Source organism: Alitibacter langaaensis DSM 22999, assembly GCF_003096995.1.
GTDB lineage: Bacteria > Pseudomonadota > Gammaproteobacteria > Enterobacterales > Pasteurellaceae > Exercitatus > Exercitatus langaaensis.
Window position 1 is genome coordinate 1 of sequence record NZ_QENU01000014.1, and the last position, 44,204, is coordinate 44,204.

Below are 44,204 nucleotides of genomic sequence, written 5' to 3' on the forward strand. Positions count from 1 at the left end.
GGAATGTGAATTTCGGTTTAACTTTGGAACACCCAAAATGCAGCTAAAAACATTGCGAAAATGGTGTGAAATTTAGGGCTAATCTACGTCAGCCCTAAAAAATTTAAACAAAAATGACCGCACTTTTGAAGAGAAAATCAAAGTGCGGTCAAATTTTAGATATTTTTATTACTGCACAGCCATCCATTTATCATAGATTTTTTGGTATTCTCCATTCACTTTAATCGCAGCTAGACCTTTGTTTAATTCATCAACAAGTGGTTGGTTTTTCAAATTCGTTGCAATGCCAAGCCCATTACCGAAATAGGTTGGATTATCAATGCGTTCGCCAACAAACTCAAGATCAGGCGTTTTGGTAATCATATCAACGAGTACAGGCACATCGCCAAAAATTGCGTCAATACGTCCATTTTGCACATCTAAAATAGCTTCTTGATAGGATGCATAAGATTTCATTCGGTATTCTGGTTTTTCTTTGCTCACATAATTTTGGTATGTAGTGCCGTTTTGAACACCTATATTTTTTACTTTAGCGAAATCAGTTCCTTTTTTCGCAATAAAAGCAGCTGAACTTGCAAAATAAGGTTCGCTGAATAAAACTTGTTTTTTACGAGCTTCAGTAATGCCCATACCTGAAATTACTGCATCAAATCGTTTTTGTTTTAATCCTTGGATTAATCCATCAAACGGTTGGCTTTGGAATGAGCAATTCGCTTGAATTTCTTTGCAAATCGCATTTGCCACATCTACATCAAAGCCAATGATTTCCCCTTTTTGGTTGGTCATTTCAAAGGGTGGATAGCTCGGCTCCATGGCAAAACGAATATCCAGTGCTTGTGCCCCTAAGGATGCGCCTAACAATAATGCTGCAACTAAGGTTTTTCTCATAAATAATTCTCCTAACGAATTGATTGAATAGGCATAATTTAATTTTTTCGCACCCAAAATGCAAAATAAATTATTTGAGAGTGCCTTAGATAACGACTAAAAATGTTATTTAGATTAAGATACTAAATACACAATTTGGGCTGTAATAAATAGTAAACATTTGTTATTCTCAAATAAATTCGCAAAGGATGATATTCAAATAAGGGACATGGTGATGTGGAATATTAAAGATAAAGTTTTTTCCTTGGTATTATGGTTGAAAAAACCGTCAAATGGATTGTGGCTAACGCCAGTATTTGGGGCATTTTTTGCTGTTTTTCTCGCCTTGGTTTCAACATTAATCGAAAATAGAGATTTACCATTAGGCGCCTTACCAAATATTAGTGAAACGCTAGTGAACGATATTTTAAGTATTGTGGCTTCCAGTATGCTAGCGGTGAGCACTTTTTCGCTTTCGATTATGGTTTCGGCTTTTGCTTCCGCATCGAATAGTGCAACGCCTCGTTCGACGGAATTAGTGATGGGGGATAACACCACTCGCGTGGCGATTTCGAGTTTTATTTCTGCCTTTGTTTATGCTTTAGTGGCCAAGGTTACGCTTGGCATGGGCTACTATAACGAAGCTGGGCGTTTTGTGCTTTTTGTAGGTACAATTGGGGTGCTGATTTATCTCATTTATACGCTGATTAATTGGGTTCGTGCGTTATCACAATTAGGGCGATTAGATAATACCTTAGAAAAGATTGAACTAGCATCATACCAAGCCTTGGTAGATTATTGGGAAAATCCGAATATGGGCGCCAAGGGGATTACAGATATCACACTTCAAAAACCTATTTACGCCATAAAAACGGGGTATCTCAGCCATATCAATTTGCAAGGATTACAAAATTTTGCTGAACAAAATGATTGCCAAATAGAGATTGCGATACGCCCGGGAAAGTTTGTGCACACAAATATGCCAATTGCTTATACGGATTGTGTAGATGAAGAGAAATTAGCACAAATTGCTGAAGGTTTTGTGTTTGAGCGTAATCGAAGCTATGCGCAAGATCCAAAATTTGGCTTAATTGTATTAAGTGAGGTGGCGCAAAGAGCCTTATCTCCAGCAGTAAATGATCCTGGCACGGCAATTAAAGTGATGACTATTTTGATGCGATTACTGCTTGAAACACAGCGAGAAAAGCAAGAGATCACATACTCGAATTTGGCAATGTTAAATTTAAATGAAGGGGATTTTATCACGCAGCCTTTCTCCCCAATTAGTCGAGATGGCGAAAGTATGGTGGAGATCCATATCCGAATGCAAAAAACATTACACGCACTATGGCAAAATGCCTCTGCAGATACCTTACGCCAGAGTGCGAAAGCGCAGGCTGAAATGGATTTAGCTTATGCTCAAAATGGCTTACTTCTTGAACAAGAAAAACAGCGGGTTCAAGAAATTCATCAACGCCTATTTGGCTAAAAACGCATCTTTGCCGCTACGATTGCTTATTTATAAAACAGTTTGTGTTTAGGCATATTGATGACAAGGTGCTACTGCTTTGTGCTAGAACGGGGCTTGTTATCTAACCCCCTTATTTTACCGCGATCATTGAGCCAAAATTAAAGCATTGGAACCATAGTTCCGTGTGAGAAAATCCGACATTTTTTAACCGCACTTTGTGGGTGTTAATGCTGTCGATGCGCATAACGTTTTCAATGGCGGCGCGTTTTTGGCTGACTTCTAATTCGCTATAACCATTGGCGCGTTTAAACTGATGGTGTAAATCAATGAGTAAATTATCGACAGTTTCATCTTCAAAACGAAATTTTTCGGATAGCACCAGCACGCCATTGGGATTTAATCCTTTATAAATTTTCTCAAGCAACGCCGTGCGATCAGCGGGTGGGAGAAATTGCAAGGTGAAATTCAAAATCACCATTGATGCATTTTCAATGGGAATATTGCGAATATCTTCTAGCAAAATTTCGACAGGAATTTCGCTGTGATATGCTTGGACATGCTGACGACAACGTTCGACCATAGGTTGCGAATTATCTACGCCAATAATTTTGACATTTGGTTGTTTGATATTGCGGCGGGCAGAAAGGGTTGCCGCACCGCGTGAACAACCAAGATCATAGACGTTTGAATTAGCGGTGACAAAACGTTCAGCCAACATACCAATGGCGGTAATAATGTTGGAATAACCAGGCACAGAACGTTGAATCATATCTGGAAATACTTCGGCAACATTTTCATCAAAAGTGAAATCGCCTAGTTTTTCAATGGGCGCCGCAAAAATAGTATCTTTACTCATAATTTATTCGTTATTTATTTGTTATCAACAAAAAAGTGCGGTTATTTTAGAAGAAGTTTTGGGATCTCTCAAATAAATCTTGTTTAACAGGGCAGCCATTCTCTCAGCCTTTCTATTCGCAAAATGCGAATGCCGCCAATTTGTGAGAAAAGGTAAATTATTCTGAATAAATTGAAAATTCCACTTTCTTATCTGAATAACAGTTCAATCAACCGTAAATTTCCGCTATAATTCAGCGGTTATTTAATATCAACTTTGCAAGTTATTTAAGGAATAGAAGATATGATGCGTTCTCATTATTGCGGTGCACTAAACCGTAGCAACATCGGACAAGAAGTCACACTAAGTGGCTGGGTTCACCGCCGCCGTGATTTAGGTGGTTTGATTTTTATTGATATGCGCGATCGTGAAGGGATTGTGCAAGTTTGCTTTGATCCTAAATATCAAGACGCTTTAACACAAGCGGCGAATCTGCGTAATGAATTTTGTATTCAAATCAAAGGGGAAGTGATTGCTCGCCCTGAAAATCAAATTAATAAAAATATGGCGACTGGCGAAGTAGAAGTGGTTGCCAAAGCCTTGTTCGTTTACAACGCATCAGATGTTTTGCCACTTGATTTCAACCAAAATAATACAGAAGAACAGCGTTTAAAATACCGTTATTTAGATTTACGCCGTCCTGAAATGGCGCAACGTTTAAAAACGCGTGCGAAAATTACCAGTTTTGTGCGCCGTTTTATGGATGACAACGGGTTCTTAGATATTGAAACCCCAATGCTGACCAAAGCAACCCCAGAAGGTGCGCGCGATTATCTCGTGCCTAGCCGTGTTCACAAAGGCAAGTTTTATGCGTTACCACAATCTCCACAGCTGTTCAAACAGTTGTTAATGATGTCTGGCTTTGATCGTTATTATCAAATTGTGAAATGTTTCCGTGATGAAGATTTACGCGCGGATCGTCAACCTGAGTTTACTCAAATTGATGTGGAAACTTCTTTCTTAACCGCCCCTGAAGTGCGCGAAATTATGGAACGTATGATTCGTGGTTTGTGGTTAGATCAACTCAGCGTAGATTTGGGGCAATTCCCAACAATGACTTGGCAAGAAGCTATGACTCGCTTTGGTTCTGATAAGCCAGATTTGCGTAACCCGCTTGAAATGGTGGATGTGGCTGACATTGTAAAAGACGTGGATTTCAAAGTGTTTGCAGAGCCTGCGAACGATCCTAATGGCCGTGTAACTGTGATTCGCGTGCCAAACGGCGCAAGCATCACGCGTAAACAAATTGATGAATATACGCAATTTGTCGGCATTTATGGTGCGAAAGGGTTAGCTTGGTTAAAAATTAACGATATTCATGCAGGTCTTGAAGGCGTACAAAGCCCAATCGCAAAATTCTTAACTGAAGAAAAAATTAAAGCGATTTTTGACCGCACTTCAGCGCAAACTGGCGATATTTTATTCTTTGGTGCCGATAAATGGCAAACTGCGACTGATGCAATGGGCGCACTGCGCTTGAAATTAGGGCGTGATTTAGGCTTAACGCGTTTAGACGAGTGGGCGCCACTTTGGGTGATCGATTTCCCAATGTTTGAGCGTGATGAAGAAGGTAATTTAGCCGCAATGCACCATCCATTTACTTCGCCAAGAGATTTTAGCCCAGAGCAGTTAGAAGCGGATCCAACAGCTGCGGTGGCAAATGCTTACGATATGGTAATCAACGGTTATGAAGTTGGTGGTGGTTCAGTACGTATTTTCGATCCGAAAATGCAGCAAACTGTGTTCCGTATTTTAGGTATTGATGAACAACAGCAACGTGAAAAATTTGGCTTCTTATTAGACGCATTAAAATTCGGCACCCCACCACATGCGGGGCTTGCTTTCGGTTTAGATCGCTTAACAATGTTGTTAACAGGCACTGACAATATTCGAGATGTAATTGCCTTCCCGAAAACAACGGCAGCAGCCTGCTTAACGACAGAAGCGCCAAGCCATGCCAATGAGCAAGCATTGGCGGAATTAGCCATTTCTGTGGTGAAAACCGAGAAAGAATAATGATGAGATCTGCGCTATTGGTGAAATACCTTCTTGTGAGCCAAAGCTGATAGCGCGAATTTATTATAATGCAGTATAAAAATCCTCACTCTGTTCTTGTGGTGATTTATGCCTTGGATACCAAGCGAGTATTGATGTTACAACGCCAAGATGATCAAGATTTTTGGCAATCGGTAACTGGCTCTTTGGAACAGCAAGAAACGCCATTTTTGACCGCACTTCGAGAAGTGCGAGAAGAAACAGGCTGGGATATTGAAGCGGAAAATTTCACATTAATGGATTGTCATCATTCTGTTGAATTTGAAATTTTCCCGCATTTTCGGTATAAATACGCGCCGAACGTGACTCACAGCAAAGAGCATTGGTTCTTACTCGGTTTGCCGAATGAACGCATTCCCCTATTAACGGAGCATTTGGCATATCAATGGCTAGAACCCGAACGAGCGGCGGAGTTAACCAAATCGCCTAATAACGCACAGGCGATTCGGACATATTTAATCGAGAAAAATGCATAAGCTGTTTAGTGCGCTAAGTCGTTTATCTTATGCAGCGTTTAGTCCTTTAGGGCTGAAAATAAATTTTAACTAAGTGCGGTCAAAAATTTCATTATTTTTAACCGCACTTTAATATGTAGCAATGGGTTCTCTTTTTGCTAGCTGAAAATCCTTTAATTTGCAGAGAAAATTATATTGTCTGGGCAATGTGAGCGGATAAATTTTCTGCTGAGCTTGTTAAATGATTTTAGGAAATGAGCAAAGTAGAGTGCCTTTCTTTCGTTGTTTTCTTTGATAAATCAAAGAAAATAATAGTCACAAAAAAGGAAATTAACAATGGCAGGCCATAGTAAGTGGGCAAATATTAAACACCGCAAAGCAGCACAAGATGCGCAACGCGGTAAAATTTTTACTAAATTAATTCGTGAATTGGTGACAGCAGCCAAAATTGGTGGTGGAGATGCCGCTTCAAATCCACGTTTGCGTACCGCTGTGGATAAAGCACTCGCAAGCAATATGACGCGCGATACCATCAACCGAGCGATTGAGCGTGGTGTCGGTGGTGGCGATGACACCAATATGGAAACCCGAATCTATGAAGGCTATGGCCCAGGTGGTACAGCTGTGATGGTGGAATGTTTAAGTGACAACGCAAACCGTACCATTTCCCAAGTGCGTCCAAGTTTTACTAAATGTGGTGGCAACTTAGGAACTGAAGGTTCAGTGGGCTATTTATTCAGTAAAAAAGGATTAATTCTAATTGCTGAAGCCGATGAAGATGCATTAACAGAAGCGGCGATCGAAGCGGGTGCAGATGATATTCAACCACAAGATGATGGTTCATTTGAAATCTATACCGCATGGGAAGAGCTAGGTGCCGTGCGTGATGGACTTGAAGCTGCTGGTTTTAAAATTGACGAAGCTGAAGTGACCATGATTCCATCAACAACGGTTGAACTTGATGCAGAAACTGCGCCTAAATTACTCGACTTAATTAACCGTCTTGAAGATTGTGATGATGTACAAAACGTCTATCATAATGGTGAAATGAGTGATGAAGTAGCTGCATTATTGTAGAATTTTGCAATCTCTCTTTTTTGTGGTAAGGTAAAAATGCTTTTATAGCAATAAGTTTTATTCCCTAAAAAGGAGATTTATATGAAATTAGTGAAATTTGTTCCTGCATTAGTTGCCACATTAGTTTTGGCTGCCTGTTCATCAACTTCCGCTGAAGAAGCGGCTGCGGCAGCAAAAGCGAAAGAAGCACAAGCGCTTGAGCAAGCGGCAGCGCGTGCTAATGATCAAGCTGCAAATATGGCAAAAAGCATTGATGGTAAAGCAGCTGTCACTGTGGAAAAACTAGCGACAGAGAGCAAATCAGCTAGTTATCGTTGCATGAACGGTAAAACCTTAGTTGCCACTTATGCATTTGAAAATAATGTAGCGCGTGCAGTCAATGTACGTTTAGGCAAAGGTAAAAATGCGCTGGTTGCCAGCTTGATTCGTGATGATAACGATAAAGATTTCACCGCATTCCAATCGGATAAATATACTTGGAAGGTCGATGTTGGCTTAACACCAAAAAATATTGCAACTATTAATGGTGGTAATTTCTCCGCTAAAGGTGCAAATTCAGATGAAATCTTAGCAAAATTATGTAGTGTAAATAGCTCTGCAACAAATCGTTTAAATAAATAATCATTCATAAATGAAAGTCAGGCAGATGTCATAACATCTGCCTATTTTTTGGGAAAATTATGACCATTATTTTAGGAATTGACCCAGGCTCAAGAGTAACAGGTTATGGCGTTATTCGCCAGAGTGGTCGCTCGTTAGAATATCTTGGCAGCGGTGCAATTCGCACATTAGCGGATGATATGCCAACGCGCTTAAAGCGGATTTATGCAGGAGTAACCGAGATTATTACTCAGTTTCAACCTGATATGTTCGCAATTGAAGAAGTGTTTTTAGCGAAAAACCCTAATTCCGCATTAAAATTGGGGCAAGCACGAGGCACGGCAATTGTGGCTGCGGTCAATCACGAATTACCTGTGTTTGAATATGCAGCACGTTTGGTAAAGCAAACTGTCACTGGAATTGGCTCGGCAGACAAACTGCAGGTGCAGGATATGGTCACGCGTATTTTGAAATTATCCGACAAGCCCCAAGCCGATGCAGCAGATGCACTGGCGATTGCAATCACACATGCGCATAGTATGCAGCATAGCTTACAAGTTTCGCGCACCGCTAAACCGACAGAAACGCAAGAAAAATTGACCGCACTTTTGCGTACTCGTTACAGCAGAGGACGTTTTCGATTAAAGGTTTAGCTGTTGTTTTATTCAGTTTTTTCCGCTATGATAGCGGAAATTTTTTTATTAGGATCACAGCATGATCGGTCATTTACGCGGAAAACTTATCGAAAAACAACCCCCAGAAATTTTGCTTGATGTGCAAGGTGTAGGCTACGAATTGTTGCTGCCGATGACGAGTTTTTATAATTTGCCCGAAGCAGGGCAAGAATGTGCTTTATACACCCATTTAGTTGTGCGAGAAGATGCCCATTTGCTTTTTGGATTCTCGACAAAAACTGACCGCACTTTATTCCGCGAGTTGATCAAAACCAATGGCGTTGGGCCGAAATTAGCGTTGGCGATTTTATCTGCCATGTCGGTACACGAATTCGCTTATGCCATTGAACGTGAAGAATTATCTAAACTTGTCAAAATCCCTGGTGTGGGCAAGAAAACGGCAGAACGTCTATTAGTGGAATTAAAAGGCAAATTTAAAGGCGTGCAGCAACCCGATTTCTTTGTGGAAAGCCAATCTATTCGCGCACCGAATATTGAGCCAATTGCACTTGAAGCACCGAGTGATGAAGCCGTTGCCGCCTTGCTAGCATTAGGTTACAAAGCCACCGATGCAGAAAAAATGATTAAGAAAGTAGCAAAAGCAGGCTTAACCAGTGAACAGCTTATTAGAGAAGCGTTAAAAGCGGCGTTATAACTATGATTGAAGCAGATCGATTAATTAGCGGCGTGGCTCGCCTTGATGACGAAGCGGTTGACCGCGCAATTCGCCCTAAATTACTGGCTGATTATGTGGGGCAGCCTCAAGTGCGGTCGCAAATGGAAATATTTATTCAGGCGGCGAAACTGCGCCAAGATGCTTTGGATCATTTGCTTGTGTTTGGTCCGCCAGGGCTAGGAAAAACAACATTGGCGAATATTGTGGCGAACGAATTAGGGGTGAATATTCGTACGACTTCAGGCCCTGTGTTGGAAAAAGCAGGGGATTTGGCCGCAATGCTCACCAATCTTGAGCCCCATGATGTGCTATTTATTGATGAAATTCATCGACTTTCGCCGACCATCGAAGAAGTCTTATATCCTGCGATGGAAGATTATCAGCTCGATATTATGATTGGTGAAGGGCCAGCCGCGCGTTCCATTAAATTAGATTTACCGCCTTTTACTTTGATTGGTGCCACGACTAGAGCGGGCTCGTTGACATCGCCACTGCGTGATCGTTTTGGTATTGTTCAGCGTTTAGAATTTTATTCTGTGGATGATCTCACATCCATTGTAGCCCGAAGTGCCGCCTGTCTAAATTTAGACATTTCTGATGAAGCCGCCCATGAAGTTGCTCGCCGTTCCCGAGGAACCCCGCGTATTGCGAATCGTCTGCTACGGCGTGTGCGAGATTACGCTGACGTGAAAAATGGTGGGCTGATTTCTGAGCAAATCGCAAAAGAAGCGCTGGCTATGCTAGATATTGACCAAGCGGGTTTTGATTATTTAGATCGCAAATTATTAAGCTCTATCATCGAACGTTTTGATGGTGGTCCTGTTGGGTTAGATAATTTAGCCGCTGCGATAGGGGAAGAACGCGAGACTATCGAAGATGTATTAGAGCCTTATTTAATTCAGCAAGGTTTTCTACAACGTACCCCTCGGGGACGTGTTGCGACTTCGCATACTTATCGACATTTTGGTTTGCAGAAATTAACCAATTCATAAATATCAAATTTATAGTTCAACGAATAGAAAAGGGTGCTTGAAAGCACCCTTTATTTTTTCTGTTATGCAAAAATTAGTTTGTTTCTTCTTGGTCTTTTTGTAAACCATAAAGTTTGGCTAAACCATGGTCACAACTCTTGATTTGCGTTGCAACTTCCATTTCTAAAATTTGTTTTTTACTTTGATTTAGCTTATTTTGAATTTTATTAAGTTGTGTATGCGTACCCGGCTGGTTTTTCGCTTCGGTTACTAATTGCTCAGCCGCACTAAATAAACGTTGGCATTGTTGCGGTAATTTTTCATTTGCAGTTTTATCTGCCGCACAAACATTGATACTGACTAACGTTAAACCGGCACAAAGTGCGGTTAATATTTTCTTTATTTTTAACATCATTACATCCCTGCTACTAATTATATAAAACCTTTAAAATTGCCAATGCGCAATAAATTACAAAAAACTTTCGCGAAAATAGCAGAATTGTCAATTGTTGTCTAGCTTTTTGCTGAGAATGCATAGATATTTTGTTGTAAATTGGCGCAAAAAACGTATAATTTGCGCCAGATCAATTTTCGTCAATTTTGTCTATTTCTTTGATTTTGATTTAATTTCTAGAAATGTGATCTTGGTAACATTTTTTACTATTTTTTATCCCTACAAATAGTAGTAGAATGCGTACCGATATTGAGTTATTTTTGATAGCAATCGTTTTTTAAGCGGTTTTTGTGAAGATAATTCGTTGGTGTCACACAATTTGTTTTAGCCAACAATGTTGTGTGAATGGGGTGGTTACAATAGTAATCAATGGCTTGTAGCATTTACAAGGAGTTACGAGATGTTAGACGTAGTAGAACTCTCTCGTCTGCAGTTTGCATTAACTGCGTTATATCACTTTTTGTTTGTGCCGTTGACGCTTGGTCTTTCATTTATCTTAGTGATTATGGAAACCACTTATGTTGTTACGGGCAAACAAGTTTATAAAGATATGACTAAATTCTGGGGTAAGTTATTTGGTATTAACTTTGCCCTAGGTGTGACCACTGGGATTACAATGGAATTCCAATTTGGTACTAACTGGTCATATTATTCTCACTATGTAGGCGATATTTTTGGTGCGCCATTGGCGATTGAAGCATTGCTTGCATTCTTTTTAGAATCAACATTTGTTGGTTTATTCTTCTTCGGTTGGGATCGTTTATCAAAAGGTAAACATTTACTTGCTACCTACTGTGTGGCATTTGGTTCTAACTTATCAGCGATGTGGATTTTAGTGGCGAATGGCTGGATGCAACATCCTGTGGCCTCAGAATTTAACTTTGAAACCATGCGAATGGAAATGACAAGTTTTATGGATTTATGGATGAACCATGCGGCTCAAAGTAAATTCTTACATACGCTGTCAGGCGGTTATGTATCTGGTGCAATGTTTGTATTGGCGATCAGCGCATACTATATCTTAAAAGGTCGTGATCTTGAATTTGCTAAACGTTCATTCTCTATCGCTGCAACATTTGGTTTTATTGCCTCTATTGCGGTAATGATTATGGGTGATGAATCTGGTTATGATGTGGCTAAAACACAACCGGTGAAATTAGCTGCAATGGAAGCGGATTGGCATACACAACCTGCGCCAGCTTCATGGAATGCAATCGCGATTCCTAACCAAGCTGAACGTAAAAATGATTTTGAAATTTCTGTACCGATGCTAGGTGGTATTATTGCTACCCGTTCTTTAGATACACAATATATGGGCTTAACTGACCTTGAAGCACGCAATGAAGAACGTGTGCGTAATGGTATGGTTGCTTATGGATTGTTAGAAGAATTGCGCGCACAGAAAAAAGCGGGTCAAATTGATGAAGCAACCAAAGCTGAATTCCTAAATGTACGTCAAGATTTAGGCTACGGTCTATTATTAAAACGTTATACGGATAAAGTTATTGATGCGACAGATGCTCAAGTGAAAGCAGCAGCTGCAGATAGTATTCCGAATGTTGCACCTGTATTTTGGTCATTCCGTGTAATGGCAGCTGTGGGCGGCTTAGTCTTAATGTTAATGTTTGGTGCGTTTGTGCAAAACCTACGTGGCAAAACAGAAAACAGCAAATTATTACTCAAAGCATTATTATGGGGCTTACCATTGCCTTGGATTGCGATTGAGTGCGGTTGGTTCTTGGCTGAATATGGTCGTCAACCGTGGGCGATTACAGATATATTACCTGTGGGCGTAGCTAACTCATCATTAAGTGTGGGTGATCTTTGGTTCTCTATCGGTTTAATCTGTGGTCTTTACACATTATTCATTGTGGTAGAAATGTATTTAATGTATAAATTTGGTCGTCTTGGACCAAGTTCATTAAAAACAGGTCGTTACTACTTCGAGCAATCAACTAAATAGTAGGAGTTTATTATGTTGGATTATGAATTTTTACGCTTTATTTGGTGGGTGCTTGTTTGCGTACTTCTTATCGGTTTTGTGATTACAGACGGCTTTGATATGGGGGTAGCTAACCTGCTTCCATTTATGGCGAAAAAAGAAGTTGAAAAACGCATTTTGATTAATTCTGTTGCTCCCCATTGGGATGGTAACCAAGTTTGGTTATTAACTGCGGGTGGTGCAATGTTTGCAGCGTGGCCAATCGTGTATGCTACGTCATTCTCTGGTTTCTATATTGCGATGATTTTAGTACTTGCGGCATTATTTTTCCGTCCGCTCGCTTTTGATTATCGTTCAAAATTAGACGACAACAGATGGCGTAAAACATGGGACTTGGGCTTGTTTATCAGTGGCTTCGTACCAAGTTTAGTATTTGGTGTTGCATTTGGTAACTTATTACAAGGTGTTCCATTTGAGTTCAATGACTTGATGCAAGTGAAATACACAGGTTCATTCTTTGAATTACTCAATCCATTTGCATTGCTTTGTGGCTTAATTAGTTTTGCTATGCTGACTACACACGGTGCAGCTTGGTTGCAAATGAAAACGACTGCTGAATTACGTAATCGAGCTCGTACAGTGACACAAGTTGGTGCATTGGTTACCTTAGTTCTGTTTGTATTAGCAGGCGTTTGGTTGCTTTTCAAAGAAGGCTATATTGTAACCAGTGAAATTGATCATTTCGCACCATCTTCACCATTAGGCAAAACGGTGGAAACTGCAGTCGGTGCGTGGTTTAACAATTATAATGAAATGCCAGTGTTATACATTATCCCAGCATTAGTTATCGTTGGTGCGTTACTCAATATTATGGCATCAAAAGCAAATCGATCTGGTTTTGCTTTCTTCTTCTCATCATTAACGATGATTGGTGTCATTTTATCTTGTGCAGTATCCATGTTCCCATTTGTGATGCCATCAATTTCTCATCCTGAAATGAGTTTATTGATGTGGGATTCTACATCAAGTGAATTAACCTTAACCTTAATGTTAGGTTTCGCACTTGTATTTGTAGTGATTTCATTGCTTTACACAATTTGGGCATACGCAAAAATGTTTGGTCGCTTGGACGCAGAGTTCATCGAAGAAAACAAAAACTCATTATACTAATGTGAGGATAAATTTATGTATTATGCAATTTGGGTAGTGGGCGTGTTAGCTGCAATTTGGGCAAGCGTTGCCATTACTAAGAAAATTGAAGATAAAGGTGGATTTGATTCAAAATAGTCAAAAATCTGACCGCGCTAAGGGGCTGAAAAGCCCCTTATTTATTAAGAAAATCTTGAAATTTTATAAATTATTTTGAATTCGAGCTATTGCGTATAATATAGACTAGCTCTAAAATAGGCAGGTTTTTTATCCGTAAGTAAAAGAGCAATGTAAGCTATGGCAACTCAGGAATTTGTTTTTCCCATTCGTGTATATTATGAAGATACGGATGCTGGCGGTGTTGTTTATCATGCACGTTATTTGCACTTTTATGAACGAGCAAGAACAGAATTTTTACGCACCTTAAACTTCTCGCAGCAGACATTGTTAAATGAATGTCAATTGGCTTTTGTAGTGAAATCGATGAATATTGACTATAAAATTCCAGCTAAACTTGATGACCTATTAGACGTGGTCACGGAAATAACAGAAGTAAAAGGGGCGACAATTTTATTTACACAGTTCTTAAAACGAGCTGAAACTGTGTTAAGTACAGCGACGGTAAAGGTTGCCTGCGTTGATCTTAACAAAATGAAACCTGTGGCGCTTCCAAAGGAAATTAAAGCCGCATTTTTAAATTAGTTCTCGGAGTTATCATGACCGCTGAATTGAACTTTTTAGATTTATTTCTAAAGGCGAGTATCGTCGTTCAAATTGTTATCCTTATTCTTATTTCGTTCTCGATCATTTCGTGGGCAATCATTATTCAACGCAGCCGCATTCTGACTAGCGCATTGAAAGAATCAAGAACTTTTGAAGATCGTTTTTGGTCTGGCGAAGATTTAAATAAATTATATGAAGGTTTGTCTAATCGCCGAGATGCCGTATTAACTGGCAGCGAACAAATTTTCTTTTCTGGTTTCAAAGAATTTACACGTTTGAAACAAGTAAATGCGGATGCGCCTGAAGCCATTATTAAAGGTAGTACGCGTGCGATGAATTTAGCAATGAACCGTGAAGTGGAAGATTTAGAAAGTCGTATTCCTTTCCTTGCAACTGTTGCTTCAGTGAGCCCATATATTGGTTTATTCGGAACGGTATGGGGGATTATGCACGCATTTATGGCATTGAGTGGTGCAAAACAAGCAACATTACAAATGGTTGCCCCAGGTATTGCCGAGGCTTTAATTGCCACAGCGATTGGTTTATTTGCAGCGATTCCAGCGGTAATGGCGTATAACCGTTTAAATTTACGTGTGAATAAATTAGAACAAAATTATGGTAACTTCATTGATGAATTTACCGCTATTTTGCAACGCCAAGTTTTTGCAAAAAATAATTAAATTTCTGACCGCACTTTGGATTAAGAATGAAAAGTGCGGTTCATTTTAAACGTGTTTTACGAGGTTTAATATGGCGTATCGCCGTAATAAAAACAGAAACATCAAATCGGAGATTAACATCGTTCCATTTTTGGATGTGTTACTTGTGCTTGTACTGATTTTTATGGCAACAGCTCCGATTATTAGCCAAAGTGTGCAGGTTGATTTACCTGATGCAGTGGAAAGCCAAAATGTCTCTAATGAAGACAAAGTGCCCGTGATTTTAGAGGTTTCAGGCGTAGGGCAATATGCTATTTCTATCGAAGGTGAACGAACAGAAGGTTTAACCGAAGAAATGGTAACCCAAATGACCAAGGCTGAATTTGACAAAGATCCGAATACATTATTTTTAATCGGTGGGGCAAGTGATGTACCCTATGAAGAAGTGATTAAAGCTTTGAATTTACTTCATTTGGCTGGTATTAAATCTGTCGGATTGATGACAGATCCGATTTAATTTTAGATCCTAGTAATCAAGGATGCATTGTGACAACACAACGACAAAAGAAAGAGACAAGTGCGGTACTAACTTCAATTGTTTTGCACATTATTTTGTTTGGGTTGTTGATAATTGGTTCGTTTTTCACGAAAACCATTGACACCATGAGGGGTGGAGAAGGTGATGGCGATGTCATCGGTGCCGTAATGGTGGATACTGGTTCAGCAGCGCAAGAGTGGGGACGTTTGCAGCAGCAAAAAAAAGGCTCTACTGATAAAGCGAAAAAAACGCCTGAGCCTGTTGTTGAAGATAAACCTGAACCGCAAGAAAATGCGGAACAGCAACGCCAACAAGAACTTGAAAAACAAAAACAATTAGAGCAACAAAAACAGTTAGAACAGCAAAAACAAGAAGCGGCTGAAAAGGCACGTCAGCAGGCTTTAGAAAAAGCGAAAGAAGAAGCCAAAGCTAAAGCGAAACAAGCTGCTGAAGCGGCAAAATTGAAAGCAGACGCGGAAGCAAAACGTTTAGCAGCCGCGGCTAAACAGGCTGAGGAAGAAGCAAAAGCTAAGGCTAAAGCAGAACAAGCCGCTAAAGAGAAAGCCACAGCAAAAGCGGAAAGTGAAGCTAAAGCTAAGGCTGAAGAAGCCAAGGCAAAAGCAGAACAGGCAGCCAAAGAGAAAGCGGCAGCAGAAGCTAAAGCGCAAGCTGAAAAAGAAGCAAAAGCCAAAGCAGACAAAGAAGCAAAAGAGAAAGCCGCTAAAGAGGCCAAAGCAAAAGCCGATGCCGCAGCTAAAGCAAAAGCAGATTCAAAAGCAAACCAAGCGGCATTAGATGATTTATTTGGTTCTGTAGGTGGCGGTAGTGCATCGAAAGGTGGTAATGCGAATAAATCAGGCTCAAAAGGCAGCGGTGCTGCTTTAGGTGCTGGTGATGGAGGTAAAACTGGGGATCAATACGGGGCATTGATTAAAAAAGAAATTAAGCGCCGTTTATTAGTTGATCCAAGTTTGAGAGGTAAAGTATGTGATGTTCGCATTAATTTATCTCGTGATGGAACAATCACTGGTTATCAACGTGTGTCTGGCCCTGATGATATTTGTTCAGCAGCATTGAGTGCGATTGCAAGAACGAAAAAAGTGCCAGCGGCACCATCAGATGACATTTACAACAAATATAAATCTTCTATTATTAGTTTCGACTTAAAATAGAATTCACAGTAACTCAATAACCCCAATAGGTGGTAAAAATGAAATTAGTTGCTCGTATAATGAGTGTATTCGCAGTATTGTTTTTTGCAATTAATACTGCACAAGCAGATGATGAAGTGCGTATCGTCATTGATGAAGGTGTAGAAGGTGCGCGACCAATCGCAGTAGTACCTTTTAAAACCAATGGTTCAGTCCCTGCGGATGTCGCAGAAATTATTTCTGCAGACTTACGCAATAGTGGGAAATTTAATCCTTTACCTGTAAGTCAAATGCCACAACAACCAGGCTCTGCTTCCGAAGTGACACCAGATGCATGGTCTGCATTAGGTATTGACGCCATTGTTGTTGGACAAGTATCTGCATCTGGTGCAGGTTATAACATTGCTTATCAATTAGTTGATACTATTGGCGCGTCGGGTACTGCTGGTGCTGTTTTGGCTCAAAATTCAATTACAGTACAGCCTAAATGGATCCGTTGGGGCGCACACCAAGTGAGTGATGAAGTGTTTGAAAAAATGACCGGAATTAAAGGTGCATTTAGAACACGAATCGCTTATGTGGTACAAAAAAATGGCGGCTCTAAACCTTATGAAGTGCGTGTAGCGGATTATGACGGTTTTAACCAATTTATTGTAACTCGTAGCTCACAGCCATTAATGTCACCAGCATGGTCACCGGATGGTCAACGTTTGGCTTACGTATCTTTTGAAAATAAAAAATCACAATTAGTTGTACATAATTTAGCTTCTGGTCAACGTAAAGTTGTTGCATCATTCCCAGGTCATAATGGTGCACCAGCGTTCTCTCCAGACGGCTCACGCCTTGCTTTTGCAAATGGTAGAGATGGACAGTTGAATATTTATGTAATGAATTCGAATGGCGGACAACCGACACAGTTGACTAGTGGTGCGGGTAATAATACCGAACCGAGCTGGACACCTGATGGTCGTATCTTGTTCACGTCCGATAGAAGCGGCTCACCGCAAGTATACTCAATGAGCGCGTCAGGCGGTGGTGCTACATTAGTAGGCGGTGGTCGTAGTTATAGCGGCCAGATGAGTTCTGACGGTAAATCAATAGTAATGGTTTCTGGTGATAATGTTGTTAAATATGATACAGCAACAGGTTCAAGCCAGGTGTTAAGCTCAACTTTCTTAGATGAAAGTCCAAGCATTTCACCTAATGGAATCATGATTATTTATAGCTCTACCCAAGGACTAGGAAAGGTGCTACAATTGGTGTCCGCAGACGGACGCTTTAAAGCTCGGTTGCCAGGAAGTGATGGGCAAGTTAAATTCCCTGCTTGGTCACCTTATTTAACTAAGTAAGAAACTCTAAGGAGATTTTCAATGAAATTAGCAAAATTATTATTAGTTGCTCCAGTATTAGCTTTAGCAGCATGTAGCTCATCAGACAAAGATGCAAACAGCACAGCAGGTGCTAACGCTCAACAGTTCGGTGGTTACTCTGTTGAAGATTTACAACAACGTTACAACACAGTTTACTTCGGTTTTGATAAATACAACATCGAAGGTGAATTCACTCAAATCTTAGATGCGCACGCTGCATACTTAACAGCAACTCCAGCAGCTAAAGTTTTAGTTGAAGGTAACACTGACGAACGTGGTACTCCAGAATATAACATCGCATTAGGTCAACGTCGTGCAGACGCAGTAAAATCATACTTAGCAGCTAAAGGTGCTAACAATGTTTCAACTGTTTCTTACGGTGAAGAAAAACCTGCAGTGTTAGGTCACGATGAAGCAGCATACGCTAAAAACCGTCGTGCAGTATTAGCATACTAATTTCTGACTTGCTATGAATTAGTGCAACAGGCTCCATTTGGGGCCTGTTTTATTTTTGCGTCTTACAAAAGTGCGGTCAGATTTAATCAAGTTTTTTCTGATATTGTTGACTATTCACTCAATCAGTCAATTTTTTTCAAAATAGTTGTTGATTATTAAATTTAAATCCGTATTATATGCACCCGTTGCAACACATTATTGTGGCAACATTTGTGGGTCGTTAGCTCAGTCGGTAGAGCAGTGGACTTTTAATCCATTGGTCGAAGGTTCGAATCCTTCACGACCCACCACTTAAATTTAAATATCCCTTGCGGGTCGTTAGCTCAGTCGGTAGAGCAGTGGACTTTTAATCCATTGGTCGAAGGTTCGAATCCTTCACGACCCACCACTTAAATTTAATCTCCCTTATGGGTCGTTAGCTCAGTCGGTAGAGCAGTGGACTTTTAATCCATTGGTCGAAGGTTCGAATCCTTCACGACCCACCATCTTATTTCAAGCGTAGATAAAATTTTCTTCTCTTATTTATTTTTCATCTATCATCTAATATTTATTCGTTTGCTAATCATCAGTAAAAAGCACCGATACAGACCTTAATTTCGTGATCTTTATTCCAAAAATCCTGCTTTTGACTTTCTTTGTTTGCTAACGGCAAGTAAAGTGCGGTCAAAATAGAGGAAATTTTTTATGGTTAAAGGTTTTACCTTATTGGAAATGTTGATCGCAATATTTATCATCAGTTTGACCGCACTTTTCACATTCCCAACTTGGCAGCAAACCAATACACAAATGATTTTAGCTAAAGAGCAGCAAAAGCTTTATATCTTTTTGCGTCAAATTCAGGCTCGAGTAGAAAATTCATCAGACATTTGGCTCATTATGGCAAGCCAACAGCGCACGCCTCATTATTGGTGCATCACTGCTCAGCGTAAAACTGAAACCCTATGTGATTGCTTAACACCGCAGACTTGCCCAAAATCTGCGACTGCACATTTTTATCAGCCTTATTTCCCCGAACAAACTCAGCTGCTGGCTAAGCAATATTTCCCTGCGGAGATCACTAAATTTAACGGCATACGCAATACCTCGCCCTCTGGATGTTTTGTTTTGCAGGCAGGGGAAAGTCGCACTCTTTTTTCTTTTTCTAATCTTGGCACATTACGACTCAAGGATTATCAATCGTTGAGCGCTTGCCGTTCAGATATAGGGGCGAATGAATGAAATTTTTTCGAGGGCAAACTTTACTCAGTTTAATCATCAGTCTCGCTCTTTCTTCTTTTCTGATGTTAGTGATGATTGCTTTTTACAGCCATACTCAACGACAAAATAAAACAGTGCTAGCGCAATTGCAATTACAAGCCGAATTGCAGCGGATTATTCAGACCATAGGGCGAGATGTGCGGCGTGCAGGATTTCGCGCTCTAGCGCCAAACTTGCAGCAAAGTAATTTGTTCTTGTTTGAACAAGATGAGCAAGGCACCAGTATCACCATTCAGCAAGCGGATAATGAGCCAGAGAATAGTTGTCTATTATTTTTCTACGATATTAATGCCAATGGTTGTATCGGCTCAAAAAATAAAGGCAAGACTTGTGTGAATAAAGGCAAAAATGCCACATCGGAAATCGGCACAGAATTATTTGGTTACCGCCTAAACAAAAATATGATTGAAAGCCGCCAAACCTATAAAAATAGCGTTAGTCAGACTTGCAGCCAAGAACAATGCCGTAGTTATTTGCAGCAGCCTGCCTGCAATGCCAGCGGTTGGACGGATTTATTAGATGAAAAAGACTATGCCATTAGCCAACTTGAATTCAATTGGATAGCCAATCGACAAGGAATTGAGATTATTTTAGCGGGCTATTTAAAATCGCTGCCTGATATTCGTTATCAAACCAATATCATTGTGCCCTTATTGAATCAAGGAGCATTTCAATGAAGCTGTATCGTGGTGTGATGACATTAACCTTGCTGATGTTGCTCAGCTCTACGCTGTTGATTTTTATGTTATTTGACGATGATATGCTACGTTTACATTCCGCACTAACGGCGCACCGTCAGCATTATGTGGAGCAAAGTAGTGCATTACAAGAAATCAGCCAGCAGGCGAAGCGTAATGCCTGTGCGGCGGTGCCATTGGAGATAAGCGAAAATGTTTATCGGGTAGAATTTCAGCTAGAGAATTTCCCGGATGATAATCAGCATTATCTTTGGTGTGAACGCAAGGCATTATTTAAAAAAGCACCGAAGAAAGGAAATTTAGCGCAAGAATTTCATAACTATATCAATAATTCGCATATTTCTTTATTTAGATCGCAATTGAATGCTCCAAATTTCGCCAAAAGTGCGGACAAAAATGCCGAATTTTATTGGTTTGATAGCAGCCAAACGGAATGGAATATCAATGGAAATATTACCGCCGTGATTGTCGCCGAGGGCAATTTACAGATAAAAGGAAAAGGCAAAATTATGGGAACGGTGATTACAGCAGGGCAGCTGTTGCCAGAACAAGACATCGCTATCGTGTATAACAAAAATGTGGTCAACCAAGTCGTTCAACAATATAGTCAATGGCAGCGGGCGGAGAAAAGTTGGTATGATTTCAACCCTTAATCAATTCAAAGGCATGAGCCTGTTAACCTTGCTGATAGTGATTACGTTGTTCAGCGGCATTTTCCTTGCGATCAATCAATGGGCGAGTCAACAGCGAAAAAGTGCGGTGGAAATTTATCAACGTTACCAAGCCATTCAAATCGCAGAAAATCAAAAACAACGGCGGTTTTTAGGTATGCCTTGCGAAAATCAGCTGCACCAAAATGCGATCAAATTTTCCATTGAATGCGCTGAACGAATAACAGTCCGCTATCCCGCAGGAAAAATAACCCTATAAAATACTTGCAGATGAAGAAAATCTCTCGGAAAATAACCGCACTTTAGCCGTTGTTATTGGATGAGATTGCCGTGTTTTATATTTACCACTCGAACGATTTAGACGTTCAAAAAGACATTCTGTTACACCTGATGAAGAAAGGCAATCATGATCCTTTTCAGCCTGAAACTATCATGGTGCAAAGCCCAGGCATGGCACAGTGGTTGCAATTGCAAATCGCGCAAGAAACAGGCATCGCCGCCAACCTTAACTTTCCGTTACCCGCGAGTTTTATTTGGCAACAATATGTTGATAATCTGCCGCAAGTGGCGCAGCAAAGCCAGTTTAGAAAAGAAGCAATGGCGTGGCGTTTAATGTCGTTGATCCCGCAAGCCAATGTGCCACAACTTAATGCCTATCTGCGTTCATCCACGCAATCAGAACAACAAAAACGTTATCAATTAGCCCTTAAAATTGCCGACTTATTTGACCAATATTTGGTTTATCGCCCCGATTGGATCGCGGCTTGGGAGCGAGTCGATGACGACGCTATTTTTCAGCAGATTCGCACCCAACAAGCTGCAAATAATGAAAAATTGTTGCAACAAATTCAGCAAGCCATTCATTGGCAAGGGGACTTATGGCGCGCCTTAGTGGCTGAGATTCAACAGAATTTTCCTGATCGTACGATCCAACATCGCGCCAATTTGCATAACGATTATTTGGCATTGCTAAAAAATCGTAGCCCTAAAAATTTGCCTGCACGCTTGTTTGTGTTTGGCATTTCTGCGTTGCCGAAAACTTATTTAGAAACCCTTGTGGCGATGGCTGCACATTGTGATGTGCATTTATTTTTTAACAATCCAAGCCGTGAATATTGGGGGGATATTGTTGATCCTACCTTTTTACAGAAACTCAGTTTAAAGCAACGAACAGAATGGAAAAATCCTGAAAAATTCACCGCACTTTTATCAGACACGCAAAAAAACACAGAACGTACGCAAGACAATGAATTGCTGCAAGTTGGGCATCCATTGCTAGCAACATGGGGGAAATTAGGGCGCGATTTTTTCTATTTATTAAGCCAAATCAACGGGCAAGATATTCAATTTTTTACTGAACTAGACGGAAGCACCTTGCTGACACAGCTGCAAAATCGTATTCTCAATTTAACGCCAAATCAGCAAGCATTATTAAATTATGCTGAAAATGACCGCACTTTGAGCTTTCATTCCTGCCACAGCCCGATGCGTGAAGTGGAAGTTTTACACGATTATTTGTTGCAATTATTTCAACAACATCCAGATCTCACGCCCAAAGACATTGTGGTGATGGTGGCGGATATTGATCGTTACATGCCCTATATTCAAGCGGTATTTGGGCAATATCAACGCCATAGTGATTTGCGTTACATTCCTTTTTCCATTTCGGATGGCAAGCTCTCTGAAAACGACGTGCTACTTGCCACGTTCCTATCTTTACTTCGCTTGAAAGAAAGTCAATTTAGTGCAGAAGATGTGCTTGCTTTATTGGATATTCCCGCTGTTCGTGAGCAGTTTCACATCAGCCTGCAGGATTTAGAAACGATACGTCATTGGGTTAAAGATGCGGAAATTCGCTTCGGTTTAAATGAACAACAGGGCGAAATGCGCAATTTTAATGCGTGGCAGGCTGGCATTGAACGTATGCTGCTTGGTTTTGCCATGCGTGAAGAAAATGACATCTGGCAAGAAAGCTTGGGCTTTGATAATGCTTATGGACTTAAGGGACAACTGGTGGGATTACTCGCCGCATTTTTAGCCCGTTTGCAACAATGGCACCAAGATTTGCAAGGCGAGCATTGTATGGAAAAATGGCAGCTTATTTTGACCGCACTTGTGGATGATTTTTTTGCCCCGAACGAATCCAATTTCGATACCTTGTTGTATATCAAAGAGGCGATTCAGCAGCTAGCGGATTTGTTGGCTGAGATTCATTTTGAACAGGCGATCAGCATTGATGTGATCGCCGAAGTGATGACCGCGCGTTTAGACGACAATGACAATAGCCAAAAATTTTTAGTGGGTAAAGTGAATTTCTGCACCTTATTGCCTATGCGCGCGATTCCGTTCAAAGTGGTGTGTTTATTGGGAATGAACAGCGAAGATTATCCCCGCCAGCAAACCCCGAATAGTTTTGATTTAATGCAATATCATCGCCAGAAAGGTGACCGTTTCCGCCGCGATGATGATCGTTATTTATTCCTTGAGGCTTTGCTTGCCGCCCAACAATATTTGTATATCAGCTATGTTGGTCGCTCGATTACAGACAATCAAGCGCGCGAACCTTCCGTCTTGGTGAGCCAGCTGTTAGATTATGTGAATGAAAACTTAGCGCAAGGGAAATTACAGGTGCAACAGCACAGCATGACGATTTTCGGCCCCGAAAACTTCAGCCAAACGCACCGCACTTTTGCGAAAGAATGGTTGCCTTTGGTGAATCCTCAACGCCTGCATATCGCCGATTTTGCAACGCAATTCGAGCATCGTGCCACAGAAAAAATAGAGCGCATTGAATTTTCTCAATTGGTGCAATTTGTGCGCCACCCTGTGCGATATTTCTTTGAAAGACAATTAGGTGTGTATTTTCGGGATGACGAAACGCTGATTTCCGACAGCGAAAACTTTACGTTAGAGGGCTTGGATAAATACAATCTTAAAGGCGAAATGCTGCCTTATGAACAATCTGAATTGGCGCATTTTTTCCAACGACAAAAACTCAAGGGAATTATGCCGCGTGCTGAGTTTGCGACCATTACCGAGCAAAAAGTGCGGTCAGAAATGGCACCGTTTCAGGAAGTATTGCAGCAATATATTAGCCAGCCGCCACAAACGGAATGGCATGAGCTGACTATACCAACGAGCCAAGGGGAAATTTTGTTACACGGCGCGTTAGATCAGCTATTCGGTGAGGACAAACAGCGAGTAACATGGCGAGTTGGCAGCCTGAAAGACAGCTTCCGCATTGAAAATTGGCTGGGTTATTTATGGCAAGTGGCGACGACTGAACGTAAGCAATCGCCTGTTTTTTATACGAAAGAGAAAGGAATATCAGCCCATCGCTTTAAAACTGTGGAAAAATCGACCGCACTTGAGTTGTTACAAATGTATGTGGAAAGCTATGTGCAGGGCGTGCATCAGATTCAACTCGTCCCAACGGATAATCTTAGCTGCTGGTTGAAATTAACCCCTGAAAGTGCGGTGGAAAATTTAGCAGTTTTATCGGCGCTTGCGCAAGGCGATGGTTATTATTCTGATGGCGATGTGTATTGGGCGCGCGTTTTTATGCAAACGAAAGAATGGGATTGGCAAAATATGCTCGAAACGGTTAAAGCTTGGTTTGAACCAATGCTAGAAAATGCATAAAAAACATTAGGGCGGTAGGCGGTTTTTAGGTATCATAGCGGCTTATTTTTTATTCGGGATTTGGGGAATTGTAAATTATGATCAAAAAGAACTTCACTGTTAAAGCGATAACATTATTGTCGGCACTCGTTTTAGCCGCTTGTTCATCGTCGCCTGTGAAAAAAACGGCAAATAACTGTGTATCCGCGGTAGCCACGCAAGCTGAAATGATGCAATTGGGGGCAAAATATCAAGGGCGTAGTTACAGCACCAATCCTTTCACAACGGTTTCAACCATTGATAATCACAGTGGCATTATTAACCAAGGCGATTTTCTCACTCAGCTATCAAATGTGCGTGCTTATTCAGGAAAAATCACCGCAAACTTCGCAGAAAATTACGGCAAAATCCAACAATGGGTGATTGCTGGGGCTGATGTCAATGAGCTGGCTAATTATGGTATCCGCCCACAAGTGATGTCTGGGATGGATGGTTTCCAAAATGTATTGATGACGGGATATTATTCCCCTGTGATCAAAGTGCGCGCAAGCAAACAAGGGGAATTTGATCAGCCTATTTATGCAATGCCGCGCAATAAACGTTTTACCCGCGCACAAATTTATGCAGGGGCGTTGGCAGGACAAGGCTTAGAGCTAGCATACAGCAATTCTATGATTGATAACTTCTTGCTTGGGGTACAAGGCAGTGGCTATGTGGATTATGGCAATGGCCAGCTACAATATTTAGCCTACGCAGGGCAAAATGGCTTTCCCTATGCCGCAGTTGGACGTTTGCTAGTCGAAGACGGCGAGATTCCTAAAGAAAAAATGTCAGTGCAAGCCATTCGTGATTGGGCAGCTCGTAATCCATCACGCTTGCAAGGATTATTAGAACGCAATCCTTCTTATGTCTTTTTCAAACGCGATCCGTCTGGCAAAGTAAAAGGTGCCGCAGGCGTACCATTAGTGCCTATGGCATCGGTCGCTTCAGACCGCAATTTAGTGCCATTGGGCTCGGTATTGTTGGTGGAAGTGCCGCAAATTGATGATAACGGCAACTGGACTGGCGAACATAAATTACATCTTATGGTGGCATTAGATGTGGGCGGCGCAGTCAACCAACATCACTTTGATTTATACCGCGGTGTTGGCGATCAGGCAGGGCATATTTCGGGCTTATCAAAACATTATGGACGGGTTTGGGTGCTACGTTAATGACTGAGCGTATTGATAATTACGAACAACGTTTTGGTGGTATCGGTCGTCTTTACACCGCAGATGGGCTAGCTCGTTTGCGTCAAGCCCATATTTGCGTGATTGGCATTGGCGGCGTGGGCTCGTGGGTGGTGGAAGCGCTGGCACGTTCTGGCATCGGCAAAATCACGATGATTGATATGGATGATATTTGTGTTACCAATATCAATCGCCAAATTCACGCACTCACAGGCAATGTCGGCAAGTTAAAAACCGAAGTTATGGCTGAGCGTGTGGCATTGATTAATCCCGAATGTGATGTAGAAATTATCGATGATTTTTTATCAAGTGAAAATCTCGCCGATTATCTCGATCGCGGTTACGATTATGTGATTGACGCGATTGACAGCGTGAAAACCAAAGCGGCACTGATCGCTTATTGTAAACGCCATAAAATTAAAGTGATCACCATTGGCGGGGCTGGTGGACAAACGGATCCGACCCAAATTCAGATCGCCGATATAACAAAGACTATTCAAGATCCGCTCATCGCCAAAGTGCGGTCAATTTTGCGCAAGGATTATTATTTCAGCCAAAATCCTAAACGCAAGTTTGGCGTGGATTGTGTGTTTTCCACACAACCGTTAATTTTCCCCAAAATGAGCGAGGGTTGTGAAATTTCCGCGACAATGAATTGCGCAAATGGGTTCGGCGCCGCCACAATGATCACCGCCACCTTTGGTTTTTTTGCCGTTTCGCGGGTCATTGATAAACTTCTTCTAGCTTAACCATTCAGGCGTAAAGAAAATTTACGCCTTTTTATTGCATTTCTCTTTATTTAGAGTAATTTATCCGATTCTTATTTTTAATGAGAGAGAAGAACGATGAACTTTAAAAAAACAATTTTGGCAACCAGTATTCTTAGCACGGCATTGCTTGGCGCGACATTCACAGCGCAAGCCACGGTAGTCACATCAATCAAACCGCTGGGTTTTATCGCTTCCTCAATTGCTGATGGCGTAACCGATACAGAAATTATTGTGCCCACAGGAGCATCACCTCATGATTACAATTTAAAACCTTCAGATGTGCAAAAGTTAAAATCGGCGGAGCTTATTTTTTGGATCGGCAAAGATGTGGATGCATTTTTAGAGAAAAGTATTCATCAAGTGGATCAACAAAATGTGCTAGCGATTGCCGATATTACAGGTGTGAAAGAATTATTGACGAAATCTGAACACCATCATCATGATGAACACGAAAGCCATGAGCATTCGCATGATCACGCCCATGACCACGATCATGCCCATGACGGACATCATCATGAAGTGGATGAAAATGGCTTAACCATCAACTGGCATGTATGGTATTCCCCAGAAATCAGCAAATTGGCGGCAGCGCAATTGTCCGATAAATTAGCTGAAAAATACCCTAGCCAAAAAGCAAAAATTACAGAAAATTTGGCGAATTTTAACCGCACTTTAGACGAACAAAGCGCAAAAATTAAAGGACAATTGGCGGCGTACCAAGATAAAGGTTTTTACGTATTTCACGATGCCTACGGTTATTTCAACGATGCTTATGGCTTGAAGCAAACGGGTGCATTCACGATTAATCCATTGGTGGCACCAGGTGCACAAACATTGGCGCATATCAAAGAAGAAATCGAAGCGCATAAAGTTTCCTGCATATTTGCTGAACCGCAGTTTACGCCAAAAGTGATCGACACCTTAAGCAAAAACACAGGCGTGCATGTGGGGCGTTTAGACCCAATGGGGGATGGCATTTCTCTTGGCAAAAATGCCTATGGGAATTTTATGCAATTCACCGCAGACAGTTACGCAGAATGTTTGCGCAAATAGGGAATTTTTCTCCATTTCCTTTGTCGTAAAGTCAGCAGTTTTGTGATAGATTGAATTTATGTGGAAACGTTGGCTTTTTAGAACAATTTTAGGCGTGATCTTACTCATCGCGGCAGGTATTTTTTCCCTGCCGTGGTGGTTTTCACCTGCTCAAATTGAACAACTTGCCAATCGTTTTTTAGCCCCGAATTATTCTATTCATCTTCCTAAACAATGGGTGCTTCACCCAACAGGCTTGCAACTGGCGGGTTTTCAGCTCAAATCTCCGCAATGCACTCTTGCCGATTTCCAGAAAATTGAACTGAATTGGTGGAAATTGCGCCATCTCAATATTGAGAACGCGGTGTTAGATTATGATTGTTTACGCCAACTGCCCACTGATGATCAAAATAAAACTTCTGTTAATTTGACCGCACTTTTATCTTCAATTCCAACCAGTGAATTTTCTATCGCCCATCTGCAAATTAAAAATACAGAGAGCATCACTCAGCGACAATTACAATCGTTATTTAATAGTGATATTGCCGCGAATGTGCGTTATGACGGCGGTCAACTGGCTCTTGCCTTACAAGGCAAGGCACAAAGTGCGGTCATTTTTCAGCATAATTCTTATCTCAAGCCGCAAAATGGACAATTTTTATGGCAGGGACAAACAGATTATCAGCCCACAGAACAGCAAGATTATCATCTTCAGTTCAGTACTGAATTGAATAATGATCTCATGGCGTTGCCGCAACAAGGCGAGCTCAAACTGGATTGGAATAATGCGGCGCTCCCTGTTAAAAAAGGCAATGCCCAGCTAAGTTGGAATGGCGAAGAGGGACAAATTAATGCGCAAGATTTAGTCCGAAATCAGCCCCTATTGGATGTGCCCGTCACTTTCACCCCAAACGGTTTGGAGATTACTTGGGGAAAACTTTATTGGACATTTGATGGCTATCAGCCAATTAAAGGCTTCTTGGGGTTGAATATTCAAAAGCCAGAGAACGCTTGGCTACCGCTGAAAACAGACTTGAATATTATTTTGCAAACCTTTGGTAAATACGGCAAAGGGGAGATTGTGATTTCGGGAAAAAACGGTGAAATTGGCGGTGGCGAGAAGCTTGATTCGTTGAAGTTTGATCTGAAAACAATCGGTGATTTACGCTATAACGACAATGTTGCGCACACCAATTTAGAATATAAAGTTCGTGGCACGTTTAGCGAGCCTTGGGGAATTTTTAGTAAAGGCTCCCTTTTCAAAATGGATAATATCCAGCCTGATTCAAAAGTGCATTTGCGTTTGCCGTTAGATGATGTGATTGTCGGGCGTTACGGCTTAGAAGGGCGTTTACAAGCCACGCTGCAAGGCAATACACCACAGTTTGACGCACTGGATTTGAAATTGGACGGTTATGGACATGAATTTATTGCTGGGGTTAAAACGGTGTTCGATTTGCGTGACGAACAGCAAAAATTGCGTTCTGCAGAAATGCGTGCGGCAAACCGTTGGGATTGGGATATTCAAGGCAATATGATCTGGAAAGCCTTAAAAACCCCCGTGAAAATAAACGGTGTCGGCTTTTGGCAAGATGATCATATTGAATTGAATCAGCTAACCGTTACTTCGGGAAATATTCATACTGCGGGCGTGAAAATGGCGCCGCTTTCGTTGCAATTAAAAGATCGTTTGCGTTGGGATTACGTTGCGGAGAAAATTCGGGGTTTAGCGCAGGCTAAAACGGATTGGATTGAATTTGATTATGGTGGACGTTTTGTTCATCCTGTTTTTGGTGTAGGGATAGACGGTAAAAGTATCAATAATTTCAATGCGGCTGGCGCATTAACGGCAGGAACCTTAGGACCGTTAGATGTTTTCGCTCATTATGAAAATCAAGCATTAACAGGCAATATTGCTTGGAAAGAGCAGTCTGCGGATGTGTTCCAAACCTTGTTTCCACAAAAATGGGATTGGGTTATTCACCAAGGCTCGATTAAAGGCGCAACCAATTTCGCGATTAATGAAAAAGGCGTATCAATGGATGGGGCGTTAACGGTGTCGAACGGTAGAATTTCCTTACCCGATGGCGAGATTGAAGGCATAAAAATCCACTTCCCGTTGCATTATCACGATTTTTCATTGCAAGCTAACGCCAATGATAAAATTGAATTTTATGCCGATGATATTCGTATGGGGGCGTTGACTATGCAACGGGCGAAGTTTAATGTGCATGGCAATTATCCTAACAATGCTCGAAAACCTTTAATATTGAGTAATGTGAATGTTGATTTATTTGACGGCAATCTCAGTGTGGATGAATTACGTTTTCCGCAAAAGAATGCGGCGGTGTTGAATTTGCAACGGATTGACTTAGCCAAAGTACTGCAAATGGCACAATATAATCAGATTTATATGCGCGGACGTGTGAATGCGCGTTTGCCTTTCTGGTTAAATCATAAAGCCTGTTTAATTTGTCACGGCTCAATCACACAAGCAGGACCTTTGAATATTAAGTTAGATGAGAAAGTGGTAAAAGGTTTGAAAGCGGGTGGATGGACAGAAAGTATTTTGGTTGATGTGATCAAAAATATGAATTTGAATTCCTTTAATGCGCAGCTTGATCTTATGCCGACAGGGGAAATGGCACTCGCCGCAACAGTGATAGGTTATAATCCTGATAAAAAAACGCACAATCCAATAACATTGAATTATACGCATAAAGAAAATATGTTTGAGCTGTGGAATATGATTGACTATGGCTCGCAGTTTGAACAAAATCTTGAATATCGACTTTACCAACGGGCGGAACAATGAAAATGAAATGTACTCAGTATGTCTTGCTACTTTTAAGCAAAGGAGTGGAAAGCCGAATGCGCTCAAAATATCGCGTTTTTTCACCGCACTTTTTAGCGTTGAGTTTATGCGCTTTAACCGCCTGCACACCCACAATTCAGCTCGATACGCCAAAAGAAGGGATCACCATTAATATGAATGTTGTGGTTGATCACAACATTAGTGTCAAAATGGACGAAAAATCCCAAGCGGCGTTAGAGTCTAGCAAATAAACTCATTTTTTCAGCGAAACGCTTTTTTAACGGCTTATAAAACAAAGCGTTGCGGTATGACAAAAGAAAAGCAGCTGCCTTTCGTTTCGGTGCTTTGAATCTCTAGGTGTGATTGATATTGCGCTAAAGTATGTTTCACAATAGCTAACCCTAATCCACTTCCGCCAGTTAAATGGCTACGCGATTCATCTACACGGTAAAAACGCTCGGTTAAATGTGGAATATGTTGAGCGGAGATACCAATGCCATTATCCGTAATCTTAAACACCATTCCTTGCTCACAGGCTTGCCATTGAATTTGAATGTGGCAATGTTCGCCAGAATGTTTAATTGCATTATAAATTAAATTGGATACCGCACTTCGTAGCTGATGTTCATTTCCCAGAATCATCACGGCGGGTTGAATATCAAATTCAATGTGATGATTATAACTATTTAATATATCCGTATCTTTTCTTAATGAATTAATCATTGCCGACATATCAAAAGGTTGAAATTCCTTATCTGACGACGTTTCTATTTTGGCGAGTAAATTAAGCTGTTGTAATAAATGCCCCATTCGCTGGCTTTGTTCTTGCATCGCTTGAATGGCTTTTTGCTGGATAGGATCTTGAGGGTCATTATCTGCCAACATTTCTAAATAGCCTTGCATTACCGTTAATGGAGTGCGCAATTCATGGTTGATATTGCTTAAGAATTTTTGCCGAGAATGAAGTAAACAGATCATATCCGTAATATCACGCGCAACAATTAACACATTATGACTATCATAAGGATTTAAATTAATTTCAATATAACGTTCGTTATGGGTTAATAAGATAAGTGGGCGTTGCTTCTTAGCTTGCGCAAAATAATGTTTAAATTGTTCATAAAAAATCACATTAAAAATATTTTTTTGTATTTTTTTATGCCAATAAAAATCAAACATTTTCTGCGCCATCGGGTTACACCACGAAATATCCCCATTTTGTTGGCAAACAATCATCGCATCAGGTAAATATTGAATATTTTTATTCACTTTAGAAAGCAGGCGCAAATTAGCGCGTTTTTCTTTATTCGTTTTGGTACGATAATAGGCTTCTGTTTGCGACAAATTTTCTAATTGGAGCAGTTTGAATTCATCATTTTTGTTGGGATTTAAGGCTTTCAGCAAGCGGTATTCGGTCGAATGGTGCCAAGCGAGCAGAAGCACCGTAAGGATTGCAAACCAAGCAATAAAATTGGCTGTAAATAGGCTGAACAAAAAAGCGATACCACTAGCAAGGGTGATTTCAAGAACAAAGTTTAGAATTTTCTTCATGATTCATCTCGGAAATGGTTGGAAAAACGATAACCCGTGCCGCGCACGGTCTGAATATAACGATCACATTGAAATGGCTCTAAATTATGGCGCAAACGGCGGATATAGCTATCCACGGTGCGGTCTTCCACTTCTAAATCATCGCCCCAAATACGGTTCAATAATTGCTCGCGGGAATAGGCCTTTTCAGGATGCGTCATAAAAAAATGCAATAACTTAAATTCTGTACTGCTTAGACTAATTTCCTGTTTTTGGAAAAAGACCCGTTGCGCATTTTCATCTAAACAGAGTTCATCGATTTGGATTAATTGGCTTTGTTGTTCATAAATTCGCCGCCATACTGCTTCAATGCGAGCCAACAAAATTTTCGGTGAAAAAGGTTTGCTGATGTAATCGTCTGCGCCTGCATTTAAGCAAGTGATACAATCTTCTTCCGCACTTTTAGCGGTAAGCATAATAATGGGGATTGCGGAATAATTTTCTTGCTTTTTGATATGTTGAATAAATTGAACACCAGAACGCCCGGGCAGCATCCAATCTAATAAAATGAGTTTTGGATTTTCTTTGAGTTTATTGACCGCACTTTGGAAATCGCCCGCTTCGATGACATCATAATGCTGTTGCGATAAAAACAAGGCGATCATTTCACGAATTGCTCGCTCATCTTCCACCACAAGAATTTTTCTCGTCATAATGCCAGCTCCCTTTGATTTGATACCTTGAAAGTGCGGTCAAAAAATCATAAATTTTTTACCGCACTTTAGTGTACTTTACTGTGCTTTACAAATCTTTAGTGTGTTATTTTGCACATTTTTCTCGGTGATTGTAAAAGGAATTAGCCCATTTTTCCACGAATATAATCTTCTGTACGTTGCACTCTTGGCTTATCAAAAATTTGTTGGGTTTCGCCAAATTCAATTAATTCGCCTAAATACATAAATGCCGTATAGTCAGAACAACGCGCCGCTTGTTGCATATTGTGCGTGACCATTGCAACGGTGTAATCCTGTTTTAACTCGCTGATTAATTCTTCAATTTTCATTGTAGAAATGGGATCGAGAGCGGAGCAAGGCTCATCGAGTAATAACACATCGGGTTTAATGGCAATGCCTCGTGCAATGCATAAACGCTGTTGCTGCCCACCTGATAGGCTATCCCCACTGGTGTATAATTTGTCTTTCACTTCGTTCCACAATGCGGCTTTGCTTAATGCCCACTCCACGCGATCATTCATTTCTGATTTAGATAATTTTTCAAATAGACGAATACCAAACGCCACATTGTCATAAATAGACATCGGAAACGGTGTTGGTTTTTGGAAAACCATACCAACTTTGGCGCGAATAAGTGAAATATCTGTATGCGTATTGAGCAAGTTTTCACCATCCAAATTGATTTCGCCCGTGGCTCTTTGGTTTGGATAAAGCTCAAACATACGGTTAAAGCAGCGTAATAAGGTGGATTTGCCACAACCAGAAGGCCCAATAAACGCGGTGACTTTATTTTTGGCAATACGCAAATTAATATTTTTTAATGCGTGAAAATCTCCATAATAAAAATTGAGATTTTGTACGGCAATTTTAGTGTCTAAATTCATCATATTAACCTGTTATTTTTGTTTATGTTGAAAGAAAACTCGGGTGAAAATATTTAAACAAAGCACAAAGAGTGTAATTAAGGTTGCGCCTGCCCAAGCTAGGTTATTCCAGTCAGAAAACGGACTGGCTGCGTATTGGTAAATGACCACTGGCAAGTTCGACATTGGACCATTCATATCCCAAGACATAAATTGGTTAGAAAGTGCGGTGAATAATAGCGGTGCAGTTTCCCCTGAAATTCGGGCAACGGCTAAGAGTACACCCGTGAGAATCCCAGATTTTGCGGAACGGTAACAAATCATAATAATGATACGCCATTGCGGGCAACCTAGCGCTGCAGCGGCTTCTCGCAAATTATTTGACACTAGTGACAACATATTATCTGTGGTACGCACCACAATTGGAACGAGCAACAACGCAAGTGCCAATGCCCCCGCCCAGCCAGAGAAATGCCCCACTTGCGATACATATAAACTGTACACAAATAAACCGATAATAATGGATGGTGCAGAAAGCAAAATGTCATTAAGAAAACGAGTGATTTGGGCGAAACGGCTGTAACGACCATATTCTGCCAAATAAGTCCCCGCTAATACGCCCACTGGTGTGCCGATTAGCGTTCCTGCTCCCACAATGAAAAAAGACCCGATTATGGCGTTTAATAATCCCCCTTTTTCGTTTGGGGCAGGCGTGGATTGAGTGAATAAATCTAACGATAATGCGGGAATGCCCTTGGTTATGAGTGTGAATAAAATCCAACATAACCAAAATAAACCGAAAACAACGGCAACATAAGCAAGCCCTAGCATCAATTTATTGCAGGATTTTCGCCAATAAAAACGAGTGTTGTTTGTTTTCATGTTATTTTCCTTGTACACGTTGCATTCTCGAAATCATTAATCGGGAAATGATTAATACGGTCGTGGTGATCACGAAAAGCAATAAACCTAATTCCATTAGTGCCGATTTTTGTAATCCACCCGCTTCGTTAAATTCATTAGCGATAGCCGAAGCGATAGACGTTGAGGGGGAAAACAAGGAAGTAGGCAACTGAAATGCGTTACCGATGACGAAAGTAATTGCCATTGTTTCACCTAACGCTCGCCCTAAACCCAACATAATGCTGCCGATTAAACCTGTGCGGGTATATGGCACAACAACTTTCCATATCACTTCCCAGGTGGTGGAACCCAAGCCATACGCGCTTTCTTTTAACATTGGTGGAACAACGCTGAACACATCGCGCATAATTGATGAGATAAATGGAATAATCATAATGGCAAGCACTAATCCAGCGGTAAATAAACCAATGCCGAATGGTGCGCCTGAAAAGAGTAGATCGAGAACAGGCAGTTCGCCTAGATGCTCAATCAACACGGGTTGAATATGTTCTTGAAAAAGGGGAACGAAGATAAATAGCCCCCACATCCCGTAGATAATTGAAGGAATGGCTGCGAGCATTTCAATCGCAATGCCTACGGGGCGTTTTAAGCAGTCTGGTACTAATTCGGTGAGAAAGGTTGCAATTCCAAAAGAAATCGGTACAGCAATAAATAAGGCAATACATGCCGTGATGATCGTACCAATAATTGGCACAATGGCGCCATATTGTTCTTGTACTGGATCCCAATGTGTTTCCCAAAGGAAACTTGCGCCAAAACGTTGGATACTCTCCCAACTTCCCATCACTAAAGAAATTAAAATGGCGGCGAGTAAAATAAAAACGAGCCCTGCAAATATTGCAGTAGCCTGCTTGAATAATGGCTCAATCCATTTTTGATTCAGGCATTTTCGAGTGACTGTAAGCATAATCGGCATCCAAAATTTGATTTAAAATGACCGCACTTTGGTTGTTTTAACCGTAAACAAGGTGCAAAGTGCGGTGAAAAATACATAAATTTTATTGTTTCAATTCTGTTTTCCACTGACTTTGAATTGTGTTCACCACATCAGCAGGGATCGGCACATAGTCTAATTCTTCTGCCGCTTGCTGACCTTTGGAAAATGCCCAATCAAAGAAAGCGAGAACATTTTTCGTGACTTCAGGATTGTCCGTGTTTTTATTTAACAAAATGAAACTTGCAGCGGTAATCGGCCAAGATTTTTCGCCTGCTTCATTGGTTAACACTACGCCCATACCTGGTTTTTCTTGCCATTTCGCTTGTCTTGCCGCTTCCATAAAACTTTCATTAGCGGGCTGAACAAATTGTCCCGCTTGATTTTGTAATGAAGCCCAAGCAAGCTGATTTTGTTTGGCATAAGCATATTCCACATAGCCAATGGTATATTTCATTTGGCGAACGTAAGAAGCGATGCCTTCATTCCCTTTGCCGCCATGGCCTGTTGGCCATTTCACTGATTTACCTTCACCCACTTGGTTTTTCCAATCGGCGGAAACTTTAGAGAGATAATTGGTAAAGCCAAAGGTTGTGCCAGAGCCGTCTGAACGGTGGATGACGATGATATTTTTGTCGGGTAAAGGCAGATTAGGATTTAAAGCCGCTAAAGCAGGATCGTTCCATTTTTTGATCTTGCCTAAGAAAATTTTGGCTAAAAGTTCGCCAGATAATTTTAATTCGCCCGCTTTGATTTCAGGTAAATTGACGACAGGTACTGTGCCGCCGATAATTGCAGGGAATTGGAAGAGTTGATGTTGTTGTAATAAGTCGGCATTCATTGGATCGTCAGAGGCGCCAAAATCAATGGTTTTAGCAATAATCTGTTGTTGACCACCACCTGATCCAATAGATTGGTAGTTGACTTTATTGCCTGTTTCTTTTTCATATAAAGATGCCCATTTAGCATAAATTGGATAAGGGAAAGAGGCTCCCGCACCAGTAATACTACTTGCTTGGGCAAAAGGCAATGCACCTAAGGTGAGAGCAATCACAAGCGTTTTCTTTATCTTACGCATTAACATAATCAATTCTCCTTCAGTTAGTGTTATTGATTGCATAACTAAGTGTAGAAAAGAATTATGACAATTTGATGACAACCGCAAATTATTTGATGAATGATTTGCTGTTTGGATAAGGCAATGGAAATAGGGAAGAAAGTGGGCGGCTAGCCCACCTAATTGGGATTATTTATTGGCAAGAATCACTGCGCGTTTAGGGGCGGGATAGCCTTCAATGGTTTTGCTATGGTCGTTGGGATCTAAAAAGTCAATTAAACTTTCATTTTCTAACCAGTCAGTTTTTCGTTGTTCTTCAAGACTCGTCACTTCGACATCGACACAACGCACATTTTTAAAGGCACATTTTTGCAACCAGTTAATTAAACAAGCCACAGAAGGAATAAAATAAACATTTTTCATTTTGGCATAACGCTCAGCAGGCACAAGAGCCGTGTGTTCATCGCCATCAACCACCAAGGTTTCTAACACTAATTCTCCCCCTTGGCGTAGCTGGCTTTTTAGCTGAGTTAAATGATCTAACGGCGATTTGCGATGATAAAGCACGCCCATAGAAAACACCGTATCAAATACCCCTAGCGGTTGCATTTGTTCAATGCCTAATGGAATTAAATTAGCACGGCGATCATTATTTAATAGCTTGCGAACCGCTTCAAATTGGCACAAAAATAATTCTGTCGGGTCAATGCCCACCACCATTTTTGCGCCTTCTCCCACCATTCGCCACATATGATAGCCGCTGCCACAGCCTACATCTAAAATGGTGCGGTCTTGCAAGGGGCTTAAATGAGGTAACACGCGATCCCATTTGAAATCAGAACGCCATTCCGTATCAATATGTACGCCATGCAAATGGTAGGGGCCTTTTCGCCATGGCATCAGCTGTTTTAGATGATGGATTAATCGTTGTTTTTCGCCGTCTGAAATCGCAGAAGCGCGGTCAGATTTTACAAAATTTTTGAGATCAATATGTTCTGCAGGCGTATCAGGCAGAAAATCAATGATTTTTGCCCATTTTGCGTAATCGCCGTGGGTATTTTTTTCCCAATTTTTTAATTGTAACGGTAAGGTTTCAAGCCAAGCCGATAAATTCGTTGTGGCAATTTGGGCGTAGAAAGGACGAAAATCGATCATTGTGCTGCCTTATAAGCTGAATTCGCTTTGTTAAAGGTTTCAATAATGTCTTGGCTCGGTTTTTTTGATAACAATGAAACAACCACGACAGCAAGGCTAGCAAGGCTAAATGCTGGGATCATTTCATAAACGCTATGCCAAGTGCTGTCTGCTGGCACCCAAGATTTCCAGCCAAATACAGTGATCGCGCCGACAAGCATACCTGCTATTGCACCATTTGAAGTCATGCGTTTCCAGAATAAAGAGAATAAAACCACAGGTCCAAAGGCACTACCAAAGCCCGCCCAAGCAAATTCGACTAATTTTAATACTTTGTTGTTTTCATCTTGAGCGATCCAAATAGCAAGGCTGGCAATCACCAACACCATTGCGCGTCCAAGCCAGACTAATTCTTTGTCTGTGGCTTTCGGGCGAATAAAGCCTTTGTAGAAGTCTTCTGTAATCGCACTTGATGAGATTAATAATTGGCTACTTAGTGTACTCATCACCGCGGCGAAAATGGCGGAAAGAAGCACGCCTGCAATCCAAGGGTTAAATAATAGTTTAGCCAATTCGATAAATACTTGTTCATGTTCAGCATTTACTATTGTCGCGAGCTGAGGATTGGCGTGGAAGAACGCAATGCCGAAGAAACCAATTCCAATGGCGCCACCAAGGCAAAGAATCATCCAAGTAATACTGATGCGGCGTGCTTTATTCAGCGATTTGACGGAATGAGATGCCATAAATCGCGCGAGAATATGTGGCTGACCGAAATAACCCAAGCCCCAAGCGGCAAGGCTTAGCAAGCCAAGTGGGGTTGTGCCAGTAAATAAGTCTGTGAAATCTTTGTGGGGGACTTGCTCGGCTTGAGCCATCACAATGTGTAACTCATTAAAACCGCCAAGGCTATAAATCACAAAAACAGGGGTTAAAATCAGCGCAAAGATCATCAAGCTAGCTTGCACGGTGTCTGTCCAGCTTACGGCTAAAAAGCCACCGATAAAAGTGTATGCGATAGAGGCAATCGCGCCATACCAAAGTGCGGTGGAATAAGAGACAGAAAAGAGATTTTGGAATAATTTGGCACCCGCAACAACGCCAGAAGCGCAATAAATGGTAAAAAACACCAAAATAATGCTGGCTGCGATGATTTTGAGTAAGTTGTGCGATGTGCCAAAACGTTGATGAAAATATTCAGGCAACGTGAGCGCATTATTGTTGTATTCGGTGTATATGCGCAGGCGACCCGCCACAAAACGCCAGTTGCAATAGGCGCCGATTGTTAAGCCAATGGCAATCCAGCCTTCAACCAATCCTGCAGCATATACCGCCCCAGGCAGCCCCATTAATAGCCAGCCCGACATATCCGATGCCCCTGCTGACATTGCGGTGACAAAGCTGCCCAAGCGGCGACCGCCTAGAATATAATCAGATAGATTGGATGTATAACGATAGGCAAGAAAGCCGATTGAAATCATAAATACGATATAGATCGTAAAAGTAATCAGTGTTGGATCGAGGCCAAACATTTAAAATCTCCAAACTTTTTGACCGCACTTTTAAGATTTTGGCACGGAATTTAGCTATAAATTTGATAAAGCTCGCATTTTACATGATTTCTGCTTGTTTTTCTATTTGCCTTCGCTATGCTAATAGCCGTTTATGGAGATTTTAACAATGAATTCAGTTGAAGTATTGATCAATGTCACGCCAAATGAAACGCGCGTTGCCTTAATGGATAATGCAGAATTAAAAGAAGTGCATATTGAACGTCAAGCAAAACGCGGGATTGTCGGCAATATTTATAAGGGCAGAGTAACTCGTGTCTTGCCGGGAATGCAGTCCGCATTTGTGGATATTGGTTTAGAAAAAGCCGCCTTTTTACATGCTTCTGACATCGTGTCTTACACCGAATGCGTTGATGAAAATGAGAAAAAGCAATTTGTTGTAAAAGACATCGTGGAGCTGGTGCGTGAAGGGCAAGATATTGTAGTGCAAGTGGTGAAAGATCCGATTAGTACCAAGGGCGCACGGCTGACAACGGATATTACTTTGCCTTCCCGCTATTTAGTTTTTATGCCAGAAAATAGCCACGTTGGCGTATCACAGCGGATTGAAAGCGAAGAAGAACGTGCCCGCTTGAAAGCATTAGTCGAACCCTATTGTGATGAATTAGGGGGATACATTATTCGCACGGCGGCAGAAGGGGTTTCTGAAACGGAATTAAAACAAGATGCTGATTTTTTAAAACGTGTGTGGCGTAAAGTGTTGGAACGTAAGGCAAAATATCCAACACGCTCAATGATTTATGGTGAATTGGCACTGGCACAACGGGTATTGCGCGATTTTATTGGGCAAGGGATCGAAAAAATCCGTATTGACTCAAAATTGTGTTTTGGCGAAGTTCAAGAGTTCACCGAAGAATTTATGCCAGAATTAACGGATAAATTGGTGCTGTATTCAGGCAATAATCAGCCATTATTTGATGTTTATGGCGTAGAAACAGCGATTAACACCGCGCTCAATAAACGTGTGAATTTAAAATCGGGTGGCTATTTGATTATTGAACAAACCGAAGCCATGACCACCATTGATATTAATACAGGCGCATTCGTTGGCAATCGTAATTTAGAAGAAACGATTTTCAACACCAACATTGAAGCAACCAAAGCCATTGCACAGCAATTACAACTGCGTAATCTGGGCGGCATTATTATCATCGATTTTATTGATATGCAAACCGATGATCATCGCAACCGCGTATTAGAATCCCTGCGCACGGCATTGGCGAAAGATCGCGTGCGAACTAATGTGAACGGGTTTACGCAGCTAGGCTTGGTTGAAATGACCCGTAAACGCACACGAGAAAGTTTAGAGCATATTTTGTGCAGTGATTGCCCATCTTGCCAAGGTCGCGGGCATATTAAAACAGTGGAAACCGTCTGCTATGAAATTATGCGTGAAATTATTCGTGTTCACCATTTATTTGCCAGCGAACAATTTACTGTCTATGCAAGCCCTGCGGTGGCGGAATATTTGATTAACGAAGAAAGCCACGGCTTGTTGGCAGAAGTGGAAGTGTTTATTGGCAAACAAGTGCAAGTGAAAACAGAAATCTATTACCACCAAGACCAATTTGATGTCGTAGTTCTTTAGTCGTAGTGCTTTAGTGGTAGCGGATATTTTATTGTCGAGACTTTGTCTTTATTATCTCTAAAGCAGAAATCCGAAAAGTGCGGTCAATTTTTCTAATGTTTTTTAAAACTGTGATAAAATCGACCGCACTTTTTTATTCCAATTAAAATATTCACCCGAGAAATTTATGTTAGACCAAGTCTCATCAAGCCTACTTACCGCGAGTAATTTGCAACTCAATGATCTTCAAAATGCGTTTAATCTGATGTCTCATCGCCAGATTGATTATGCGGATCTGTATTTCCAACTTAGCCAAGATGAAAATTGGGTGTTGGAAGATGGCATTATTAAAGAAGGCGGTTTTCATATTGATCGCGGTGTCGGTGTGCGAGCGGTATCTGGCGAGAAAACGGGCTTTGCCTATTCTGATCAAATTAATCTTGCGAATTTACAGCAATGTGCGAATGCGGTTAAAGGCATTGCTTCCCCAAGCCAAAAGGCTATTTTCGCCCCCTTGCGTTACCAAGAAGTGCAAGCAATACAACGCTACGCGGCAATTAATCCTTTAGATACGCTATCCAAAGAACAAAAAATTGAATTATTACGCTTAGTCGATGCAACGGCTCGAGCAGAAAGCCCTTATGTCACCAAAGTTACCGCGAATTTGACCGCACTTTATGAAGAAATGTTGGTGGCGGCAACCGATGGCACACTCGCGGCGGATATTCGCCCGTTGATTCGTTTATCCATTTCTGTATTAGTGGAAAAGGATGGCAAGCGTGAACGAGGGGCTGCAGGTGTTGGTGGACGTATGAGCTTAGAATGGTTTTTTGAAAACTATCAAGGGGAAATGCGCGCGCAATATTTTGCCAAAGAAGCGGTGCGTCAGGCATTGGTTAATCTCAATGCTGTTGCGGCACCGTCAGGATTAATGCCTGTCGTTTTAGGCGCGGGTTGGCCAGGCGTATTATTACATGAAGCGGTGGGGCATGGCTTAGAAGGGGATTTCAACCGTAAAGAAAGCTCTTTATTTACAGGCAAAATTGGCGAATTAGTCACTTCGCCGTTGTGCACCATTGTGGATGACGGCACCTTACAAAATCGTCGTGGCTCAATGACGGTGGATGATGAGGGAACGCCAAGCCAATACAACGTGTTAATTAAAGACGGCGTGTTGCAAGGCTATATGCAAGATAAAATGAATGCGCGTTTAATGGGAATACAGCCCACAGGCAATGGTCGCCGTGAAAGCTATGCCCATTTGCCAATGCCTCGTATGACCAATACCTATATGTTGGCAGGGGAAAGCAAATTTGATGATCTTATCGCGTCTGTGGAACAAGGGATTTTTGCACCGCACTTTGGTGGTGGGCAAGTTGATATTACTTCAGGGAAATTCACTTTCTCGATGTCTGAAGCCTATTTGATTGAAAACGGAAAAATCACCAAGCCAGTAAAAGGGGCAACGATGATTGGCAATGGCATTGAAGTGATGCAACAAATTTCTATGGTGGCAGACCAAGTTGAGATCGATCATGGCATTGGTGTATGCGGAAAAGACGGACAAAGCGTGCCTGTTGGCGTTGGACAGCCCGCCTGCAAAATTGAAAAAATTACAGTGGGTGGAACGAATTAGGCTGCTTTTTATAAATTTGTTATAGCTAATTAAATGAATTTTTATTCAATTTTATTGCATAATAAATCAAAAGAGCATATTCTAGCGCTGTAACACAATAAATAAGGAATAATACAATGAGCCAATATACTCGCCAAACATTTAATGAAGTGATGATTCAAAATTATAATCCTGCGAATTTTATTCCTGTTAAAGGCAAGGGCAGCCGAGTTTGGGATCAAGCGGGGTGTGAGTATATTGATTTTACCAGCGGGATTGCCGTAAATGCACTGGGGCATTGCCATGATGAAGTGGTTGCCGTGTTAAAAGAACAAGGCGAGAAATTATGGCATTCAAGCAACTGGTTTACGAGCGAAACAACCCTCGCCTTGGGGGAGAAATTAGTGGCAAATACCTTTGCTGAACGTGTGATGTTTGCTAATTCGGGGGCGGAAGCGAACGAAGCCGCACTAAAATTAGCCCGCCGTTATGCAGTAGATCATTTTGGTGCACAAAAATATAACATTATTTCTTTTAAACAAAGTTTTCACGGACGAACATTGTTCACTGTTAGCGTGGGCGGACAGCCTAAATATTCTGATGGTTTCGGTCCAAAACCTGCGGGCATTATTCATGTTCCCTTTAATAATTTAGATGCGGTGAAAGCGGTGATTGACGATCACACTTGTGCGATCATTGTTGAACCGATCCAAGGCGAAAGTGGTGTCATTCCTGCAACAAAAGCCTTTTTGCAAGGTTTACGCAATTTATGTGATCAATATAAGGCATTATTAATTTTTGACGAAGTGCAAACGGGCGTAGGGCGCACTGGGGCATTATATGCCTATCAGAAATTTGGCGTGACTCCTGATATTTTGACTTCTGCGAAAGCCTTAGCAAATGGTTTCCCAATTAGTGCGATGATGACGACGAGTAAAATCGCACAAAGTTTTGCCCCCGGTGTGCATGGCACGACATTTGGTGGAAATCCGCTTGCTTGTGCGATTGGATCGAAAGTGGTGGATATTATTGCTGATCCCGCATTTTTAGCCAATGTTAATCAAATGGGCGAATTTTTCAAAAGTGAATTACGCAAATTAAATGAAAAATTTCATTTATTTTCTGATGTGCGTGGCGAAGGGCTACTCATTGGTGCTGAATTGATTGAAAAATATCATGGCAAAGCAGGGGAGTTTGTTACCGCCTGTGCTGAAAATGGTTTGATGATTTTAGTGGCTGGTGCGAATGTACTACGTTTTGCGCCTGCATTGAATATCACAAAAGAGGACGTTTTAGCGGGTATTTCTCGCTTAGAAAAAACCTTAATGCAATTTAATTAGCTTAGAATATTTTGTATAGATTTTCGTATAAACTAAAGCGACAAAATTGTCGCTTTTTGTTTGGGAAATAGTGCATTTAAAGCAATGAACTCCGAGATCGGAGCTCTTCTGCTGATACATTTCAGCTATTGCCATTCCTAGGGTTTTAGGATTATACTGCCACTGTCTTTTCGTTCTCCCTTAGCGGAAAGATAATATTCTAAGAATAAAAATTACCCTCCTTTATTTGCCGGATCTCCCTTAATCCGGCTTTTTTATTGTTTTCTATCTTTACATAAATTTACAAATATATGATTAATGTATTGTTTAGCGTAATAGATATTTTCTTCTATATTTTCGTTATAAAAATTATTAAATGTTATAAATAGTTGTCATTTATCTATTTTTTTAGTCGTGTAAGCGTTTAATTTAATGCTGTATTACATTGACTTTGAAATAATACTTCTTTACAATTCTTTACGTTTTGTTAGGAAAGTAATTTCTTAACAAAACATATAATTATAATAAATATCTTTTGGGGCTGACGTAGATTAGGTACTATGCTAATCTACAAAAATGAAGATAACTCATTGTAAACTAAAGAAATCTATACAGAGAAAATTACTTGAATTTTTTGTGCTAGAAGTCACGGCTCGCTCAGCTGCAGATTTACTTGG

At 41.0% G+C, this 44,204-nt stretch carries 40 protein-coding genes, 3 tRNA genes and 2 pseudogenes; 34 read left to right on the forward strand and 11 right to left on the reverse strand.

The window, feature by feature from the left end:
- Positions 1-76, forward strand: a pseudogene (locus C8D76_RS08085) (IS1595 family transposase); the annotation flags it as partial.
- Positions 77-168: 92 nt separating this feature from the next.
- Here C8D76_RS08085 and C8D76_RS08090 read toward each other — a convergent pair.
- Positions 169-888 carry an arginine ABC transporter substrate-binding protein gene (locus tag C8D76_RS08090; protein ID WP_116632318.1) on the reverse strand — a complete coding sequence of 240 codons (720 nt, stop codon included), beginning with the start codon at positions 886-888 and terminating at the stop codon, positions 169-171.
- A gap of 214 nt (positions 889-1,102) precedes the next feature.
- Here C8D76_RS08090 and C8D76_RS08095 point away from each other — a divergent pair, with 214 nt between their 5' ends.
- A complete protein-coding gene (locus tag C8D76_RS08095; RefSeq protein ID WP_165814360.1) occupies positions 1,103-2,356 on the forward strand; it encodes a DUF2254 domain-containing protein in 1,254 nt (417 codons plus the stop codon).
- Positions 2,357-2,468: 112 nt separating this feature from the next.
- Here the strand turns inward: C8D76_RS08095 and cmoA are convergent, their stop codons facing one another.
- Positions 2,469-3,194, reverse strand: coding sequence for a carboxy-S-adenosyl-L-methionine synthase CmoA (gene cmoA / locus C8D76_RS08100; protein ID WP_116632281.1), 726 nt, complete (start codon positions 3,192-3,194; stop codon positions 2,469-2,471).
- Between the two features lie 282 nt (positions 3,195-3,476).
- On the opposite strand from cmoA, the gene aspS reads away from it, so the two are divergent.
- The 7 genes from aspS (at position 3,477) to ruvB (ending at position 9,762) form a co-directional block, all read left to right on the forward strand.
- Positions 3,477-5,249 (forward strand): aspartate--tRNA ligase, encoded by a 1,773-nt coding sequence (gene aspS / locus C8D76_RS08105; RefSeq protein WP_116632282.1) that lies wholly within the window; start codon positions 3,477-3,479, stop codon positions 5,247-5,249.
- A 68-nt stretch (positions 5,250-5,317) separates the two neighbouring features.
- A complete protein-coding gene (gene nudB / locus C8D76_RS08110; RefSeq protein ID WP_116632283.1) occupies positions 5,318-5,764 on the forward strand; it encodes a dihydroneopterin triphosphate diphosphatase in 447 nt (148 codons plus the stop codon).
- A 315-nt stretch (positions 5,765-6,079) separates the two neighbouring features.
- Positions 6,080-6,820 carry a YebC/PmpR family DNA-binding transcriptional regulator gene (locus C8D76_RS08115; RefSeq protein WP_116632284.1) on the forward strand — a complete coding sequence of 247 codons (741 nt, stop codon included), beginning with the start codon at positions 6,080-6,082 and terminating at the stop codon, positions 6,818-6,820.
- Between the two features lie 81 nt (positions 6,821-6,901).
- On the forward strand, positions 6,902-7,441 hold the full coding sequence (locus C8D76_RS08120) for a hypothetical protein (RefSeq protein ID WP_116632285.1): 540 nt from the start codon (positions 6,902-6,904) through the stop codon (positions 7,439-7,441).
- Between the two features lie 59 nt (positions 7,442-7,500).
- Entirely contained in the window at positions 7,501-8,073 is a 573-nt protein-coding gene (ruvC, locus tag C8D76_RS08125; protein ID WP_116632286.1) for a crossover junction endodeoxyribonuclease RuvC, read from the forward strand.
- A 61-nt stretch (positions 8,074-8,134) separates the two neighbouring features.
- Positions 8,135-8,749, forward strand: coding sequence for a Holliday junction branch migration protein RuvA (ruvA, locus tag C8D76_RS08130; protein ID WP_116632287.1), 615 nt, complete (start codon positions 8,135-8,137; stop codon positions 8,747-8,749).
- 2 nt (positions 8,750-8,751) lie between these two features.
- Positions 8,752-9,762: a Holliday junction branch migration DNA helicase RuvB gene (gene ruvB, locus C8D76_RS08135; RefSeq protein ID WP_116632288.1), complete on the forward strand. Its 1,011-nt coding sequence runs from the start codon at positions 8,752-8,754 to the stop codon at positions 9,760-9,762.
- Positions 9,763-9,835: 73 nt separating this feature from the next.
- Here ruvB and C8D76_RS08140 read toward each other — a convergent pair whose 3' ends face one another.
- A complete protein-coding gene (locus tag C8D76_RS08140; protein ID WP_116632289.1) occupies positions 9,836-10,156 on the reverse strand; it encodes a DUF5339 domain-containing protein in 321 nt (106 codons plus the stop codon).
- 439 nt (positions 10,157-10,595) lie between these two features.
- Between C8D76_RS08140 and C8D76_RS08145 the strand changes: the two genes are divergently transcribed.
- From C8D76_RS08145 to C8D76_RS08245, 21 genes are all read left to right on the forward strand, one after another.
- On the forward strand, positions 10,596-12,158 hold the full coding sequence (locus C8D76_RS08145; protein ID WP_116632290.1) for a cytochrome ubiquinol oxidase subunit I: 1,563 nt from the start codon (positions 10,596-10,598) through the stop codon (positions 12,156-12,158).
- Positions 12,159-12,170: 12 nt separating this feature from the next.
- On the forward strand, positions 12,171-13,307 hold the full coding sequence (cydB, locus tag C8D76_RS08150) for a cytochrome d ubiquinol oxidase subunit II (RefSeq protein ID WP_116632291.1): 1,137 nt from the start codon (positions 12,171-12,173) through the stop codon (positions 13,305-13,307).
- 276 nt (positions 13,308-13,583) lie between these two features.
- The gene (gene ybgC / locus C8D76_RS08155) at positions 13,584-13,988 is read left to right on the forward strand and encodes a tol-pal system-associated acyl-CoA thioesterase (RefSeq protein ID WP_116632292.1); all 405 of its coding nucleotides are present in this window, start codon (positions 13,584-13,586) and stop codon (positions 13,986-13,988) included.
- Positions 13,989-14,002: 14 nt separating this feature from the next.
- Positions 14,003-14,689, forward strand: a complete 687-nt coding sequence (gene tolQ / locus C8D76_RS08160) for a protein TolQ (protein ID WP_116632293.1) — start codon at positions 14,003-14,005, stop codon at positions 14,687-14,689.
- A 70-nt stretch (positions 14,690-14,759) separates the two neighbouring features.
- Entirely contained in the window at positions 14,760-15,185 is a 426-nt protein-coding gene (gene tolR / locus C8D76_RS08165; RefSeq protein ID WP_116632294.1) for a colicin uptake protein TolR, read from the forward strand.
- A 29-nt stretch (positions 15,186-15,214) separates the two neighbouring features.
- Positions 15,215-16,378, forward strand: coding sequence for a cell envelope integrity protein TolA (gene tolA, locus C8D76_RS08170; RefSeq protein ID WP_116632295.1), 1,164 nt, complete (start codon positions 15,215-15,217; stop codon positions 16,376-16,378).
- A gap of 38 nt (positions 16,379-16,416) precedes the next feature.
- Positions 16,417-17,706 (forward strand): Tol-Pal system beta propeller repeat protein TolB, encoded by a 1,290-nt coding sequence (gene tolB, locus C8D76_RS08175; protein ID WP_116632296.1) that lies wholly within the window; start codon positions 16,417-16,419, stop codon positions 17,704-17,706.
- Between the two features lie 21 nt (positions 17,707-17,727).
- Complete coding sequence (gene pal / locus C8D76_RS08180) at positions 17,728-18,183, forward strand: peptidoglycan-associated lipoprotein Pal (protein WP_116632297.1); 456 nt, start codon at positions 17,728-17,730, stop codon at positions 18,181-18,183.
- A 214-nt stretch (positions 18,184-18,397) separates the two neighbouring features.
- Positions 18,398-18,473, forward strand: a tRNA-Lys gene (locus C8D76_RS08185).
- 22 nt (positions 18,474-18,495) lie between these two features.
- A tRNA-Lys gene (locus C8D76_RS08190) sits at positions 18,496-18,571 on the forward strand.
- A 21-nt stretch (positions 18,572-18,592) separates the two neighbouring features.
- Positions 18,593-18,668: transfer RNA gene (locus C8D76_RS08195), tRNA-Lys, on the forward strand.
- A 199-nt stretch (positions 18,669-18,867) separates the two neighbouring features.
- Entirely contained in the window at positions 18,868-19,401 is a 534-nt protein-coding gene (locus tag C8D76_RS08200; protein ID WP_116632298.1) for a prepilin-type N-terminal cleavage/methylation domain-containing protein, read from the forward strand.
- Complete coding sequence (locus C8D76_RS08205) at positions 19,398-20,117, forward strand: type II secretion system protein J (protein ID WP_116632299.1); 720 nt, start codon at positions 19,398-19,400, stop codon at positions 20,115-20,117. Before C8D76_RS08200 ends, C8D76_RS08205 begins: the two co-directional genes overlap by 4 nt.
- Positions 20,114-20,791 carry a DUF2572 family protein gene (locus tag C8D76_RS08210; protein ID WP_116632300.1) on the forward strand — a complete coding sequence of 226 codons (678 nt, stop codon included), beginning with the start codon at positions 20,114-20,116 and terminating at the stop codon, positions 20,789-20,791. Before C8D76_RS08205 ends, C8D76_RS08210 begins: the two co-directional genes overlap by 4 nt.
- On the forward strand, positions 20,775-21,068 hold the full coding sequence (locus C8D76_RS08215; protein ID WP_116632301.1) for a DUF5374 domain-containing protein: 294 nt from the start codon (positions 20,775-20,777) through the stop codon (positions 21,066-21,068). Before C8D76_RS08210 ends, C8D76_RS08215 begins: the two co-directional genes overlap by 17 nt.
- Before the next feature lie 71 nt (positions 21,069-21,139).
- Positions 21,140-24,451: an exodeoxyribonuclease V subunit gamma gene (gene recC / locus C8D76_RS08220; RefSeq protein ID WP_116632319.1), complete on the forward strand. Its 3,312-nt coding sequence runs from the start codon at positions 21,140-21,142 to the stop codon at positions 24,449-24,451.
- A 74-nt stretch (positions 24,452-24,525) separates the two neighbouring features.
- Positions 24,526-25,644: a murein transglycosylase A gene (mltA, locus tag C8D76_RS08225; RefSeq protein WP_423802753.1), complete on the forward strand. Its 1,119-nt coding sequence runs from the start codon at positions 24,526-24,528 to the stop codon at positions 25,642-25,644.
- Positions 25,644-26,411 carry a tRNA cyclic N6-threonylcarbamoyladenosine(37) synthase TcdA gene (gene tcdA / locus C8D76_RS08230; RefSeq protein ID WP_165814361.1) on the forward strand — a complete coding sequence of 256 codons (768 nt, stop codon included), beginning with the start codon at positions 25,644-25,646 and terminating at the stop codon, positions 26,409-26,411. The genes mltA and tcdA overlap by 1 nt, the downstream gene beginning before the upstream one ends.
- Positions 26,412-26,507: 96 nt before the next feature.
- Complete coding sequence (znuA, locus tag C8D76_RS08235) at positions 26,508-27,485, forward strand: zinc ABC transporter substrate-binding protein ZnuA (protein WP_116632304.1); 978 nt, start codon at positions 26,508-26,510, stop codon at positions 27,483-27,485.
- Between the two features lie 58 nt (positions 27,486-27,543).
- Positions 27,544-30,279: a YdbH family protein gene (locus C8D76_RS08240; protein ID WP_116632305.1), complete on the forward strand. Its 2,736-nt coding sequence runs from the start codon at positions 27,544-27,546 to the stop codon at positions 30,277-30,279.
- A gap of 56 nt (positions 30,280-30,335) precedes the next feature.
- Positions 30,336-30,530, forward strand: coding sequence for a YnbE family lipoprotein (locus C8D76_RS08245; RefSeq protein WP_116632306.1), 195 nt, complete (start codon positions 30,336-30,338; stop codon positions 30,528-30,530).
- A 34-nt stretch (positions 30,531-30,564) separates the two neighbouring features.
- Here C8D76_RS08245 and phoR read toward each other — a convergent pair whose 3' ends face one another.
- From phoR to putP, 8 genes are all read right to left on the reverse strand, one after another.
- Positions 30,565-31,830, reverse strand: a complete 1,266-nt coding sequence (gene phoR, locus C8D76_RS08250) for a phosphate regulon sensor histidine kinase PhoR (protein ID WP_116632307.1) — start codon at positions 31,828-31,830, stop codon at positions 30,565-30,567.
- Positions 31,827-32,522: a phosphate regulon transcriptional regulator PhoB gene (gene phoB, locus C8D76_RS08255; protein ID WP_116632308.1), complete on the reverse strand. Its 696-nt coding sequence runs from the start codon at positions 32,520-32,522 to the stop codon at positions 31,827-31,829. Before phoB ends, phoR begins: the two co-directional genes overlap by 4 nt.
- Before the next feature lie 143 nt (positions 32,523-32,665).
- Positions 32,666-33,430 carry a phosphate ABC transporter ATP-binding protein PstB gene (pstB, locus tag C8D76_RS08260; protein WP_116632309.1) on the reverse strand — a complete coding sequence of 255 codons (765 nt, stop codon included), beginning with the start codon at positions 33,428-33,430 and terminating at the stop codon, positions 32,666-32,668.
- Positions 33,431-33,439: 9 nt separating this feature from the next.
- Positions 33,440-34,288 (reverse strand): phosphate ABC transporter permease PstA, encoded by an 849-nt coding sequence (gene pstA / locus C8D76_RS08265; RefSeq protein ID WP_116632310.1) that lies wholly within the window; start codon positions 34,286-34,288, stop codon positions 33,440-33,442.
- A 1-nt stretch (position 34,289) separates the two neighbouring features.
- Entirely contained in the window at positions 34,290-35,237 is a 948-nt protein-coding gene (pstC, locus tag C8D76_RS08270; RefSeq protein ID WP_116632311.1) for a phosphate ABC transporter permease subunit PstC, read from the reverse strand.
- Positions 35,238-35,328: 91 nt separating this feature from the next.
- Entirely contained in the window at positions 35,329-36,342 is a 1,014-nt protein-coding gene (gene pstS, locus C8D76_RS08275) for a phosphate ABC transporter substrate-binding protein PstS (protein ID WP_243405833.1), read from the reverse strand.
- A 168-nt stretch (positions 36,343-36,510) separates the two neighbouring features.
- Positions 36,511-37,476, reverse strand: coding sequence for a tRNA 5-methoxyuridine(34)/uridine 5-oxyacetic acid(34) synthase CmoB (gene cmoB / locus C8D76_RS08280; protein WP_116632313.1), 966 nt, complete (start codon positions 37,474-37,476; stop codon positions 36,511-36,513).
- The gene (gene putP, locus C8D76_RS08285) at positions 37,473-38,987 is read right to left on the reverse strand and encodes a sodium/proline symporter PutP (protein ID WP_116632314.1); all 1,515 of its coding nucleotides are present in this window, start codon (positions 38,985-38,987) and stop codon (positions 37,473-37,475) included. Before putP ends, cmoB begins: the two co-directional genes overlap by 4 nt.
- A 148-nt stretch (positions 38,988-39,135) precedes the next feature.
- On the opposite strand from putP, the gene rng reads away from it, so the two are divergent.
- From rng to C8D76_RS08305, 4 genes and pseudogenes are all read left to right on the forward strand, one after another.
- Complete coding sequence (gene rng, locus C8D76_RS08290; protein WP_116632315.1) at positions 39,136-40,614, forward strand: ribonuclease G; 1,479 nt, start codon at positions 39,136-39,138, stop codon at positions 40,612-40,614.
- Between the two features lie 166 nt (positions 40,615-40,780).
- Complete coding sequence (gene tldD / locus C8D76_RS08295) at positions 40,781-42,229, forward strand: metalloprotease TldD (protein ID WP_116632316.1); 1,449 nt, start codon at positions 40,781-40,783, stop codon at positions 42,227-42,229.
- 116 nt (positions 42,230-42,345) lie between these two features.
- Positions 42,346-43,548 (forward strand): aspartate aminotransferase family protein, encoded by a 1,203-nt coding sequence (locus C8D76_RS08300; protein WP_116632317.1) that lies wholly within the window; start codon positions 42,346-42,348, stop codon positions 43,546-43,548.
- Positions 43,549-44,103: 555 nt separating this feature from the next.
- Positions 44,104-44,204 (forward strand): annotated as a pseudogene (locus C8D76_RS08305) (IS1595 family transposase); the annotation flags it as partial.

Bases quoted from the DNA above. Each gene is read 5' to 3' on its own strand.
- C8D76_RS08245 (WP_116632306.1), top strand. From the start codon at position 30,336: ATGCGCTCAAAATATCGCGTTTTTTCACCGCACTTTTTAGCGTTGAGT.
- tcdA (WP_165814361.1), top strand. From the start codon at position 25,644: ATGACTGAGCGTATTGATAATTACGAACAACGTTTTGGTGGTATCGGT.
- cydB (WP_116632291.1), top strand. From the start codon at position 12,171: ATGTTGGATTATGAATTTTTACGCTTTATTTGGTGGGTGCTTGTTTGC.
- pstB (WP_116632309.1), bottom strand. From the start codon at position 33,430: ATGATGAATTTAGACACTAAAATTGCCGTACAAAATCTCAATTTTTAT.
- C8D76_RS08140 (WP_116632289.1), bottom strand. From the start codon at position 10,156: ATGATGTTAAAAATAAAGAAAATATTAACCGCACTTTGTGCCGGTTTA.
- nudB (WP_116632283.1), top strand. From the start codon at position 5,318: ATGCAGTATAAAAATCCTCACTCTGTTCTTGTGGTGATTTATGCCTTG.
- tolB (WP_116632296.1), top strand. From the start codon at position 16,417: ATGAAATTAGTTGCTCGTATAATGAGTGTATTCGCAGTATTGTTTTTT.
- ruvB (WP_116632288.1), top strand. From the start codon at position 8,752: ATGATTGAAGCAGATCGATTAATTAGCGGCGTGGCTCGCCTTGATGAC.
- C8D76_RS08215 (WP_116632301.1), top strand. From the start codon at position 20,775: ATGATTTCAACCCTTAATCAATTCAAAGGCATGAGCCTGTTAACCTTG.
- C8D76_RS08115 (WP_116632284.1), top strand. From the start codon at position 6,080: ATGGCAGGCCATAGTAAGTGGGCAAATATTAAACACCGCAAAGCAGCA.
- C8D76_RS08120 (WP_116632285.1), top strand. From the start codon at position 6,902: ATGAAATTAGTGAAATTTGTTCCTGCATTAGTTGCCACATTAGTTTTG.
- tldD (WP_116632316.1), top strand. From the start codon at position 40,781: ATGTTAGACCAAGTCTCATCAAGCCTACTTACCGCGAGTAATTTGCAA.
- rng (WP_116632315.1), top strand. From the start codon at position 39,136: ATGAATTCAGTTGAAGTATTGATCAATGTCACGCCAAATGAAACGCGC.
- phoR (WP_116632307.1), bottom strand. From the start codon at position 31,830: ATGAAGAAAATTCTAAACTTTGTTCTTGAAATCACCCTTGCTAGTGGT.
- ruvC (WP_116632286.1), top strand. From the start codon at position 7,501: ATGACCATTATTTTAGGAATTGACCCAGGCTCAAGAGTAACAGGTTAT.
- C8D76_RS08210 (WP_116632300.1), top strand. From the start codon at position 20,114: ATGAAGCTGTATCGTGGTGTGATGACATTAACCTTGCTGATGTTGCTC.
- aspS (WP_116632282.1), top strand. From the start codon at position 3,477: ATGATGCGTTCTCATTATTGCGGTGCACTAAACCGTAGCAACATCGGA.
- C8D76_RS08240 (WP_116632305.1), top strand. From the start codon at position 27,544: ATGTGGAAACGTTGGCTTTTTAGAACAATTTTAGGCGTGATCTTACTC.
- pstS (WP_243405833.1), bottom strand. From the start codon at position 36,342: ATGCGTAAGATAAAGAAAACGCTTGTGATTGCTCTCACCTTAGGTGCA.
- phoB (WP_116632308.1), bottom strand. From the start codon at position 32,522: ATGACGAGAAAAATTCTTGTGGTGGAAGATGAGCGAGCAATTCGTGAA.
- znuA (WP_116632304.1), top strand. From the start codon at position 26,508: ATGAACTTTAAAAAAACAATTTTGGCAACCAGTATTCTTAGCACGGCA.
- tolQ (WP_116632293.1), top strand. From the start codon at position 14,003: ATGACCGCTGAATTGAACTTTTTAGATTTATTTCTAAAGGCGAGTATC.
- pstC (WP_116632311.1), bottom strand. From the start codon at position 35,237: ATGCTTACAGTCACTCGAAAATGCCTGAATCAAAAATGGATTGAGCCA.
- pal (WP_116632297.1), top strand. From the start codon at position 17,728: ATGAAATTAGCAAAATTATTATTAGTTGCTCCAGTATTAGCTTTAGCA.
- C8D76_RS08145 (WP_116632290.1), top strand. From the start codon at position 10,596: ATGTTAGACGTAGTAGAACTCTCTCGTCTGCAGTTTGCATTAACTGCG.
- C8D76_RS08090 (WP_116632318.1), bottom strand. From the start codon at position 888: ATGAGAAAAACCTTAGTTGCAGCATTATTGTTAGGCGCATCCTTAGGG.
- ybgC (WP_116632292.1), top strand. From the start codon at position 13,584: ATGGCAACTCAGGAATTTGTTTTTCCCATTCGTGTATATTATGAAGAT.
- C8D76_RS08095 (WP_165814360.1), top strand. From the start codon at position 1,103: ATGTGGAATATTAAAGATAAAGTTTTTTCCTTGGTATTATGGTTGAAA.
- C8D76_RS08205 (WP_116632299.1), top strand. From the start codon at position 19,398: ATGAAATTTTTTCGAGGGCAAACTTTACTCAGTTTAATCATCAGTCTC.
- cmoB (WP_116632313.1), bottom strand. From the start codon at position 37,476: ATGATCGATTTTCGTCCTTTCTACGCCCAAATTGCCACAACGAATTTA.
- C8D76_RS08200 (WP_116632298.1), top strand. From the start codon at position 18,868: ATGGTTAAAGGTTTTACCTTATTGGAAATGTTGATCGCAATATTTATC.
- cmoA (WP_116632281.1), bottom strand. From the start codon at position 3,194: ATGAGTAAAGATACTATTTTTGCGGCGCCCATTGAAAAACTAGGCGAT.
- pstA (WP_116632310.1), bottom strand. From the start codon at position 34,288: ATGAAAACAAACAACACTCGTTTTTATTGGCGAAAATCCTGCAATAAA.
- C8D76_RS08300 (WP_116632317.1), top strand. From the start codon at position 42,346: ATGAGCCAATATACTCGCCAAACATTTAATGAAGTGATGATTCAAAAT.
- putP (WP_116632314.1), bottom strand. From the start codon at position 38,987: ATGTTTGGCCTCGATCCAACACTGATTACTTTTACGATCTATATCGTA.
- tolR (WP_116632294.1), top strand. From the start codon at position 14,760: ATGGCGTATCGCCGTAATAAAAACAGAAACATCAAATCGGAGATTAAC.
- ruvA (WP_116632287.1), top strand. From the start codon at position 8,135: ATGATCGGTCATTTACGCGGAAAACTTATCGAAAAACAACCCCCAGAA.